The 56,141-nt window shown below is 57.9% G+C and carries 55 protein-coding genes and 4 pseudogenes (1 of these 59 cut by a window edge); 24 read left to right on the plus strand and 35 right to left on the minus strand.

The window, feature by feature from the left end:
• Positions 1–15 precede the first annotated feature (15 nt).
• The gene (locus C8C95_RS23075; protein WP_056419676.1) at positions 16–387 is read right to left on the minus strand and encodes a DUF4148 domain-containing protein; all 372 of its coding nucleotides are present in this window, start codon (positions 385–387) and stop codon (positions 16–18) included.
• Positions 388–612: 225 nt separating this feature from the next.
• Complete coding sequence (locus C8C95_RS23080; RefSeq protein WP_056419922.1) at positions 613–1,011, minus strand: YkvA family protein; 399 nt, start codon at positions 1,009–1,011, stop codon at positions 613–615.
• A gap of 240 nt (positions 1,012–1,251) precedes the next feature.
• Between C8C95_RS23080 and C8C95_RS23085 the strand changes: the two genes are divergently transcribed.
• On the plus strand, positions 1,252–2,268 hold the full coding sequence (locus C8C95_RS23085; RefSeq protein WP_082493261.1) for a DNA-binding protein: 1,017 nt from the start codon (positions 1,252–1,254) through the stop codon (positions 2,266–2,268).
• A 103-nt stretch (positions 2,269–2,371) separates the two neighbouring features.
• Positions 2,372–2,716: an H-NS family nucleoid-associated regulatory protein gene (locus C8C95_RS23090; RefSeq protein ID WP_158274163.1), complete on the plus strand. Its 345-nt coding sequence runs from the start codon at positions 2,372–2,374 to the stop codon at positions 2,714–2,716.
• 216 nt (positions 2,717–2,932) lie between these two features.
• Here the strand turns inward: C8C95_RS23090 and C8C95_RS23095 are convergent, their stop codons facing one another.
• Together C8C95_RS23095 and C8C95_RS23100 are read right to left on the minus strand one after the other, a co-directional pair.
• Positions 2,933–3,814, minus strand: a complete 882-nt coding sequence (locus tag C8C95_RS23095; protein WP_133246258.1) for a hypothetical protein — start codon at positions 3,812–3,814, stop codon at positions 2,933–2,935.
• Positions 3,815–4,636: 822 nt separating this feature from the next.
• Complete coding sequence (locus C8C95_RS23100; protein WP_116750452.1) at positions 4,637–5,164, minus strand: hypothetical protein; 528 nt, start codon at positions 5,162–5,164, stop codon at positions 4,637–4,639.
• 141 nt (positions 5,165–5,305) lie between these two features.
• Between C8C95_RS23100 and C8C95_RS23575 the strand changes: the two genes are divergently transcribed.
• A complete protein-coding gene (locus C8C95_RS23575; RefSeq protein WP_133246259.1) occupies positions 5,306–5,605 on the plus strand; it encodes a hypothetical protein in 300 nt (99 codons plus the stop codon).
• Here the strand turns inward: C8C95_RS23575 and C8C95_RS23105 are convergent.
• The 6 genes from C8C95_RS23105 to C8C95_RS23750 form a co-directional block, all read right to left on the minus strand.
• On the minus strand, positions 5,602–7,059 hold the full coding sequence (locus C8C95_RS23105; protein ID WP_243415804.1) for an IS66 family transposase: 1,458 nt from the start codon (positions 7,057–7,059) through the stop codon (positions 5,602–5,604). The two genes, C8C95_RS23575 and C8C95_RS23105, sit on opposite strands and share 4 nt — an antisense overlap.
• 131 nt (positions 7,060–7,190) lie before the next feature.
• Positions 7,191–7,526, minus strand: a complete 336-nt coding sequence (gene tnpB, locus C8C95_RS23110) for an IS66 family insertion sequence element accessory protein TnpB (RefSeq protein WP_133246260.1) — start codon at positions 7,524–7,526, stop codon at positions 7,191–7,193.
• On the minus strand, positions 7,523–7,909 hold the full coding sequence (locus tag C8C95_RS24035; protein ID WP_116750454.1) for a transposase: 387 nt from the start codon (positions 7,907–7,909) through the stop codon (positions 7,523–7,525). The genes tnpB and C8C95_RS24035 overlap by 4 nt, the downstream gene beginning before the upstream one ends.
• A 103-nt stretch (positions 7,910–8,012) precedes the next feature.
• Complete coding sequence (locus C8C95_RS23120; RefSeq protein ID WP_116750455.1) at positions 8,013–8,612, minus strand: YkgJ family cysteine cluster protein; 600 nt, start codon at positions 8,610–8,612, stop codon at positions 8,013–8,015.
• A gap of 83 nt (positions 8,613–8,695) precedes the next feature.
• Positions 8,696–9,019: a hypothetical protein gene (locus C8C95_RS23125; protein ID WP_133246261.1), complete on the minus strand. Its 324-nt coding sequence runs from the start codon at positions 9,017–9,019 to the stop codon at positions 8,696–8,698.
• A gap of 160 nt (positions 9,020–9,179) precedes the next feature.
• Complete coding sequence (locus tag C8C95_RS23750) at positions 9,180–9,353, minus strand: hypothetical protein (protein WP_165836609.1); 174 nt, start codon at positions 9,351–9,353, stop codon at positions 9,180–9,182.
• Between the two features lie 1,178 nt (positions 9,354–10,531).
• Between C8C95_RS23750 and parA the strand changes: the two genes are divergently transcribed.
• From parA to C8C95_RS23140, 3 genes are all read left to right on the plus strand, one after another.
• On the plus strand, positions 10,532–11,206 hold the full coding sequence (parA, locus tag C8C95_RS23130; protein WP_116750457.1) for a ParA family partition ATPase: 675 nt from the start codon (positions 10,532–10,534) through the stop codon (positions 11,204–11,206).
• Between the two features lie 9 nt (positions 11,207–11,215).
• The gene (locus tag C8C95_RS23135) at positions 11,216–12,223 is read left to right on the plus strand and encodes a ParB/RepB/Spo0J family partition protein (protein WP_116750458.1); all 1,008 of its coding nucleotides are present in this window, start codon (positions 11,216–11,218) and stop codon (positions 12,221–12,223) included.
• 1,445 nt (positions 12,224–13,668) lie between these two features.
• Positions 13,669–15,027 carry a replication initiation protein gene (locus tag C8C95_RS23140; RefSeq protein ID WP_116750459.1) on the plus strand — a complete coding sequence of 453 codons (1,359 nt, stop codon included), beginning with the start codon at positions 13,669–13,671 and terminating at the stop codon, positions 15,025–15,027.
• Positions 15,028–15,271: 244 nt separating this feature from the next.
• Here C8C95_RS23140 and C8C95_RS23145 read toward each other — a convergent pair.
• A pseudogene (locus C8C95_RS23145) lies at positions 15,272–15,735 on the minus strand (DDE-type integrase/transposase/recombinase); the annotation flags it as partial.
• On the opposite strand from C8C95_RS23145, the pseudogene C8C95_RS23150 reads away from it, so the two are divergent.
• Positions 15,727–16,013: pseudogene (locus C8C95_RS23150) on the plus strand (ATP-binding protein); the annotation flags it as partial. The pseudogenes C8C95_RS23145 and C8C95_RS23150 sit on opposite strands and share 9 nt — an antisense overlap.
• A gap of 72 nt (positions 16,014–16,085) precedes the next feature.
• Here C8C95_RS23150 and C8C95_RS23155 read toward each other — a convergent pair.
• Positions 16,086–16,397: a helix-turn-helix transcriptional regulator gene (locus tag C8C95_RS23155; RefSeq protein WP_116750460.1), complete on the minus strand. Its 312-nt coding sequence runs from the start codon at positions 16,395–16,397 to the stop codon at positions 16,086–16,088.
• Between the two features lie 199 nt (positions 16,398–16,596).
• Between C8C95_RS23155 and C8C95_RS23580 the strand changes: the two genes are divergently transcribed.
• The 4 genes from C8C95_RS23580 (at position 16,597) to C8C95_RS23585 (ending at position 22,319) form a co-directional block, all read left to right on the plus strand.
• Positions 16,597–16,887 (plus strand): hypothetical protein, encoded by a 291-nt coding sequence (locus tag C8C95_RS23580; RefSeq protein ID WP_133246262.1) that lies wholly within the window; start codon positions 16,597–16,599, stop codon positions 16,885–16,887.
• 1,585 nt (positions 16,888–18,472) lie between these two features.
• Complete coding sequence (locus C8C95_RS23165; protein ID WP_116750462.1) at positions 18,473–19,507, plus strand: tyrosine-type recombinase/integrase; 1,035 nt, start codon at positions 18,473–18,475, stop codon at positions 19,505–19,507.
• 208 nt (positions 19,508–19,715) lie between these two features.
• Complete coding sequence (locus C8C95_RS23170) at positions 19,716–21,224, plus strand: hypothetical protein (RefSeq protein ID WP_116750463.1); 1,509 nt, start codon at positions 19,716–19,718, stop codon at positions 21,222–21,224.
• 186 nt (positions 21,225–21,410) lie between these two features.
• Complete coding sequence (locus tag C8C95_RS23585; protein ID WP_133246264.1) at positions 21,411–22,319, plus strand: zinc finger-like domain-containing protein; 909 nt, start codon at positions 21,411–21,413, stop codon at positions 22,317–22,319.
• Between the two features lie 24 nt (positions 22,320–22,343).
• Here C8C95_RS23585 and C8C95_RS23175 read toward each other — a convergent pair whose 3' ends face one another.
• Complete coding sequence (locus C8C95_RS23175; RefSeq protein ID WP_116750464.1) at positions 22,344–24,737, minus strand: site-specific integrase; 2,394 nt, start codon at positions 24,735–24,737, stop codon at positions 22,344–22,346.
• 343 nt (positions 24,738–25,080) lie between these two features.
• Between C8C95_RS23175 and C8C95_RS23180 the strand changes: the two genes are divergently transcribed.
• From C8C95_RS23180 to C8C95_RS23190, 3 genes are read left to right on the plus strand one after another with little or no spacing between them, the layout of a single operon-like run.
• On the plus strand, positions 25,081–25,413 hold the full coding sequence (locus tag C8C95_RS23180; protein WP_133246265.1) for a hypothetical protein: 333 nt from the start codon (positions 25,081–25,083) through the stop codon (positions 25,411–25,413).
• Between the two features lie 23 nt (positions 25,414–25,436).
• Entirely contained in the window at positions 25,437–25,907 is a 471-nt protein-coding gene (locus C8C95_RS23185) for a hypothetical protein (RefSeq protein WP_116750466.1), read from the plus strand.
• Between the two features lie 13 nt (positions 25,908–25,920).
• Positions 25,921–27,036: an RES domain-containing protein gene (locus C8C95_RS23190; RefSeq protein ID WP_116750467.1), complete on the plus strand. Its 1,116-nt coding sequence runs from the start codon at positions 25,921–25,923 to the stop codon at positions 27,034–27,036.
• Between the two features lie 385 nt (positions 27,037–27,421).
• On the opposite strand, the gene C8C95_RS23960 is transcribed toward C8C95_RS23190, so the two are convergent.
• The 3 genes from C8C95_RS23960 to C8C95_RS23200 all read right to left on the minus strand — a co-directional run bounded on the left by C8C95_RS23960 (position 27,422) and on the right by C8C95_RS23200 (position 28,791).
• Entirely contained in the window at positions 27,422–27,736 is a 315-nt protein-coding gene (locus C8C95_RS23960) for a hypothetical protein (RefSeq protein ID WP_243415801.1), read from the minus strand.
• An 84-nt stretch (positions 27,737–27,820) separates the two neighbouring features.
• On the minus strand, positions 27,821–28,426 hold the full coding sequence (locus C8C95_RS23590; RefSeq protein WP_133246266.1) for a hypothetical protein: 606 nt from the start codon (positions 28,424–28,426) through the stop codon (positions 27,821–27,823).
• The gene (locus C8C95_RS23200) at positions 28,423–28,791 is read right to left on the minus strand and encodes a hypothetical protein (RefSeq protein ID WP_199227804.1); all 369 of its coding nucleotides are present in this window, start codon (positions 28,789–28,791) and stop codon (positions 28,423–28,425) included. Before C8C95_RS23200 ends, C8C95_RS23590 begins: the two co-directional genes overlap by 4 nt.
• A gap of 591 nt (positions 28,792–29,382) precedes the next feature.
• Between C8C95_RS23200 and mobI the strand changes: the two genes are divergently transcribed.
• From mobI to C8C95_RS23235, 7 genes are all read left to right on the plus strand, one after another.
• A complete protein-coding gene (mobI, locus tag C8C95_RS23205) occupies positions 29,383–29,868 on the plus strand; it encodes a conjugative transfer protein MobI(A/C) (RefSeq protein WP_069105833.1) in 486 nt (161 codons plus the stop codon).
• 1,313 nt (positions 29,869–31,181) lie between these two features.
• A complete protein-coding gene (locus C8C95_RS23210) occupies positions 31,182–31,604 on the plus strand; it encodes a helix-turn-helix domain-containing protein (protein ID WP_199227693.1) in 423 nt (140 codons plus the stop codon).
• A 51-nt stretch (positions 31,605–31,655) separates the two neighbouring features.
• Positions 31,656–31,985, plus strand: coding sequence for a hypothetical protein (locus C8C95_RS23595; RefSeq protein ID WP_133246267.1), 330 nt, complete (start codon positions 31,656–31,658; stop codon positions 31,983–31,985).
• 72 nt (positions 31,986–32,057) lie between these two features.
• Positions 32,058–32,237: an MbcA/ParS/Xre antitoxin family protein gene (locus C8C95_RS23215; RefSeq protein ID WP_233250422.1), complete on the plus strand. Its 180-nt coding sequence runs from the start codon at positions 32,058–32,060 to the stop codon at positions 32,235–32,237.
• A 93-nt stretch (positions 32,238–32,330) separates the two neighbouring features.
• On the plus strand, positions 32,331–32,915 hold the full coding sequence (locus C8C95_RS23220; protein ID WP_108498432.1) for an HAD domain-containing protein: 585 nt from the start codon (positions 32,331–32,333) through the stop codon (positions 32,913–32,915).
• Positions 32,916–33,080: 165 nt separating this feature from the next.
• Positions 33,081–33,533 carry a hotdog domain-containing protein gene (locus C8C95_RS23225; protein ID WP_116750470.1) on the plus strand — a complete coding sequence of 151 codons (453 nt, stop codon included), beginning with the start codon at positions 33,081–33,083 and terminating at the stop codon, positions 33,531–33,533.
• 575 nt (positions 33,534–34,108) lie between these two features.
• Positions 34,109–34,615, plus strand: a complete 507-nt coding sequence (locus C8C95_RS23235; protein WP_116750472.1) for a hypothetical protein — start codon at positions 34,109–34,111, stop codon at positions 34,613–34,615.
• A gap of 274 nt (positions 34,616–34,889) precedes the next feature.
• On the opposite strand, the pseudogene C8C95_RS23240 reads toward C8C95_RS23235, so the two are convergent.
• From C8C95_RS23240 to merT, 6 genes and pseudogenes are all read right to left on the minus strand, one after another.
• A pseudogene (locus C8C95_RS23240) lies at positions 34,890–35,258 on the minus strand (EAL domain-containing protein); the annotation flags it as partial.
• Positions 35,255–35,491 (minus strand): broad-spectrum mercury transporter MerE, encoded by a 237-nt coding sequence (merE, locus tag C8C95_RS23245; protein WP_063459342.1) that lies wholly within the window; start codon positions 35,489–35,491, stop codon positions 35,255–35,257. The pseudogene C8C95_RS23240 and the gene merE, both read right to left, overlap by 4 nt.
• Positions 35,488–35,842 (minus strand): annotated as a pseudogene (merD, locus tag C8C95_RS23250) (mercury resistance co-regulator MerD). Before merD ends, merE begins: the two are co-directional and overlap by 4 nt.
• A 19-nt stretch (positions 35,843–35,861) precedes the next feature.
• A complete protein-coding gene (gene merA, locus C8C95_RS23255; protein WP_063459341.1) occupies positions 35,862–37,547 on the minus strand; it encodes a mercury(II) reductase in 1,686 nt (561 codons plus the stop codon).
• Between the two features lie 71 nt (positions 37,548–37,618).
• Positions 37,619–37,894 (minus strand): mercury resistance system periplasmic binding protein MerP, encoded by a 276-nt coding sequence (gene merP / locus C8C95_RS23260; RefSeq protein ID WP_063459340.1) that lies wholly within the window; start codon positions 37,892–37,894, stop codon positions 37,619–37,621.
• A gap of 15 nt (positions 37,895–37,909) precedes the next feature.
• Positions 37,910–38,260, minus strand: coding sequence for a mercuric ion transporter MerT (gene merT, locus C8C95_RS23265; RefSeq protein ID WP_063459339.1), 351 nt, complete (start codon positions 38,258–38,260; stop codon positions 37,910–37,912).
• A 71-nt stretch (positions 38,261–38,331) separates the two neighbouring features.
• Between merT and merR the strand changes: the two genes are divergently transcribed.
• Positions 38,332–38,766 carry an Hg(II)-responsive transcriptional regulator gene (gene merR, locus C8C95_RS23270; protein WP_063459338.1) on the plus strand — a complete coding sequence of 145 codons (435 nt, stop codon included), beginning with the start codon at positions 38,332–38,334 and terminating at the stop codon, positions 38,764–38,766.
• Between the two features lie 176 nt (positions 38,767–38,942).
• Here merR and C8C95_RS23275 read toward each other — a convergent pair whose 3' ends face one another.
• The 9 genes from C8C95_RS23275 to C8C95_RS23600 all read right to left on the minus strand — a co-directional run bounded on the left by C8C95_RS23275 (position 38,943) and on the right by C8C95_RS23600 (position 49,988).
• Positions 38,943–42,092: an efflux RND transporter permease subunit gene (locus C8C95_RS23275; RefSeq protein WP_116750474.1), complete on the minus strand. Its 3,150-nt coding sequence runs from the start codon at positions 42,090–42,092 to the stop codon at positions 38,943–38,945.
• A complete protein-coding gene (locus C8C95_RS23280) occupies positions 42,089–43,606 on the minus strand; it encodes an efflux RND transporter periplasmic adaptor subunit (protein WP_100409587.1) in 1,518 nt (505 codons plus the stop codon). Before C8C95_RS23280 ends, C8C95_RS23275 begins: the two co-directional genes overlap by 4 nt.
• Before the next feature lie 12 nt (positions 43,607–43,618).
• Entirely contained in the window at positions 43,619–44,944 is a 1,326-nt protein-coding gene (locus tag C8C95_RS23285; RefSeq protein WP_207780665.1) for a TolC family protein, read from the minus strand.
• Between the two features lie 75 nt (positions 44,945–45,019).
• On the minus strand, positions 45,020–45,475 hold the full coding sequence (locus tag C8C95_RS23290) for a hypothetical protein (RefSeq protein ID WP_060987635.1): 456 nt from the start codon (positions 45,473–45,475) through the stop codon (positions 45,020–45,022).
• 69 nt (positions 45,476–45,544) lie between these two features.
• Entirely contained in the window at positions 45,545–47,908 is a 2,364-nt protein-coding gene (locus C8C95_RS23295) for a heavy metal translocating P-type ATPase (protein WP_279323254.1), read from the minus strand.
• A 37-nt stretch (positions 47,909–47,945) separates the two neighbouring features.
• The gene (locus C8C95_RS23300) at positions 47,946–48,104 is read right to left on the minus strand and encodes a DUF2933 domain-containing protein (RefSeq protein WP_347336228.1); all 159 of its coding nucleotides are present in this window, start codon (positions 48,102–48,104) and stop codon (positions 47,946–47,948) included.
• 274 nt (positions 48,105–48,378) lie between these two features.
• Positions 48,379–48,792, minus strand: coding sequence for a DUF305 domain-containing protein (locus tag C8C95_RS23305; RefSeq protein WP_233250588.1), 414 nt, complete (start codon positions 48,790–48,792; stop codon positions 48,379–48,381).
• A 27-nt stretch (positions 48,793–48,819) separates the two neighbouring features.
• The gene (locus C8C95_RS23310; protein ID WP_165836611.1) at positions 48,820–49,161 is read right to left on the minus strand and encodes a four-helix bundle copper-binding protein; all 342 of its coding nucleotides are present in this window, start codon (positions 49,159–49,161) and stop codon (positions 48,820–48,822) included.
• Between the two features lie 341 nt (positions 49,162–49,502).
• Positions 49,503–49,988, minus strand: coding sequence for a hypothetical protein (locus C8C95_RS23600; protein WP_133246268.1), 486 nt, complete (start codon positions 49,986–49,988; stop codon positions 49,503–49,505).
• Positions 49,989–50,632: 644 nt separating this feature from the next.
• Between C8C95_RS23600 and C8C95_RS23320 the strand changes: the two genes are divergently transcribed.
• Entirely contained in the window at positions 50,633–51,004 is a 372-nt protein-coding gene (locus C8C95_RS23320; protein ID WP_116750477.1) for a hypothetical protein, read from the plus strand.
• Between the two features lie 95 nt (positions 51,005–51,099).
• Positions 51,100–51,618, plus strand: coding sequence for a DUF4148 domain-containing protein (locus tag C8C95_RS23325; RefSeq protein WP_116750478.1), 519 nt, complete (start codon positions 51,100–51,102; stop codon positions 51,616–51,618).
• Between the two features lie 333 nt (positions 51,619–51,951).
• Here the strand turns inward: C8C95_RS23325 and C8C95_RS23330 are convergent, their stop codons facing one another.
• The 4 genes from C8C95_RS23330 to C8C95_RS23345 all read right to left on the minus strand — a co-directional run.
• Positions 51,952–52,488: a cupredoxin family protein gene (locus C8C95_RS23330; RefSeq protein ID WP_116750479.1), complete on the minus strand. Its 537-nt coding sequence runs from the start codon at positions 52,486–52,488 to the stop codon at positions 51,952–51,954.
• Between the two features lie 471 nt (positions 52,489–52,959).
• Positions 52,960–53,925, minus strand: a complete 966-nt coding sequence (locus tag C8C95_RS23335; RefSeq protein WP_116750480.1) for a tripartite tricarboxylate transporter substrate binding protein — start codon at positions 53,923–53,925, stop codon at positions 52,960–52,962.
• Between the two features lie 100 nt (positions 53,926–54,025).
• Positions 54,026–55,189, minus strand: coding sequence for a PLP-dependent transferase (locus C8C95_RS23340; RefSeq protein ID WP_116750481.1), 1,164 nt, complete (start codon positions 55,187–55,189; stop codon positions 54,026–54,028).
• A gap of 101 nt (positions 55,190–55,290) precedes the next feature.
• Positions 55,291–56,141, minus strand: partial view of a porin gene (locus C8C95_RS23345; protein WP_243415802.1) — the 3' portion only. It continues 169 nt past the right edge of the window; only the last 851 of its 1,020 coding nucleotides appear in the window; its start codon lies off the right edge, out of view; the stop codon is at positions 55,291–55,293.

Here is a 56,141-nt window from a genome sequence, read left to right on the forward strand (position 1 = left end):
AGGGCCCTCAGCCGGTCACGGCGCCTGGTGGGCTTCGACCCAGCCGATCTCGCCGCCCAGGTCGCGCACGCCATTCGTAGTGGCGGGGCCCTTTTGAGCAGCTTGAAGTTCATCCAGAACCTGTTGCCTGCTCTTGTTTGACACCGGTGCTTTGACCAGTGGATAGGTGGCGGGGTAGCCGCGGCTGATCCAGTGCAACGAACCGTTTTGCTGCGCAACGAGCACGTTTTGCTGGACGTCTTCACGGCTGACGGTGCGGCCCAGGTGAGATGGCACGAAAGTGGCACCTTCTTCCTGGCTAGGACTGGTGTGAAACGCGGTCGAAGCGAAAGACGCCGTAGCAGTGGCTGCCAGGCTGAATGCGATGAGGGCGAAACGAGCTTTCATGGGGTCTCCTTGAGCACTGAACGCCCGGGTGGGAATTCAGGAGGCACAACCTTCTTGCACCTCGGAGACAAGTCTAGAAATCCGGCACCCACATGCCGCTGACCGCAGCATTACAGTTTTGACAGCACTGTGTCTAAGCGTAGCCACGGAGGTTCACAAAGGCCTATGCCGCAAAGCCTGCGGCGGAGAAGCGCCTTCCCGAGGCGATTCGCGCAAGTCCGTCCCTCAGCCAGTCATGCCCGACTTCCACCAATACCAGGCGCCCAAGCAGGCAGCGAGCCACAGTAGTACAACAACGACTGCGCCGACTTTGCTGGTCGGCTTTGCTGCTTTGGAAGCCATCCACTCATCGGCTTGTGTTCTGCATTCAGCCAGGACGTCCGCCGGCAAAAGTTTGATAGCGACCCATATCAGGCCGGGGAGCAGCAATACATCATCCAAGTACCCCAGCACTGGTATGAAATCCGGAATCAGGTCGATCGGGCTGAGCGCGTACGCCACGACAAACACTCCAAGGGCCTTTGCGTACCAGGGGGTGCGTGGATTCTTTCCTGCAAACCACAGCGTCACTCCATCGCGTTTGATCCGCCTTGCCCAGGTTCTTAGATCGCATGTGATGCTCATATCGATAGCATGCCACGGCCCCATGTCTGATTTTTAACGCGCGACCGCGCAACTGAAAAACCACCCCTCCCATCGCGTTACATGCTGCGGCCCCCCCATTTTTGCGGGCTTTGAAGTGATCACAACAGATAAACCCTTATTAACTAGTCTGAATTTTTCGTGAAATCCCAATTTTTCATTGCCACACCCAGTATGTAATATCATGGTATGTAATACGGTACGAAAAAATCGGAGGATGCCATGGCCAGAGCCGGAATCTACAAGTCTGAGGTGCTGCGAGCCAGGGATAGGCTGATCAGCCAAGGCAAGTACCCGTCCATCGATGCGGTGCGCGTCGAGTTGGGCAATACCGGCTCCAAGGTGACCATCCACAGGTACCTCAAGGAAATCGAGGACGAGGAAGCCGCCGCTACGGCACCGAAAATCAGCATCAGCGATGAGCTCGCGGAATTGGTAGGCCGCCTGTCCACCAGGTTGGAGTTTGATGCCAATGCGAGGGTCGTTGCACTGATGGAGGAGTTCAACGCCAAGGAAGCGCAGTACAAGGCCAGCCTGGAGACCTCCAAGAGCGAAACAGCCGCGGCCAGGCGGCAGCTGGAGCAGACCCAACTGGAGTTGGCCAGGGAACGCGAATCCCTCGAGCACGCCAACAGGGAGTTGGCCCTCAAGGCGATCGAGCAGGCCCAACTGGTCGAGCAAACGACCCAGCTGCAGACCCGGCTTGAGAGTGCCCAAGCACACAGCCAGTCCCTGGAAGAGAAGCACACCCATGCAAGGGAGGCTCTGGAGCATTTCCGCGAAGCGTCCAAGGAGCAGCGCGAGCGCGAGCTACGCCAGCACGAGCAGCAACTGCAGTACCTGCAGACGGAACTGACTAAGGCCAATGCGGCTGTCTCGGCCAATCAGCAGCAGATGCGCAACGACCACCAGCAGAACCAGGCACTCGCGCGGGAGTTGGGTCAGGCCAGGTCGCAACTCCAGAGCCTGGAAACGCAGCTGCAGGCGGCGCAGCAAACTGCCCTCGGCCTTGCCGAAGTACCCCAGCAACTTGAAGATTTGACTGCGAAGGCCTTGAGTCGAGAGCAAGACCTCGCCCGTCTGCAGGCGGATCTGCTTCAGGCCACTCAGCGCAATCTGGAGCTGGAGCGGCAACTCGCAGCAACAAGCGCGGCTGACGCGGCGCGCCAGCAGCTGACGGCGGATCTGATGCGCCGCCTGGATACGTTGCAGGCGCCGCAAAGCCACACCAACGCATGACCGCAAGACTGTGTTGAAGACTGCCAGAGGCGGTCTATCTCTCATCGGCGCTCCCCATCACAATGGAGAAAGTTGCGTCCAAGCTTCCGTTATGGAGATCCCAGTGCCCAAGACACTCACTCAAATGAAGAAACGCCTTGAAGAGGCGATGAGCGAAGTCCGTGAAGCCGAGGAAATCATTCCACTGTTGAAAGAGGTAATCGCCAAGTTCGAATTGGAGCCAGCCGATCTGTTCGAAGCAACCACTGCCAACGCAAGAAAGATTCAATCTTTGACCTCAGAGACCGGGAGACCCCCAGCCGGCAAACCTGTCCTGTACGAGGATGCAGTTGGGAATACTTGGGCAGGAAAGGGGCGGCGACCCTCTTGGTTGAACGAAGCCATCGCGCGCGGGAAAACGCTGGAAGAATTTCGAACTCGCGGAACACCTTTGCGCAACGCTAAGTAGTTGTTCTAAAAAGAGATTTCTCCATAACCTTCCGATCCGTAAACGACCGGGCATCCCATCTTGACCGAGCGACCGCAATCGGATGTCTGCGCTAGACTTCTCAAATCGGCCAGGAGCGGACAGTGGGGAGGTTGAAAGCGGACGCTTAGCGCTTGACATGAGAGGCAGACGGTCAGTGGAGCCGTTTGGCTTTCCCCTCGATGAAATCAGTAGACCTTATCTGCATTCTTTGAGCAGGGATGCAAGGAGAAGAAGAGCCTCCTGGTAGTTCGTCGCTCGTCTCTGGTGCGCGGTGCTTCGACAGACAATTCCCGAGGTTTTGTGTCTCAGCCTGACGCAACTCGTCGTTTTCGCAATCATGCGGCTTGGCCTGGAGAACTCATGCAAGAAGTACTCGAGCTCCAGCTCGTCGATGGGTATCGCGGCCTCGCCCCACTGGGCGGCTGGCACCAACTGAAAACTGATACCTTCAGCAAGTCTTCGCCGAAGGGCCTGAGGCAAAGCGCGGATCGCTTCGTTCGAAAGTGACCCCGACAGTTTCAGCACTGCCGCTGATAAGTCGCCATCCCCGTTGCGCCTTTTCTCATCAAGGATTTCGGTCATTGATATGTCAATCCCCGCATCAACACAGGCCTTGAGAGCCTCTGCAATCCACGCTTTGTTGGGGATATCTTCACTCAGAAGAATGTAAAGCTCAGGGGAAACGACCGCTCTTGTCAGTGAATCAAACACTGGCGCTTCGGCCGGTACCGGTTCCGCGGTTATGAATTCACCCAACGCACCGACTCTCTCACATAGCGGCGCGACCGAGGAACTTGCCTGTCGCTGAGACAAGGGGTGTTCAGGATGCCGTTCCAGGTAGGCGTCGACCGCAAGCTTTGCCTCGTAGAGACCAAGTCCATTGAGACGTTGAAGCGTCTTAATTGCCAAAACTGCGCTGATCTCTAGAGCCTGTAGCACTTCTGCCGGAAGGCCATCTGGGTACGCCATATTTGATCGTTCAAATGTCATCGCATGAAGCATAAAGCCCGAAAAACCTGCGGGATGAACTGGATTGCCGGGGATATTCTTCGCACAGAGTCCTCCTGAAAGTGTCATTCAGCAGAGTTTGCAATCGGGTGCCTGTTTAACTATCCAACTATCAAAAATCCGAGAATCCAAACAAGCGATAAATCAACAAACAATAGCGTGCTCGCGGACTGGGCCGGGCCGGCCGACTGTACGTTTGGAGCAGCGATCAATCCGTTTTGAATCAAGGGCCATTTTTTGTTAAGGGTGCCAATAGTCGGCTCAAGGCGCCGCTAGCGCACTTCGCCGTGGGGCAGAATCCGGCCAGTAGCAGCCAGTCGCTGAAAACTAATGCAGACACTCATCGCACAGTTTCCATGGCGATCACGGACCGCCAGAGGCGTTATTCAATCGTTTAGATACCCACTTACTTGGTCTGCCTCTTCGCACTGGCAAGCACTCTCCAAGCACCGAATAGCATGAGCAACGCCAGCGAAGCGCTGACAAGTGCGTACCCAAGATGGTCACGCTGTGGGCCAAAGAGCAATGTACCAACCGTTCTCCCTGCGGCGCACAAGGTGCCTGAGAAGAGACCGTCGCACTGAATTCCAACCATTGAACCTGATGAAAGTACAGACCACACCTCCCACACCGGTAGCAATGCAAGAAGAGCGGTGCCTATCGCCACTGAGCGAGCTTGCGAGGGAGAGGGGCTGTGCTGCATCTGTGTTGTCCCATCAAGCCGCTTGCCAAATTCGGCGCTTATGCTTTGCGGTCTGAATTGTGTGGCAATGGTGCTTTAGAGAAGCTCACAATTTTGCCGTGCAGTGCATTGTGAGGACTTACCTGAATTCGTCAAACGATTATCGATCCCCATTAAGACAGCTCAGGGCCCGCTGCTTGACGGAAAGGCTAGGCTGCATGCTTCCGCTCCTGACGCCACATGAAAATGGTGTAGCAGCTCGAGATAATGGTAATGAGTGGAGCCCAACTGTTCATCTGCAGGCGAAGAGCGGGTATCGCGATGAGAATTGCTATATAGCCTGCTGCGAGCATGAAATTGGCCAGAGCGAAGGATCGCACGAGTGCCTTTGCATTACGCAGCGGCTTGCCTGAAAGTGACTTTACAAGGCGCTCGTCTCGTCGGACTCCAAGTCGATAGCTTCTCCACAACAGCCACATCGCGACACCCGAGAGTAGAAGATAGAGGAACACGGGCAGCATCCGAATTACGCCCGGTGGCGCAAGTAAGAGGAGATACGTCCCGGCCAGAACGAATGGGAGAGAAATTAGAGTCCACCGGAACGTTTTGCGAGCACGCTCTTGATCTGCGGGCGGTTGTTGCTTGAATTCCTTCGAGGACTGGGCCAGTCTTGTCACGAGAAATACAAATGCATAGACGCTGAGCGCGATGAGTACAAATGATGAGAGGGTTGGCATGACAGTTCCGATGCGACCTAAGGAATGAAAGCGACCTCCCCGTCCCAAGTGAACCGCGCACTTGCGGGATAAGGCATCCAGGGACCACGATGGGAATGCCGATCTCTCATCAACTCACCTGTTTGTAGGAAGGGGAAGACCATGGATTTCATTGTCACCATCGCAATCAATCCGGCAAAGAATTTCTTTCCAGTGCATGGTGTCGTATCCAAAGGAACCCCGGTACCTTTCTGTGCCAGCGTGCCCCGTACCGAGCTACGAGAACTCATCGCCGCGGTGTCGACATTAGCCGTTGAAATGGGAGCGTGCATTGGTGAGCGGCAGCTTCGCGGTAGGGTTGCAAAGGTCCGCTCAGGGCCCGTTCCTGCCGGTCGCGACGTCACGAAGCAGCCATTACAGCCCAACTCAAGTCAGGCTATTGCCGATGTCGCGTCGAACTAGCCAGCGGGCACCCAGCGATGCGGCAACAGCTCATGTACCAAGCTGGCCCGCTGGGTTGGCAGGCGCGTCAGCACATCTTTGAGATACGCGTACGGGTCATGCCCATTGAGCCGGGCACTTTGAATCAGGCTCATCACAGCGGCACCGCACTGGCCCGCCCGTAGCGAACCGGCGAACAGCCAGTTGTTGCGCCCGATGGCAATCGGTCGGATTTGGTTCTCGATGTGGTTGTTGTCCACAGGCAGTTGCCCGTCATCCACAAAGCGGGTTAGCGCCTGCCATCGCCGCAGACTGTAGTCCAGCGCTTTGGCCGTGGCCGTGCCATCCGTGACCTTCTGTCGGGTCAACAGCAGCCATGCGTGTAACGCGTCGAGCAACGGTTTTGAGCGTTCCTGACGTCCACGTTGGCGCTCGTCAGCGCTGCAGGCTTTGAGCTCTCGTTCAATCTCATAGACCTGCGCGATGTGCTCCAACGCTCGCTGCGCCACCGGGCTTTTGTGAGCGGTGTGCAGGTCAAAGAACTTGCGCCGGGCATGGGCCAGGCAACCGACTTCGGTGACGCCCTCCAGCATGAGCTGTTTGTAGCCACTGAAGTCGTCACAAACCAGGCTGCCGCGCCAGGGGCCCAAGAAGGCTTTGGCGTTTTCTCCGGCGCGTGAGGCGCAGAAGTCATACACCACCGCCTTGGTGTCTTCGAACGCACCGGCGGCGTAGGCCCACAGGTAGGCGCGGTGGGTCTTGCCCTGTCCTGGTTGGAGCATCTGCACCGGCGTCTCATCGGCGTGCACCACACGGTGCGTCAGGATGTCTGCTTTCAACGCGGCCACCAGCGGCTGGAGTTGCACCCCGCAACTGCCCACCCAAGCCCCCAGCGTGGAGCGAGGGATGGCCAAGCCGGCCCGACCGAAGATGGCCTCCTGCCGGTACAGCGGCAAGTGGTCGGCGAACTTGGCCACCAGCACCTGAGCCAGCAATCCAGTGGTCGGGATGCCTTTGTCGATGACGTGTGCCGCCACGGGGGCCTGCACCAAGGTCTCGCACTGGGCGCAAGCCCACTTGCCACGCACGTGGCGTTCGACACTGAAGACACCTGGCTGGTAGTCCAGCTTCTCAGCCACATCCTCGCCCACACGCTTCATCTGGCAACCACAGCGGCAGGTGGTGGCCTCTGGCTCGTGGTGGATGTCGATGCGTGGCAGGTGCGCTGGCAGGGGTTGGCGTTTGGGTTGGTCTTTGACGCGCGCCGGGATAGGTTCGGCGTTGAGCTCGGCCATCTCGTCATGAACGGCCTGCGTGTCTTCGTCCAGCGTCTCTTCCAGCAGGCTTCGCTGCTCGGCACTGAAGCGCTCAGACTGCGCCGCAAACTTCAGCCGCTTGAGCAGCGCGTTCTCATGCGTGAGTTTGTCGATGGTGATTTGCTTGAAAGAGACCGTCTGGCGCAGCGACTGCACCATCTCACGCAGTTCTTCTGCATTCAGATGGGAGAGCGTGTCGGTGGCAACGTCCATGGGGCAAAGTCTGCCCAGCCAGCATCGGTCACGCCATCGGCACATCTCCCGATTGATGGCCTCCGCCACGTCACGCGTCAGATGAGGGTAATGACCCCGGCCTCACCAACACGCTGCCACGGCAGGCCCAGCACGAGGGCGTCGAGTTGCTCACGTTGAAGAGATTGCTGCGCTGTGCCGCCAGGCGACGGCCAATGGAAGCGGCCTTGGTGCAGTCGGCGTGCGGCCAGCCAGATGCCCATGCCGTCGTGTACCAGTACCTTCAAACGTGTGCCGCGCTTGTTGGCAAACAGGTAAGCGGTATGTGGATGTGCCGCACCAAACACCGTTACCACACGCGCCAGTGCTGTCTCAGTGCCCGCACGCATGTCCATGGGGGTGATGGCCAGCCACACGGCATCGATGCGAATCACTTGAGCACCGCCGCAGCCCAGTTCGCAAATTCGGCCGCAGCATGTATAGGCCAAGTGACGGTCATGGACAAGGGCCCCTTGCGCAGTTCGACTTTGAGCTCGACCGGGACGGCCTCAGGGGCGGAGTTGGGCAGGCGCAGCGGGATGAACTCTGGCATCGAAGGTGATGGCGTCGGCGCGATGGGCTGGTGGCAACCAGTGCGCTCATGCTCCTTGAGCCAGCGGTGCAGCACGTTGGCATTCATGCCATGACTGCTGGCCAAGGCCGCGATGGAAGTTCCGGGTTGCAGGCAAGTGGCAACTAGTTCTGCCTTGAAGGCTGGAGTGTAGGTCCGGTGGGTGCGCCGAGCGGTGTAGCTCGTAATGTCTGGGTCTTTGAGCATGGTGTGCACGATGGGTTGCGTGCACACGATGTTGCGAGAAGGAGAGAGTCACATCAAGATGGGTTTACCGCGCGCTTACTCCGATCCGGCACAAAAACCGAGATCACCCCTGTTCCTGGGTGTTCAGGTAAGGGACATTGATGGTGCTGCCCTCCACGAGCTGGCACAGCAATGCGTCCTCATCCATGTTCAGGAGAAGCCTGCATTGAAGGGGGCGGCTTGAGTAGATACCACAGACATCATCCTTCAGGAAGGTACAGGGCTTGCCAAACGCTTCCTGCGTCGCCGCCTTGTAGCTCTCGCTGTCCTCATCCACGTTGGCCATCGTGTACTTCCCTGCCAACGGGTTCATCGGCGCACCGGTTTCCTTGGCGATGACCAGTGCCTCGGCTCTGGAGATCATCACGGCGATATGGCAGCAATGTGAGCAACCCTTGCGGCATGCGGCCAACGGCGCAGCACTGCCCGTGACGCTATCAGCCGCCTTGCGCAGCCATGTCACCCGCTTGGCCACTGTGCCGGCCTTGGCAGCTTGGTCGAGGAGCCGGGATTCCTGCCTGCGATCCACACCTTTGAGCGTCTGCAGCTTGGCCTCCACGCGTTCGCGCAAGCCTTCCCATCGGCGCTCGATGCGCCCCATGACCTCGGGGGCGGAGGTTTGAACCTGCCCACCGGGCACGACGAAGTCACTGTCGGTCTTCATGGCTTTACCCCAGCTCCAATGGGTTCGATGCCTTCATCCAGCGCGGCACAGCCAACATGACGGTGAAGGGGCAAGTTGGGGGCTCATGTGCGGATACTTGGAGTAGTTGGCGCGACTGATGCCAAGAACTGGCCTTCCACCGCTCCAGGATCAGTTTTCGATGAGAAAGTAGCTATCAACCTCCCGACTGCCGTCTCTTCCTTGAGGTGAGCGAACAATTGGAGATCTACAGCATGTTCACGCTGCTCGGCTTCAAGGCGTAGCTTTAGATCCTGTTGCAGCTCGCCCAGGCCATCCAGCACATTGAGCTCATACGGCACGTAGGCGCAGTCGTCCTCGCTGCCCAGGAAGGCACGCGCGCACCGAGTGTCGCATATCGACAGGGCCGACAGGTCCTTGGGGGACACACTACCTTGCTCCATACAAATTCATCAATCTGGCCATTCACGCATACGGTGAAGGTTTCCTGAGCGTAACCAAATTGGGCCATAGCCACATTGGCGTTAGGGAGAAATAGCTCTGACTGGTTGACTGGTCGCGAGCCCTGCAAGCACGCTTTAGAACCCGTTAGCCCCCAGACTTTCCGCTTCCATTGCCGCCATAGACGGTCGTCAAGCCCTTGGCTCCAACTTCCAACTGCTGGTTTTCAGCGTTGACGTTGCGCAAATTCTTGATGACGAGCAACTGGATCCCGATCTCAGCCTGGATCGGTACCGGTATCTGGCCTTCGGCAAGAGGCAAGGGCTCCTGTTTCTCTGGATCAGGTATGCCATGTGCCACCTTGAGCAGCGCATGAAGGTCATCTTAATCAGCGGGCGTAAGCACATTCTTTACCAGCAAGAGCGCCGCTCCACCAGGCCTGGAGCCCTTTTGTCCAAGCCCATAGTTTCCGCGTCGTCAACATGACCTCTCCTGACTTGTCAGTCATACGATTTCAGTTAATCCATTGAGGCTGGATCTATTGGGTGCTCAATGGCGTTCTCAAACGTGAGAAATTGCCAAGGGGGCGGACATAGAGAAGACTGGCACGCTGGACGGGGAAAGCATCTTCGTGAGGACCGCCTGAATAGAGTCGCCGCGTCCGCTGCGCTCCACAATCTGCTGAAGCTCGCCCACCATGGTCAGCCCCCAAGAAGCCGCCTTCCCCTGATGGGTCAATAGCGTTGGTTACTTCGAGCCCCACGGGGTCGGGGCCCATCGCATCACTAAGCGTGCTCGTACCCTCCTTGGGTCGATGCAATCTGGTTCCTCGGTCAGTTCAATGCACATGATGACCTGAGTTACAGACGATCGTGGATGTCTCGAGCGCCGGGGCTTTGCCTCAATGATGCTCTTCCCTTGAGCCACCGCAAGCTCTCAATTTCGACGTTATCCAAACAACATTTCAAAAAAGCCAGCTCTGCATTGAACATAGCCACATAACCACAATGCCCAGAACTTTCAGCGCTGAAAGTTCACCCTCGCACCCGCACCCGCACCCGCACTCAATAAAACACACAAATTAAAAATTTTACAAAAATACAATGCACGATTAATAAATTTTACGCACCAACAAAACCGCGACACCCCACCGATCACGCACTCCCCCACGGGGTCCAACCTTCAACCCTCAGCACCAAAAGCCCCGCAACCAATCGCACCAAAACATCGCCGCCCAAACATAGCGCGCACCAGGCAACACAACACCAAAAGGCCGATCAACAACCACCCCTGACTCAACTTTCAGCGCTGAAAGTCAAGCCATAGCAACGATTAAAGCAACACAGAAGTCGTTTTGCAAAAACGTATACTCTATAAAAATAAACAACATTTTCATTAATTTGTTATTGATTTTCATCTGAGTTTGATACAATTCCCTTCGCGGAGAATCCGGCAAGACTTTCAGCGCTGAAAGTCTGCCAACCTATCAGGAGCAGGCAATGACAGCAAAAGTGGTCACCGTGTTTAACCAAAAGGGCGGGTGTGGAAAAACAACCATTGCGATGAGCCTCGCTGGATCATTCGGGCTTCGCGGATATTCATCACTTGTCGTAGATATGGACCCGCAGGGGACTGCAAGCCGCTGGGCAAGTGCCGCCCCCGAAGAGCGGCCATTTCCAGCTTCTGTGATTAGTCTTGCTCCTATGGAAGGAAAGATGCACAGAGAAGTAAAAAATCACATAGATAAATTCGATGTGATTTTTGTAGATTGCCCACCGGCAATGAATTCTGCAGCCCCCACGTCGGCCATGTTGATCTCTGACTTGGCTCTCATACCGCTGGTCCCGAGTCCGGCGGATATCTGGGCGGCGGAGTCTGCCAAAAAATTGGCGGAGGCAGCACAGGCCAACAACGAAGAGCTCGTTGCACGAGTCGTTGCTAACATGGTCCAGCGCTCGACTTCGCTAGCCAAAGAGCTAATTGAATTATTGGAGGAAGATAAAGAATTTCCTCTTTTAAAAACGTCCCTAGGTTCGCGAGCGGCGTTTAGAGAAGCCCAGATTCTGGGGTCAACCGTTCATCAAGTGCCACGCGCCACAGTTGCAATGGAAGAGGTGGAGTTGATGGCAGAGGAAGTGCTTCACCTTTTGCACCTTCCTTCGCGCAAAAAATAAGGACAAAAGATGATTTCCAAAGTCGACCGCAAAGCTGCAATGCGAGCGTCCCTTTCGGCAGAAAAGCGGGATGTAAATGCGCGGTTTGCAGCGGCAGATGCCGTGCTTTCCGAGCGTCCAGGTGGCCTTGGAGGTGTGCCCCCCCCCCAAGTCGTCCTCGATGAGGCACAGGCTGGTCGGACTTTCAGCGCTGAAAATACTGGTCCAGCGCAGCAGCGAATTGTGGCAGCTCCTCTTGATAGAGTGCACGAAAACCCACTGAATGCCCGTCACATCTATGACCCTGACATCGTCAAGGAGCTGGCGGCGTCAATTGCAACTCGTGGTCAACTCGTTCCAGCGTCTGCGATCGCGCATCCGACCATACCAGGTGACTACTTGCTGATCGATGGTCACTATCGGAAGAAGGCGCTCGCTGCAGCTGGTCAGCACAGCATCGACCTGGTGATTCGCCCACACGAGGGTGATCTCGAACTCTATCGCGTGAGTTGGGTGCTCAATGAGGAGCGTAGCGCGCAAAGTCCCTTAGACAATGCATTCGCGTGGAGAAAATTGCTTGATAAAGGCTTAGTGCAAACTGAGTTGCAAATCGCTGAGCTCTTGGGAGTGTCGCTCTCGACGGTGAACAAGACCATTGCGTTGCTAAGCCTTCCGACTGCTGTGCTCGACCGAATGCGCGATCGGCCAGAGAAGTTCGGCGTATTCGTTGGGTATGAGATCACGCTTGCCGCCAAGAAGGTGAGCGAGATAGAAGTGCTTGCATTGGTAAATCGCATCATCGAAGAAGATCTGTCGTCGCGTGAGGTCGGCGCCATACGCGCAAAACTCGATACTGGCGATAAGCGCAAGCCTAAAGAAACATCGCGCCAATACAAGATCCAACACACTGGCCAACAGATCGGGTTCCTCAAGGAATGGGACTCGGGAAAGGTCTCACTTGAGGTCGTGCTTGCCGATCCAAAGGAGAGGGCAGCACTCGTTGCCGAACTCAGAAGCCGTTTCGGTCTGGTTGACTGATCAAGATATCGGACAAAGGTGAGCCTCTACAGGGAGCGAACAATGCTCCCGAAGAGGACTAAGGGCCCATAGAACGGACTGGAGACTCTCTAGGGACGCGAAAAGTGGGTGACTGTCCTTCCCGCCTTAAACCGAGACCTTTGATAGCCCGTGTCGGTCCCTTCTTCTTTCTAAGGTGAGTCTTTACGGGGAGTGCCGCTCCACCGTTGTTTCAGCAGTCGGCCTACAAATCCGTCTCCACCGCCGAAGTGCAGTGCCAGAGCTGACCTGCGCTTGCCAATCCTCAAAAGGTGAGCCTTTTCAGGGACCCGTCTCAATCGTCAGCGCGAAGGACCGGGGGAGGCATTCGGACACCCCGATATGTATTAAGGTGAGCTTTTACGGGGGCTAAAGCCAGGCCCGGAAACCGGAGCGAAATGTTTGCAGTCTGCATTCGGCGGATCATCACACTGCAACTCCCAAAAGCGCCATATGGATGCCTACTTCATCGAGCCAAAGGGCGTGTAAAGGCTCAAAGGTGAGACTCCACAGGGACTAGAAATGGCGACCCAATAAAATTTCAGCATCTAGGATGTGTGCACTCACACATCGGGATGAGTATTTAAAAGCTATCTTGCAAACAAAGGTGAGCCTCATCAGGGACCAGCGCGGATGAGGTTCCACTATGCGTAGCCCGCACGGCTTCCTGTAAAGATTGGGTATAGGTGAGCCTTTACGGGGGGGGGTGGGGGGCCTGATGAATCTAGGCGATTCTGATTGTGGCTGGGGAAAGAGACAGGAGTCGTCTTCGATTGGACCTCGTCTGGTGAGCTTTTACAGGGAGCAAGGGAGAGATGCTCTACTGATGGGCAATCGGGCATGGCCAGAATTCCTTCTGGACTCTGGTGAACTGGCTGTTTGGGATTGGAATTCACTCGCTAGGCATCCACGCTATTGAGGATTCTTTGTATTGAACATCCTTGGAAACCTTAAATACAATTTGAACATCGCAAAACCTAAGCCCCACGCGGTTTTCCGCCTAATGAGGTGAGTGGATTCGGGGACCAAGGTGAGCCAATACGGGGAGAGAGGTGAGTGCCCCCGGGGACAGGCAACATCTATGGTGAGAATTAACAGGGACTATAAGTGAGTGGATTCAGGGGCAAAGTGCGCAAAGGTGAGCTTCTACGGGGAGTGGGCGACTCGGTAGCTCCTTGAACTCGCCTAGAGCTCATGATCTTTTTCTTGGCGAGTTAGCTTCCACCTAATGATCGGGTTGGCCGAATGAGCGGTCTGCAGCCAAGCGTAGGCTTGCCTCATCACCTACGAAAAGGTGAATCAGCCACAAACCGATACAAAGGTGAACCCTCGACGCTTCCATCGAAAGGTGAGAGAATCGCGCCAAAATTTCACCGATAGATCCGGTCGCATGGCAGCGCGCACCAAGCACTGGTCAGGAAAGGTCGATGCCAATGGCGAGGAAGAGCAAGGCGAAACCTGGGGAGGTCATCACGATCGACGCCAGCGATGTGAGGGAGTTTCGCAAGACCAATGAGGCTATTGGATTGAGGGTCGTAGAAGGCAATCTCTCGCTGCTCTCTCGTAAGGTATTCAATGTGATGATGTACCACGCCCAGGAGATGAAGGTTCCTGGGCTCAATGCACCGATCAACACCGCTGCAGCCAAGAAGTACTTCTGGATTCCGCTTTCTGACCTCGCCCGGGATGCGGCCTACGACAGCAAGGATGTGCAGTACCTGAAGAAGCAGCTTGAGGAAATGCAGAACATTAAGCTGCTCATGGAGAACGAGCGACAGTGGACGAGTGAGCGACTGGTCTCTTCGGTCACCTTGGTTAATCCCGCTGGGCTGAACAAGCATGCAGGGCAGGTGTGGTTTGGATTCGCTTTTCCTCCTGAGGTGCACGAGCAGGTGATGGCGCCTAGCACTTACACACGGCTTTCGATCGTGTACCAAAGCTCACTCAAGTCAGGGTCTGCCCTTGCTTTGTACGAAATCTGCCGTCGTTACGCGACTAATCCATCCAAGGTGACTTTCATCCAGACTTATGAGCACTGGTACGGTGTGATCACAGGCAATCCTATATCTGAGTCGACACCGCCCGTCTACAAGTACTTCAAACGGGACACCCTGAGGCCCGCCATCGCTGAAATCAACGCGCTCACTGACATCAACATCGAACTGATTGAGCACAAGAACGGCCGGCGCGTCGAGAAGCTGCAGTTCAAGGTCGAGCAGACGAAGCAAGCCCAGCTTGAGTTCCCGGCGCCGCCCATCATCGACACGGAACTCATGACGAGGGTGATGAAATTCGGTTTCAGCCAAGCGGACGCCAGCGACTTGGTCGCGCAACACAGTGACGACCTCCTGCGCACAGCCATTTCTCGGGTGGAGGCACGCGCAGAGTCGAAGGGAATGACCCCGCTGGAGACCCCCGCAGGCTACTTCCGCTGGACGCTCCAGGACTTGGTGCGTAACCCAACTCCTGTACCTGCACTGGCATCACCCAAGGCTGCCTCCTCGTCTAGCAAGGCGAGCGGTCGCAGTGTGATGGAGCGATTTCTTGCCGCCAGGGCTGTTGAGGCCCTTGGGGTCTACAAAGAACTTGACGATAGCGAGCGCAAGGCTCTATTCGAGGCGTTCAAGTCACAGAACGCCAACAAGACGTTAAAGCTGGACAAGGGGCTTGATAGCGCTGCAGTCCGTGGCATTTTTGCGCCTTGGTACGCCAAACAGTTGTGGGGAGAGCCGACGGCCCAAGCGCTTGCTCAGTTTATCGAGGAGTATGGAGCTGCGTCCAGTTAGCCAGCGCTGGCTGGCGTCGTACGTTGTAGCCGGAGAGGAACCAATTTCTGCCGCTTCAACTCAATACCCTAGCTGGAAAATGATTGCATTCTTATGTTGTTCGCATATTAATTATTTCCACGTAAAGTGGGCATTCAAAAAATGGACGACAAAGGCATCTTTGAGAGTGCTGTAGAAGCAATAGCGCCAGTAATGCAGTTCGAGGTGAATCGTTCCGGGATTCTCGGAGGCTGTTTGGTTTAAGTCATGCCGTCCCTTTGGCGGCCAGATTGGCGAGTTGCCGGTAGTGGTTTGCCTCAGCTTCTGCCGGTGGGATGTACCCGATGGGTTCGAGCAGGCGATGGTGGTTAAACCATGACACCCATTCGAGCGTGGCGAACTCCACGGCTTCCTTTGTTTTCCATGGCGCGCGGCGATGGATTAACTCGGCCTTGTAGAGACCGTTGATGGTCTCTGCCAAGGCGTTGTCATAGCTGGCGCCCTTGCTGCACACGGAAGTCTCTATGCTCGCTTCAGCCAGTCTTTCAGAGTACCGAATGCTGGCGCATTGCGACCCGCGGTCACTGTGGCAAATCAAGCTTCCATCGCGCTCAGGCTGCCAGGCGTAAAGGGCTTGCTCCAGTGCATCGATCACGAAGTCCGTGCGCATTGAACTGCTTACCCGCCAGCCCACGATACGGCGGGCAACACGTCAATCACGAAGGCTACCTGCCGTTCCGTACGTGAGGAGAAGCTTTGCTGTTCCACCTGCTGTCCAAAGCTGTACGAGTGCACGAGCGTCGTGATCACCACCAACCTGAGCTTCAGTGAGTGGGCCAATGTGTTCGGAGATACCAAGATGACCACGGCGCTGCTGGACCGCATCACGCATCACTGCCATATTCTGGAAACCGGTAACGACAGCTACCGGTTCAAGAACAGTTCGGCACAGCAGCCACAGACCCACCAAAAAGGAGAAGACAACCAAGAACTTATCCACAACGTGAGCATGAAGTTCACGAACCAGGGTGGGTCAGATCGAGATGGAAATGGCGGGTTAGTTTTGGGGAAATCAACAGTCAGCCACCGCCCCCGCTAGGCAGATCAAGCGCAGCGACTTCTTTCTGGACTTCAGCCAAAACAACCGAGACGTCATCTAGCGATGGAGAAGTGGCAAATGAAATTGCGAGCAGGGTCAGGGGATGGACGTTCAAAGCGGTGGCGATCTGCTCCACTTTTCCCAACGTGGGACTTTTGGTGCCTCGCTCTAGACTGCTGATGTAGGTTCGACTTGAAACAGAGGAGAAGTCCTCTTGGGTGTACCCCCGTGCGCGACGGATTACCCGCAGAGCCATGGCGATATTGTTCAACGCATTTGAATGAGCTTCCATCTCCGCGATTAGGAGACTTTGAACACAATAGGGCTACAATCTATAGTGTTCAAATTTTGCTTGACCAATGATTTCTTACTTTCGCAGTGTGCTTGCTGGGCTAGCTAGAGTCTCCCGCCGAAGAGCCCCAATAGCTAGTCTAAGTTTTGTACGACCATACTTCTTTGTTGAGTACCGTACAGAAAGCATTGGCGGAGGCATGAAGAACATTTTTTTGTCGAATGAAGACCTACTGCTCGACTTTGTGAAGCAAGGTTCTTTGCAAGGCTATATTGTGGTTCGCGTGAGGGTAATGTCACCTGGATACATGCATGATTCAAAATTTTGGCATTTTGAAGATCTCATAGCTTTATGGGAGGCTGAAGAACCTAATATGTATGAGCCGGCTCTGCTGTACACGCTGTCAACTGGTGTCGAGTTGGTAAAATCAGCTTCCTTCACGCCAATAGAGCATTTGGGAAAGCGCAAGTTGATATATCGGGCCCCTTAATGCTAGGCAGTAGCAGCTATATGTTCCATTTCTCTCAAAAACTGCTGAGCAGAGCCTCCTGAAACGTGTTTTCTCTACAGTCGATTGCGGATATGACGATGACCGAGTTCTTTAATAATCCTGTTGCTGTCGGAATGAGCCTGTTCGGTCTGCTTCTGCTAGTGGGCTCCACATTTTCAAAAATGCAGGCTCGTTGGGAGCGGAAACACTTTCGCAATGACGTTCTTTGATTGAAGGCTGAGCCTCGTTGTTATTGGGAATCAAATTGAATCGACAGGAGGAGCAAAAGAACGCTTTTCTCATCCCCTCATAGGTTCTGTGATTGATTTAGTATCAGTCCTAAATTATTTAATTGCGCATATCACCATCGGATTATTTACCTCATACAAGCGCTAGCATAATTTATTGGTGTACGTCTCTGCGCAGGACGTAAAAACTGAAATAATAGGAATAGCCTTGACTGCGTTGTACCAACGACATAAGCTGCACTGTGTGAATAAAGCGCATTCGTTAGCCTTCGGCCTGACTACCGCCCAACTGCAAGAGCTGGCCAAACAGGCTGTCCGTGACGCCCTAACCAAGAACGTTCAGGCGGGTGTTTCAACAACCGTTCTGCTCAACGGGCGTGTGCAATCGCTCGATGCAAGTGATCTACGACTGCAGTCGCTCTTGAACGGACGGGGCGCGACTGGCCACGAGTCGTAGTGCAACGGAACTCCATCTGGGCTGCAGTGCCCGTCATCGAAATCTCGAACTTCGTGGGGGTCATGGAGGCCGACCCGCTTTGACAATGAGGTTGGCTCTGCGGGGGAAGCGTCCCGCGACTCCGAATTGCGGAATAAATGCTCCTATTTAGGCGGTTCATATATCGGAGCATATAGGGGCAGCGGGCTACTTCAGGCTGGTTGCAGTCGCTCATTTTGAAAAATTCAATGGCCGCTTTCTCCGAAAGCTGACTTTCCACTTCTCCTGCAGTCACCTTTTTCAGTCTCGGAATCTCCTGCCTCGTCCAGTTTTGAGATCGCCGGGATCCGTTATGTCATGGTGAAATCCCCACCTATGAACCGAGACCCCTTGCACCTCCCCGCCTTGCGCGGTGGCTTGCTGACACTGCTAGCAGCGGTACTGTTTGGCATCAGCATGCCGATCCAGCACCCGAATCTAGTTCATGTGCCGCTGCCTCGGGAAGACCCGGGAGTGCCCGGTGATAGGGCCACAGCCGACGCTCGCGCCGCGGGGGCGAGTGACTGAAACCAGCCTGAAGCAGCCCACCCAACCCTTGGCATTCTTCTGAGCCTCACCATCCAGGGCGAGAGCACTTGAACGATTGATGACGTCCAACAGCTCAACACGTTTCGAAACCATGTTTATTTTTTGAGACTTTTTTCAGCTCCCCTCTGTGGACGCCGTGTTAAATTTGGATATAGTGAATATTTGGATTACATGCATTGGCTAATACAGAAATTAATAAGGTCACCAGCGATAAGCTTCTACAGATCATTCAATAGCCTATGCATGCGGTAGGGAAATTGCATTGCAACCGCAAAGGCTCATAACGCAACAAGCTACGACAATTCAATTGATCATGAATTCCACCGTTGAATTGAGCGCTGACGAGTTTTTTGAGCAATGGCTAGAACATTGCTCAAATGATGACCAGCGGGCCATCAACGACTTTGATTTTTTCAGGTACTTTTGGATCTCGTGGACCAAATTTTTGGCAAAAGGTGGGGACCCTGATAACCCAAGATGGGTTCACTGGACCGATGCAGACCCAGTGTTGGTCAAAGGCTATCTGACCGGTGGAATCAAAGTGCGCGGGAGTGGCGTCAAAATCAGCGAGATCACCAAACGCAGGTACTGGCGCCTGCTGGAACGGGTGTATGACTACGCCATGGAGCGCGGTTTGGTCGCTACAAATCCAGCAGCAGGCATTGCCGACAAGGAAAAGCCTCCTTCCGAAGATCCGAAGGGGGCCATCCTTTCACCTGTGGTCTGGGAGCAGTGCATCAAGATGCTTCGGGAAGACTCGGGTGAAGCCTTGAATCTGAAGGCCAGCGACATCCGCAACCGCGCGCTCTTGCTGGTCCTTTTTGAGCTGGGGTTGACCTCGGCGGAAGTCCGCGCGCTCTCGCACGAATCCTTCGTGGACGGCAGGGGAGGGAAGGGTGCCTCGATCCGCATCACTTCGGGTGGCGTCAACCAACTGCGCACGATGGTCGTGTCGGATGAGGTGCGTTCGGCCGTGGCATCGTGGCTGCAGGTGCGCGCGACGGCTGGCAAACACGCGATGACGCCAGCTCTTTTCAGCTCGCAGACTGGCAAACCGATGACGGACGAAAACCTGTTGGTGCTGGTGCGCGCGCACCTGCTGGCCGCCAGTCGGGCCGCTGGCCAGGGTGACCCGGTTCGCGCTGGGCCACAGATCGTCAGGAACACCAGGCTGGTGCAATGGATGCTGTCTGGCATGCCCCAGCCGGAAGTGGCACTTCGCGCCGGTCTCAAGAACGTCCGGGGGCTCTTGCATTTGCGTCAGCATTTGCCGGATGGACCGCGCCTGGAACTCGCGCGCGCGTCCAGCCGAAAGGACGACGAACCGCTGCGCCCAGCCTACGCGTAGCTGCTCTCGGGGTGATCCGCTGGGGCTCAACCATGGGTCTTCACCCTGAGCACGGGCAACACGCCCGATCTCGGCATTCAGTCATCCTGGAAACGCTGGCGCCAACTGGACTATCCCTTCGTCCTCTGGGCCCAGTCAATTTCGACATAGGATCACCACCATGGTTCGCGGGCCAAAGCCTGCACTTGGCATTGATCGGGAGACTTGAGTGAGTGCAAGAGAGAGGGTAACGCGCAACACGCACGAGTTCTGGAAGGCGACGTGCGGCATCGACACCCACGCCAGGGGCTCTGGGAATGCTCGCAACGACACACCGTGGGTCGCCTTCACGGCGGATCGGAAAGCTCTGGTTTGCACGGTCTGGGAAGACCAGATCGCCAAAGTCGTTGATCCCATCGACAACCGGACCCGCAGCTTCGTGATGCTCGGCGGGAAATCAGCAAAGTGGAAGGGCGGGGCGGTCAAGCGGGGCCGCGAAGCGGAAGCCGCCATAAGCGAGGCGGTGAAGTCTCGCGTGCCGATATTTGGCTTTCGTGCAGTGGCGTCTGGCGACGATCCCGCCCACATGACCCGCCATGTGAAGCACATCAACCTCGATCATGTCTCCGTCCTCAAGCCTCAGTTCGGACGCGCCCCCGATGACCCACGGCAACGCCTGGGCCTGGAAAAGGAGCTTCGGGACCGTTGGAAGAGCCCGGACGTTGATGCGCTCAATACGGCGACTCTCTTCGAATTGGTGGATGCCACTGGCAATGTGCCCGGTGCCGACTGGAACCCTTTGCTTGCGCCTGCTACAGGGACCGACGACGCTGCTGAGCTTCGTGGCAATGCGCTGGCCGCGCGCATCGTGCTGCCCTACCTGGTAGAGCACGTCCGCAGACAGACCGATGGCATCATCGAGCCTCTGACCTACTCCGACCTGGCGACGATGCTGGGCCGGGTCAAGGCCGATGGAAATGCCTTTGCTCAGGGGATGGGGAAAGTCCTGGGTCTAGTGACCCGTCTGGTGGAGGCAGGCACGCGCGATTGGCCTGAGGAACTTCGCCCCCCTCACATCACATGCATTGTGGTCGCCAAATCGGGTGCCACTGCCGGTCTTCCCAGCGATGGCGTCAAGGACTACTGGCCCGGATTCGAGGTGCTGACACCGGCTGAAAAGCGGGCCAAGGTGCGATATGAATTCGACCGCATCCTCGCCTACGGTGATCGATGGCTCCAGGTCCTCGAAAGTGTGGGCCTTGGCTCCGCAGCAACGCCGGCAGACCTCGATTCAGCCAACGGCAAAGACAAACGCTACTACGGCTGGGGTGGCGGCGAGTCCGAGGAGCACAAGCAGCTGCGCCTCAATGTCATGGCCAGGCCGGAGCTGTTCGGCCTGAAGAACACGCTCCACGCGGAGACGGAGTATCCGCTCCTGTCGGGTGATCGCTTGGATGTATTTTTCCGAACGGAGGCACGTTTGGTCGGCGTCGAGGTCAAATCCATCCGGTCGGCTGACGATGACCTGGAACGTGGCATCTACCAGTGCGTGAAGTACCTGGCCGTCATGCGCGCTCAGGCGTTCATCAACGAACCTGCGGGCGCATTGATCCAAGTCATGGCGTTACTGGTGGTGCAAAAGCAGCTCCCAGCTGCCCTGGAGGAACTCGCCACGAAGCTGGGCGTGAAATGGATGGTGCTGCCCCCAGGGCATTTTGCGCAGGAAATACAAGCTTGAACTTCAAGTCGATCCATGTCGCGATCACGCGAAGCTCATAGAGCGCATAAAACTTGATCTGGGTAGTTCCATACAGCGACAATGGATTTCAACATAACCTGCGGTTTCTACGATAATGTTGTCCAGTCAGATATTGTTGTAATGTCGATAATGAATGGCATACACGACAAAAACAGGCGACCTTGAATGGCCAATAGCGAGCGACATCAAAAGCTGTATGAAGCAATTAAGGACAAGCATGGGCTACCTGCGAGCATAGCAATGACTCTTGCGATCTCATCAGGTGCCGGTTCAGTTGATGAAATCCGGTTTCTTGCTGACCTGATACTGTCATTTCGAAATATACGATTCCAGGGCTACGCCAATGGCGCCAAAGGGGTTATTCTTCGGGCAGATTATTCTGATGGTGGTTTAGACGCAAACTATTACATCGACTTTTCGTTTCAACAGAGATTTAGGAATGCAGCTCCAAAAACGACGGACTGGAGAGTTGACTTAGCCATTTACGTGTATTCAAAGTTCCCAAAAGAAGCGCAACTCATTCATTCGCTTGCTCTCGAATACGATGGGCACCCATCACACTACTTAGAGACAAAAGTTAAAAGTCAAATGGTAAGAGATGCGTACATCCTGAAGGATCAGTGTATGCAGGTTTCCAGAATCAGTGCAGATATGGCGAAGGACGACCCCGGCCTAATCAAGAAAGCAATTAGAAGCAGCATTCGCTTCCACGTCAAAACACATAAAATGACGGTCGCCGAAACCGCTCGATTAGCCAAAAACGGCGTCGCAATATTACGAACCGATTTTCCAGAGAACAAGATCACGGGTCGCAAGACCCGAGATCCATGGGTTGACTGCCCCATATGCAAGGGCAAAGGCGAATTCGGTTATTATCCATGCAAATTATGCGAAAGCCATGGAACCCTTCCCACGAGCAAGCTTAGTTCTATCAACATCGCAGATTTTTTTGAAGTAAGATGCCCTGCCTGCGGATTGACCCCTCGAAAATCGTGCACACAATGTAATGGCAGGGGCACCATGGATCACTTAAAAGCTCTTCAGTACACCATCAAGCACTACAGGGATAATTGACGGTATTAGCTGCAAGCCGAGACCTCAGACGCTCGACTTGAGTTTTTCCGCCACCCTGATCCGCTCGGACATGTCGGCTTTCACATAGATGGCGGTGGTGTTGATGTTCTTGTGTCCCAGCAGCCCTTGCACCACGCTGAGATCACCTTCTGACGACTTCAGCGCCTTGTGCGCATAGGTGTGGCGAAGCCAGTGGGTAGAGGCCCGCATGAAAGGCCCCTTGCCCTCGCCCGGTTTTTCACCAGCGGTGGCAGAGCACATCGCAAAGAATCCTTTGAGGATCTGATACAGCATGTGGGCGGACAAGGCACCGTTCTCGTTGACGGTGTACTTGAGCTGGCCTGCCACGGATATGCCTTCGATCTCAATCGTCGGCAGCGCTTTGACCTGTGATGCCAGGGCTTTCTCGTCCCGTTCCTTTTTCAGCTTCTTGTCCTTCGCCCAGATCCACCGGTCATCCAGCACCCCGATCAGCGGCTCATCCTCGGGCTTGACGTGAGAGAAGTATTTCAGCCTGCCCTGGATCACCAGCTCCTCACGATCCCTCCGGTGCTCGCGCAAGGCCTCCATGGTCTCTGCGTTCAAGGGCACTTGCCGTTTGCGCTTGCCCTTGCCCAGCACCTGCAGCACACGCGCTTCAGAACCAGGTTCCAGCGCTCGGTCGGTCTGTACGTGGGACCACCGGGCCTGCGCCACCTCCGCACGGCGAAGACCCGCGTTTTCGAGGAGCCGGAACAGGGCGCGCAGCCGCCGCTTGGGAGCACCATCGGGCAGTTCTGCGAACGTGTTCCCCACCACCTCCAGGTCGGCTTTGGTGAACGAGCGGAACACATCCAACGTCTCTTCCTCGCGCTTTTTGCCGTGGACGGCCTGTGCAGCGTTGCCGTCGATGTATCCCGATTCTTTCCAGTGCGTGTACATCTTGCGCACTGCGGCGAACGTCACATTCAGGCTCACAGAATTGAGGGGCCCGCGCAGTGGCCTCCAGCCCGTGGTCTTTTTCTTGGGCGAGCCTTTGTCTGATTGAACCCAGTGAGGAGGCGGGGCGATCAAAAAATCCTTGAAGGCAAAGAAGTCGGCCTCGTCCAATGAAGAGAGCGCCTTCTTGCGCTCATGGACGGACCAGAGGATCAAGCGCTCGATGGAGCGCTGGTACGCCTCCTGGGTGAATGGCGACAGGTCCTTGATCTTGAGAAACCACCCCCTCACAGCCTCCAGGTCGTTGGTGGCACTCATCGTGTTGACCCCGTGCTTGCGAAACGTGCCCTTGGTTCCCATCAGATCTGCAGGCCACTTCATGGAGGTCAGCGGCTGCAGGGCGTTTTCATCCGAAACTTGGACTTCGGTGGCGTTGGCGGCGACCAGGGCAGGGAGCTGGGACAGGCCTTCGGCGGGCGCCAGGTTCCAGCGCAGAATCCACGCCAACAGGTTGTCTGCCCGCTTGACCCCATAGCCAGGCAGGGCGTCGTACCAGGTGGCGCCTTGCAGCGACATCCAGTCCACCAGGTTCCCCAGCGTGATCACACCGGCTTTGCGCAGCGCCTGCATCTGGGCGGCCGACATGATCACCCACTGCTCCACGCGATGGGCGCGCTCGGGCTTGGTGCCCAGATGTTCATCCAGCCAGTTGATCGCGTGCAGCACGTCCTTCATGCGCTCGGCCGCGCTGCGGGCCTGCTCCGGCTCGACCGGGATCACTGCCGGCGCGTTGGCCAAGGCGAACTCTGCCTGTGCGGGCAAAGCAGTGGCCACGGGAGGGGTGAGGGCGGGAAGTGAGGCTTGGGCGGCTTGGGCGGCAGCTTCTGCTTCCTGCAGCGCCTCCTGGTACCGCTCGATCAGCTCCGCTTCAGAAAACATGCCTTCGTCAAACTGCGCCGCAAACTCCTCCAGCGTCGGCGGCTGGGGCGCCTGGGCTGCCACCGGCTCGGCAACGGACTGCGCTGCAGGGGCCGATGGCTGGGCACCGGGCTCACTGGCCGGAATCCGCGGTGCCTCCAGCACAATGGTCTGGTGGTCCCTGAGAACCCTCACCATAGCGCGGGCCTCGTGCGACTGCGCTATGCCGTTGGCTGCAGCCTCGATCCGGTCCAAAAGCTCCTGGTATCTCTTGATCAGCGCTGGGCGCTCGGGCGCGCGGCCTGGCCAGAGCATGTACTGGCGGGCGGCGACCGTGAGATCCACCCCTTGGGCAACCGCCCGCAGCATGGCAAACTCATCGGCCGTGGCGCTGCTGTCGTGGGCGATCTTGGTGCGCGAACCGGGTGGCCGACCGCGCCGCCGCGCTGTCTTGGCGGGTTGCGCGGGCTCCAGCGGCTGGCCACCGTCAAAATCCGCGACCGCGAGATTTCCGGGGCCGTCGATGGGGCCGGTGTCGGCGGGCGATTGACCCGCAGGAATTTCGGGCGTAGAGTGGGCCATGACTTTGAAAAAACCGATTGTCTTGAACGTTGGCCAGCGGGTCCAGCACCGGGCCAAAAGGTACAACTAAGCGTCAGAGGAGCCGGGAAATCCCCCTCCTCTTTTTTTATGACTCATTTGCTAGACGTTAATGGATATTATGGGACAGTACACATTAAATGTAAATCGATTCCGAAGCGTCAAAAACTTAACGAACTTAACGGATTGATCTAACGCACTCGACTCAACGTAGCTATCTAACCTTGCGAAGTTTTCAGGGGCGATGTACAGTTCCCCTCGGAAGCACCGGCCTGGACGAGCGATGTCCAGCCAGCGACCACAGGAGAACGAGATGCTTGTTTGCTTGAACAGCCCCAGCGGGGACAGTGGGATCGAGAGTTACGGCGAAGGCGCGATCACGATTCTTGAATCACTTCCGTATGCCAGGACGGTCAGGGAAGTCATCGTCTTCGGGTTCACCGTGACGGACGCCCACCAACCGTTCGCCAATCTGGTTAGCGCTCTGTCTGCCTACATGACCCAATGGCGCAGCCTTTTGCTCTTGGCAGTCAGCAGCCCCAAGGTGGGTTGTGTCGCACGCATCGGCGCACGGCGCCGCGACATCACTGTCCTTTGCGACGGATCTACTTCCGGCTTCTTCTCGGCGGCAAAGCCCAACCTGCGCAACGCGCCATAAGCGCACCACGGTTTGAAATCCCCATGAACACCCTGTCCATTTCCTCACCGTTTGCCCACCGCAATGCCCCAGACCTCTCGCAGGCGTCTTCTGATCCCTACGCGACAGCGGCCCAGTCTGCCGCTGTCTTGCGCTCGGGTGCGCAGTACCGCCGCGAGCGCATGGAAGCCGACGACATGATCACTACCGACGACGCTGCACTGCTGGCGGGCGCCAGCCGGGTGACCATCAACGCCTGGATCAAGTCGCGCCGATGCATTGGGGTTTCCCACCTGCGCCGGGGTTTCAAATTGCCACGCTGGCAGTTCGAACCCAACCTGTGGCCCATCCTGCAGCCCTTGGCATCGGCCCTTGGCGCGTCCGATGGCTGGCAGGTGCTCACCTTCCTGGAGACGCCGGCATCGGCCCTGGACGGCCAGACACCGCGCGCCGCACTTGAGCAGGGCGTCCCAGCGAAACACATCCTGGCATTGGCAACGGCTGAGGCTCACTGAATGACCTCGCCCCATGAACCTGACAGACCTCAATCCGCCATTCATTGAACTTCCCGACCGCCAAACCTGGCACCGCATCCAGCGCACCAGCTGGCGCAAAGACAGCGTGCGCACGCGCGGGTTCATCCTCCCGCCCTTCGGTGTTCCCACCGGCCGCTTCGATCTGTCCGACGAACCCACCGCCTACCTCGCCGATAGCGAGTTGACCTCGTGCTACGAGGCGCTTTTTAGGCGGGACACGCGCAGCTACACCCTGGATCAACTCCGGCAACGCTCACTGGTCGCCTTTCGCACGGCTGCAGGCATGCGCCTTGCCGATCTGCGCGGGCTGGAGGAGAACTACCCTGTGCTGCAATCTCTGCGTTACGAGACCACGCAGGCCTTTGCCGCCGACGCCCGGAAGGCCGGTGCCCATGGTGTCATGTACGCATCCGCCCAACACCCGTACCACGCCTGCATCTGCCTGTTCGAACGCGGCGTGGCCAGCATGACCAAGGTATCAAGCACACCCCTCGCACTGATCGCCTCCACCTCAGCGTTCTGCGCGCAGCACTGGGCTCTCAAGTGGCCATCGTCTCGTGAATCAGGAGCGCAACCCATGCCCATGACCGCCAAACCGTCAGTTGTCCGCACCGATGCCGCTGGCCTCGCCGCCTTTGAGGGTGACGCGTTGCTGGTGCTGGAGATCTCCAAGCGCGAGATTGAAACCGCCAACATCGCCAGCGCTTTGGAACGTCTCCATGCAATCGCGGAGTCCAGAGAGACCGCCCTTCGCTACCAGGAGTGCCTGGTCATCCAGGTGGTGGGTTACGACGCTGACCCGCGCGAGCTGGCGGAAATCCCCGAGGTGCGCGGCTTTTTTGCCCGACTCGCCAAAGAGTGGCCCCACTGGTTGTGGTTCCTGCACAGGCGTGTAGGCGCGATCCATCTGCTGATGGCACTGCTTTGCAAGGTCAAAATCCATCGCCGGGGGACCAGTACAGGGACCGAGTTTCTTGACCGCTACGAGCTTGCCGCCCAAATGGCAGACCTGTTTCAGCGCGGCAACGCCATGTTCGAGGCGTTCGGAATCAGCGAAGGTGAGGCCGAAGCTTCTTGCGAGAGCGCTTGCGCTGAATTGGTCCCCTAGAGGACACCTGCCCAGGCTTCAGTAGATGATCAACCCAACAGGATCGCAGGGACACCAGACCTCGCGTGATATCAGCGGATTTTCTGGGCTCGTGTGCCCACTACCTTTCCCAAAAGATTGAACCGCCCATGGCAACTAAACCCGACTTGTCGCCTGAATCGGAACCCGCAAAGGCCGACAACAGCAGCTCCTTTGGGCGGCGACTGAAATTGGAGAGGCTCAGGCGACAGCTATCTCAGCAGGAAGTGGCGACACATTGCGGCGTCGCGAGGACAACGCAGAACAGCTATGAAAAAGACAAACGCTCACCAGGCTTGGACTACGTGGAAAAACTTGGAGAGCTAGGATTCAATCTCCCCTACGCGCTCCGCAGAAACAGGCCTGCCTACGACGACTTGGCGCGCTTGCTGGCGAGTCCCACGGCCAGGTCTGTCAAGACCGCAACTTGCAGGTTCTGCAGTAAATCCTCAGGCACTCTGGTCCAGGCCAGAATGGAATTGGGATATGCGCCTACTGGCATTCCGTGTTCATTGAGGATGCAAGTGGTATTCCCCTGTGTAAAAACACTGCCATAAATGACGGTAACCGATGGCTTCATCATCATTTCCAGGCCGAGGGACTCAAGGTACATCGAAGGGTCGTGGGCAATGACCTCCACATACCGCTCGTTGTGCATACCGAACCACTTACGGCAAGCCATGGCGACTCGGACTCCCTCCGGGGGGGTGCCCACAGTCCAGGAGCCAAGACTTGCGGACTGAGTGTTTTTCAGATCTTCATTCAATTAACCCAAAGAACGTGCAAAGCTTCGAACGCCTTTGCCAACCCTATTACTGGCGTCGGTCGTAGGCGATGCAACTGGAGGCAATTCGGTACTGCTTGGACTACCTGCAATCTCCTTTACCGGGTCAACAGGCTTCGGAAGAGACTCCACGTCAGCTACATTCGTCGGTAGCGCAGGTTGTCTTGAGCGTGGGCTGTCCGACGAAATCTGAGATCCAGGCTCCGCCGCCATAGATGCTTGTATTGCTGGCTTACTCCCGTCTACTACGAGTTTCCCCGTCTCTGAATAGAGCGCCAGAAGTGCCAATATCCTCAAACGTTCGGCTCTAGCGCGCTTAGAAATACTGCTCAACTGATCTAGCAACTTGGGTTGTGTTTCGCCAATAAACACTGCGAACTGGATCGGTTCGAGCTGCCCGTCAACAACCCCCATGTTGACCGGAATGCCCCTGAAAGTTTCTGATCCGCTTTCAAGGTACATACCGATCATTGCCAAAGCCCTAAGCCGTTCTGATCTGACATTAGCCGGAATCCGCGCAAAAGCACTATGCAAAATCGGGTATGCCTCGTTAATTTCGACAACGACTTTCAGGCTTTTGCCGCTCATACAGAAGCACCGCCGAGCAGCCAAAATCCACGCGCATTCGAAAGCACAGGATTTTTAGGCGATACCACTTTCAGGCGCGGGAATGCCTCCTGAATTGCCTGCTGGAAGAAGGAAGATCCACCGCCGACCAGAACAATAACGTCAGGAGACATACTTTCCACGCGGAGAGCCTTTTGAATCGAAGTGGCTTCGACAGAGGAAAGAGTTTCACTTGCCTTCTTGAGGAAAGGAGCAAGTTCGACACGCTCACCCATGAGCAAGATGCTTTCCTTGCCGGAGTGAATTGCATTTCCGAGCGTTTCGACACTCACTTTTGCTCCGTGCTCTTCGGAAATAAAAGTTCCCGCTTGCGCTCCCACCTTCATTACATAAACTTCACAATTAATCGCACTCCATTAGACACTTAATGCAATTACGTGCAATTCTTGTCGCCGGTCAACCGCAGCGTAGTCGCAGCAAATACGCCTGGCGTCGGACGGTCTCGTAGCAGTACAGAGTGACTAATGACTCACTTCAACGAATTGCGCAGACAAAACGACGTTTTCATCATTTTACGCCTCTTGATCCTAATAGGATGAATTCACACCCCTCTTTATGCGGACTGCAAGATCAGCTGTTCCAGCGGCTCTTTGACCTAGTGGATTCATCCTATTAGGATGGAACGGCAAATAATGGATCATAAAGAGACCCAACCCCCTCCGCTCCCTGCGACATGAAAAGTCCAAAAAGCTGTGCATCCTAATAGGATGGATTGGCACCCTGAATCCATCCTATTGGGATTGACACTTTTTCAAGCCTACACCTGAGGATGCTGTAGGATGGGTGGATTCATCCAACTAGGATGGACCAGACCGGCATCTCCATCCCGAAAAAAGTGTGTTTTGAGCAGTACGGCCCCGTGGATGGATGTACCGGGTATCTCCATACACGGTAAAGAGATGGATCTACCCCCCGAAATGAACAAAGACGAACTAGCCCTCTATGAAGATGCAATCCAAGGCCTTGAGCGATGCATCGAGGTGCTCTATGGCCAAGCCATGGTCGCAGCAGACGAGTACATGAGCTTTGTGGATCGGGTTGAGGCGAAGGCGACAGGCTGGGAGTCCAGGTCAACACTGCAACTGTCGTGTACCAGAAAGGGCAACCACTTGGATCTCAAATGGACGGGAATCCGTTGGTTTGGTCAAAAGAACAACCGCCAGTCCATTCGAGTGAGGATTGCGATCAATGAAGAGTCAATGACCTATGCAAAGGATCGGTTGAATACCTTTGCCAAAGAATGGGAAATTGATGAAGTGATGAAGACAGAAAAAAAGCTTCAATCCATCAGACGAAAGTCAAAACACATTGTCAAAGCCATCATCAATACTCGTAACGCCATTCGTGTGTTGAAAGCGCAGAAGGGGGATGAGGTTGAGGCCGAGGAAGAGGCGGTCGGCTAGGCCCTATGTAAAAGCAATTAAACCCGCAGCTAGACCCACAATCGTCTTTTTCACTTGCACTTAAACCTGGGCCCTATGTAGATGCACATGGGGCCTTTTACATTTCAGGCGTGGATTGATGTGCTCGCCGGGTATTTCCCTCGCGGCTTTTGTGCTCTTCAGGCCCCGTGCTTTGTCCCCTGTCTTCTTTCCCCCGAAGAAATAGGCGCTCCGTAGTTTGACTCCATGGATCTCGGGGTTAGGCGCTGACACTGGCTCTTCCTCTATACCCATTGTGGGCTTTCGAGGCTTTTATTGAGGGGACGAATCGCCCCTCGCGGAATCGCCTCAATCGCGGCGATAGCTGAGGCCCTATGTAGATGCATTTCTATGTAGTTGCGCATCGATTTTGATGAAAGCCCTCGGCGCCCAATCAGCCCGACAGCGTTTAGTGTTCGCCCCGCACTTCCGTAGCCTTAATTTCCCCCCGGAACCGGTATCTTCACCATTTGGTGCTCGGTATTTGTCCTGTTTCCAGGCTTTGCCTTGCAGCGCCCTGGTTCCCGGATGGTATTGGCATATGGATTCGCAGGCCGCACTTACGACAACAGTAGGATTAGAATGGCGGGCGCTGGATACGACGAGCTACGCGGAAGCCATATGGCCTTTGGCGGTTCTGGCGGTGGTCCGCGTCGGGTTTTGATTCAGTGGTATCCCAAGGAGAATTCCGCTCTCTGGGCCCGGTGACGCGCGGCGGTGCAGAAATCGCTCTTGTGACCTTTTCACCGTCAAGCCGCCTTTTGCCGGTCTCAGTGGCGCAACCCCCCAAGGCGCGACCATATAAAGCGGGATTTGCTCACCGCTGCTTTATGGTATCTCTGCGAGCTGTGGGTTTTCCGTCTCCCGTAATAGAACCCCAAGATTCTCCGATGGGGCTCCTAGCTCCCAAACCGCCCTCAGAGCCCCAAAGTAATTCTCCCCCCGGTGGAGTTTGGAAGCTTGTTTTTGGGGCCTCCTGCGCCTCATTACATGGCCCTCCCCCGTTTGGTTAGATCCGCTCTATTTCGGAGTGTTTTCAAAAGGTGGCAGCAGTTTTCTAGCGTAGCCTGCGGAAAGCTGCTGCGAAAAATGCGGTTGCAGCCGCTGAGCAGGTTCCGGACGCACGGGAGTATTTCAGCAGCCTGTTAGTCCCGTTCGAGACCGTGGCGTGCAAAGATAGCTGACTGGAATGCCATTTTTGTTTTCCAAGTGTGCCCGTCTCCCAATGGAAATAAACCGGTTGCCCAGATCTGCTTAAAGAGGCAACCAGTCTGTTGCCTCATGCGTTTGCCCCCTTGAAAAACCGCCTGGATCTCACCCGCTTGGCCGAACTTGACCGGCAGTTTTGCGATTTTGCGAAGCTGCAGCGGAATGCCACGCCCAGATGTGGTTGGGCAAAGACGGTTAGGTTGGCCTTGGGCATGAGTTCTAAAGCGCTGGGTGAGCGTTTGGGCATGACGGCACAGGGAGTCCGCAAACTGGAGCATGCCGAGGCCAACGGCACTATCACGCTGAATACGCTTGCACGTTTGGCTCATGGCCTGGACTGTGAAGTGCACTACATGTTTGTTCCCCGGACCAGTCTGGTGGAGCAGGTGCTCAACCGTACTCAAGAGATCGCTGGAAAATGCGTTGCCGTCCACGTTGATGGGGGCGGAGGCGCTGACAGATGCAGAAACGCTGATGGCCCTTACCAGCGCACTGGTAAAAGTGAGTAAGCGGGGCCTTTGGTGAGTCAGCGCTGGTTCTCCTGCCGATACAACCCCGCGATGAGTTTGAACATCGTTGCTATCATCAGCGCAAAGCAAGCCCCCGGTGCGACCTCTGCGAAAGCATGCCCCCGGGGGCGACGTTTTTCTGAGGGGTACTTTGATGAAATCTCTCTCCGAAGCTCGCGACAGCTCTTGAGAGATCCCATCGCCGTGGAATTGCACTGCACAGGTCAAGCGGCCTGGAAGGCGAAGCGCGTCATCACAATCAAGGTCAAGCACGCTCTTCCTGTCATCACCGCAAGGGAATATGCGCGCTCGGGCGATGCAACCGAAGATCCGACGCTCCGGCGACGCCGCTACGCCATTGTTAGCGGGACTGATCGGTAAATCATGGCCGCAGATTCTGCCCTCATCGCCCTGGAAGACCACATCGCTATTCTCACTATGCTTGTGCAGCGCATGGTTGACGAGTGTGGCGACCCAACTGGTTTCGACGCAAAGGACTGGCTTCATCACTGGCTCGTGGGGGCGGTCCCGGCATTGGGCGATCGAAGGCCTCTCGATGTACTCAAAGAACCCGGCGGCCTTGAGGTGGTGCGGAGCTTGCTCATGCGTGTCCAGTCTGGTGCGTTCTCGTAGGAATACGCACGTGGTTGGCGAGTTCTGAATCCGCCCTGGCCCTGCCGTCGTCCTTGGCTAAATCGCCACCCAGCGCAATCCCAACATACGGCTATGTCCTCTGGCCAAAATTCCCCATATCTCCATGCGTCCACTCCACGCAGCGCGGACGTCGTCCTGTACCTCGATCTCGATGGTGTTGTTCACCATGAAAAAGTGCTCTGGCATCCCCGCAAGGGTATCTACATGAGCCCGTATGAGGCTGCAGGGCATTCGCTGTTCGAATGGATTCCAATCCTGGAGTCAGTGCTCCAACCCCACCCGGCAGTCGCTCTGGTACTGAGTAGCACGTGGTGCATTCGCCCCGGATACAGCGCGACACTCAAACGCCTTCCGGCCTCATTGCGTGCCCGGTTTATTGGTGGGACGTACCACAGGCGTGTCCATGGCGTGGATCCCTGGAACCTGACCATGTTTCGCACCACACCCCGGGGCGTGCAAGTTCAAGAAGACGCTCAGCGCAGAAAACCCCAGCAGTGGATAGCGCTCGATGACGATCTGGAAGATTGGCCTGACTCCTGTCGGCAAAACCTGGTCGCATGCGAGGGAACTACGGGCTTGTCAAACCCCGAGGTACAACACGAACTGAGGGAAAAATTGCGCAGCTGTCATGTGGCCTTGTCGGCCAGAACCCCATAGCAGCTCGCGGGGCACGGTGCACTTAAAAACGGTCTAACTATCGAACCTTCATTCGAGAAATCCCCTGCCGCAAGTGTCTTGGATGCAAGGTTGGACGCATCCTGAATGTACATTTGGACGAGCCCTCAATGTACATTTGGACGGTAAACGCATCATTGCTTTCCCATGCATAGTCCGACCATCCCGTTTCGCCTAGTCTCCACTCAGCGCGAAGAGCAATTGGCTCAATTCAACGCCAGGAAAGAAATTGCTTGGTTTGGGTTTAGGGGGGCGTTCAAAGAGCCGGGCTTGGCGATCATCAATTTCACCAAAATCGAATCTGGCCTTCAGGGAGGTGGAGGAACCTCCGCAATCAATGGCGGCGTTATCGCCGCAGGTTTTGATGCAGCCTTCGTGCTTGCCGGTCTCGGTCACTACGATTCCAAGGTCGTCGTCACCCTTGAGTTGTCGGTCAAATTTTTGTCCCTTGCACTTGTCAGCGAGTCGCTTGCATTCCAAGCGCATCTCGTTCGATCAGCTAAGAACTTCTCGTTCGCCGAGGGCTTTCTCTCTCAGGTAGGTACAGGACCAGCCCGGCATTTGGCAATTGCCACCGCTATGGTGGCGCCTGCGCGCTAGGCACGCGGCGGGAAGGCGCAAGGCGCCAAAGGTATCTTTCCCCTCGGCTTAGATGACGACTTTCGAAAGTCGTTGACCCAAGGCGTGATCGTTCTAACTCTCAGAGACACCACCAGCACTGGGTGCTTTTGCTGCTTTCCGATCTTCTATGCCGGTTGAATTCCGTGATACCTTGACCTTGCCACCGTGGCAAGGTTCATAGTCAAAACGTGAATCAACCAAAGGAGGCTCACATGGTCCATTTCAATGTTCCTGATCTGACGTGCGGCGGTTGTGCTCAGCGTATTCGTCGAGCAATAGCTCAGTCCCAACTGCCAGCAGGCGTCGGAGTAGAAATCGATGTGGCCACGCGGCAGGTCCGCGTTCCTGGGCAAGTCGAAGACGACACTGTGGAGCTTGTCCGCTCCGCAATTGAGCGTGCCGGATACAAAGCAGACGCCGTGGCGGGGACTTCATCGCGCCGAACAACCGGTGGCTGCTGCTGTGCGTCTCGGTCCACAACCTCTGTTGATGTGAATCAAGGCGCTGCGAACCGTACGTCGTCATGCTGCAGTTGAACCTACAAGGAGACCATCATGCGTCTGAATATCGTCGCTGGGCTGTTGACAACCCTTTTCGTGGCGGGCTGTGCCGTCGCGCAATCTCCAAAACCTGCGGACGAACACGCAGGCCACCACCCCGGTGATGCGCAGAGCGGGGGCGTAACCACCCAGTCTGCCCCGGCAGCTACCACCCAGCCAACACCGGACGCCTTTGATCGTCAGATGAAGGCGATGCAGGAAATGCACAAAAAAATGCAGGCGGCCAAGACTCCCCCCGAACGTTCTGCTCTGATGGACGAGCACATGAAGCTCATGCAGTCCGGCATGGCCATGATGGGTGCTGGTAATTCTGGTGGCATGGGTATGGGGATGATGCAGCAAGGGGCGCAGGCCAAACCTGCCGCACCTGCAGCATCTGGAAACTCGGGCATGGGAGGCGGCATGATGGGCATGCACGCTCAAATGGAGCGCCGCATGGCCATGATGGAACAAATGATGCAAATGATGGTGGACCGCCAGGCGGCCATGCCATCCAGGTAGCCTCCCCCGCGAGCGTCCTGAGGGGCGCTCGCCACAAAATCTCATTGAGATTCTGTAAACCACCTTCCTGAATCGACCAGCGCAAGGCGCGTTCCCCCTGAGCCCGTTACTGCCGCCCGCAAGCACCACGCATTTCAGAAGTGGGAATGTGTTCGGTTCCTTTGCATCCATGCTTGATCGATAGCTCAATTGGGTGCCATTGATGGCGGCGACGGTGCTCTTATCGGATCTTCAGTTTTCAGCGATAGCGACAGGGGGGGCGCCGCTGACCTGGTACCCACCCGTCGAAGTCAGACCCCACCTGGCTCGCCGAAACATTGACGGCCAGCCGGAACGGTTGCCATGCCAGCGCCTGCCAGTCGCGCATCTGACGGCAGGCTGCGCCCAGCACCCAAGCACCGATTTCATGCATCAGGCCAGACGATTCGGTCACGGGCAGGAACTGGCCCGGCGGCAACAGTCCGAGCATCGGGTGACGCCAGCGCAACAGGGCTTCCGCGCCGACAATCTGGTCACTACGCAAATCGACAATCGGCTGGTAGTGCAGATCAAGCTGACCGCCCGCAACCGCAACCGCAACCGCAACCGCCAGCGCCAGCGCCAGTTGCGCCACCGTCCATTCAATGGGTTGGGAAGCGCTCATGATCGCCCCCTGAAGGCCCGCAGCAGCCGCGTCACAGACAGGACAAACAAACCGGTCAGCGTGAGGGCTGCAATACCCCAATACTCCCCGATGAACGCGCCGGCCGTTGTTCCCGCGAGCACAATGGCGAGAATCGGCAAATGGCAGGGACAGGTGAGCACGGCCAGCGTGCCCCACAGGTAGCCGGTGAACGGCTTGTGTGTCTCGGTCGGCAAGCGCTCGGGGCTGTTCATGGCAGACTCTCCGCGTGCTGGGCCGGCTCGGTCGGCAGGGTGGCCAACTGCACTTCCAGATCGGCCAGCGCTTCGCGCCGACGTTCGACGAACTGGCGCAGCACGGCAAGCTGCGTGGCCGCTTCGTTGGCGTCCGCAGCATCCAGCGCCCGATACAGCCGCGTCAGTGCGTCCAGGCTAATGCCCGCCTCGAAGGCGGCCCGCACGAAGCACAGGCGTTGCAAGGCGGCGTCATCGAACGCCTGGGGTGCACGCCACCGGCCGCAGCAGTCCGCGCAGCAGGTAGTCGCGCACGATATGCACGCTCACCCCGGCATCAAGGGCCAGCCGGGACACTGTGTAGGCGTTCATTGAACACCTCCTTTTTCCCTCATCCGGCGCAGCAGGAAAGCTGCTTCACGTCCTTGCTGAACGTCTGCGCCGCGAGCTTCAAGCCCTCGACCATCGTCAGGTAGGGGAACAACTGGTCGGCCAGTTCCTGCACCGTCATGCGGTTGCGAATTGCGAGAACAGCCGTCTGGATCAGTTCGCCTGCTTCCGGGGCCACCGCCTGCACACCGATGAGCCTTCCGCTACCTTCCTCAATGACCAGCTTGATAAAGCCGCGTGTGTCGAAATTGGCAAGCGCACGCGGCACGTTGTCCAAGGTCAGGGTGCGACTGTCGGTCTCGATCCCGTCGTGATGCGCTTCCGCTTCGCTGTAGCCCACGGTCGCCACTTGCGGATCGGTGAACACCACGGCCGGCATCGCGGTCAAGTCGAGGGCCGCATCTCCGCCCGTCATGTTGATCGCGGCACGGGTGCCGGCCGCTGCCGCCACATAGACGAACTGCGGCTGGTCAGCGCAGTCGCCAGCCGCATAAATGTGCGGCGTGCTGGTGCGCATGCCCTTGTCGATGACGATGGCCCCTTGCGCATTGACGGTGACCCCCGCCGCGTCCAGTGCCAGGCTGCGCGTGTTCGGTGTCCGTCCGGTAGCGACCAGCAGCTTGTCGGCGCGTATTTCACCGTGCCCCGTGGTCAGCACGAATTCGCGGTTCACATGCGCGACCTGGCTGGCTTGCGTGTGTTCCAACACCGTGATCCCTTCGGCACGGAAAGCGTCGGTAACGGCCTCGCCGATGGCCGGGTCTTCGCGGAAGAACAGCGTTCTGCGCGCCAGGATCGTGACCTGGCTGCCCAGCCGGGCAAAGGCTTGCGCCAGTTCCAGCGCCACCACCGACGAGCCGATCACGGCCAGGCGTTCGGGAACGGTCTCGCTGACCAGCGCCTCGGTCGACGTCCAGTACGGTGACTCTTTCAGGCCCGGAATCGGCGGCACGGCCGGACTGGCACCCGTGGCGACCAGGCAGCGGTCGAACATCACGACGCGCTCACCACCCTCGTTCAAACGGACGACAACGCTCTGGTCGTCCTTGAAACGAGCTTCACCATGCAGAACGGTGATGGCTGAATTGCTGTCCAGGATGCCTTCGTACTTGGCATGGCGGAGTTCATCGACGAGGGCCTGCTGCTGGGCCAGTAGTTTGCTGCGATCAATCGCAGGCACAGTCGCGGTGATACCGCCGTCGAATGGGCTTTCCCGGCGTAAATGGGCGATGTGAGCGGCGCGGATCATGATCTTGGACGGCACACAACCGATATTGACGCAGGTGCCGCCGATGGTGCCGCGCTCGATCAGCGTGACGTGCGCGCCTTGCTCGACGGCCTTCAGCGCCGCGGCCATCGCGGCTCCACCGCTGCCGATCACCGCGATCTGCAACTGGTGTTCACCGTCACTGCGCTCATCAGCGGCCCCCATCCAGCCGCTCACCTTGTCGAGCAGCCCGGTGCAGTTGTCCGTCGGTGGCGCATCGGCGAGCGTTGCTTTGTAGCCCAGTCCGACCACGGCGGCAGTCAGCGCATCCGGTGACGTGCCCGCCTCGGTGGCGAGTTGCGCTGTGCCCTTCGGATAGGACACCAGCGCCGACTGCACGCCGGGCACTTTTTCCAGCGCTTCCTTGACGTGCGCCGCGCACGAGTCGCAGGTCATGCCGGTGATTTTTAGATGGGTCATGCAACAGATCCTTTATCGTTTGTGGCGCCAGGCAATGACGTCAAATGTGCTGCGGTGCCGTTTTCAGTGACTCACTGCTTGACGCTGGACGGATAGCCCGCGTCCCCGGTGGCCTTGGTCAGCTTCTGCACGCTGGTCTTGGCATCATCGAAGGTGACGACGGCTTCGCGCGTCTCGAAGGTCACATCAACTTTGCTGACGCCTTCGACCTTGGAAATCGCCTTCTTGACGGTGATCGGGCAAGCGGAGCAAGTCATGCCCGGTACGGACAGCGTGACGGTCTGGGTGGCGGCCCACACGGGGGCAACAACGGCAACGAGGGCGAGGGAGGCAAACAGTTTTTTCATAGTGAACTCCTGTGATTAATAGAAAAATGGCATGACGTAGGGAAATCCGAGCGCGACCAGAACCAGCGCGGCCACGACCCAGAAAATGAGCTTGTAAGTAGCGCGCACTTGGGGAATCGCGCAGACCTCACCCAGTTTGCAGGCTTGCGCCGGGCGGTAGATGCGCCGCCAGGCGAAGAAAAGCGCCACCAGCGCCACGCCGATAAAGATGGGGCGATAGGGTTCCAACACCGTCAAGTTGCCGATCCAAGCGCCGCTGAACCCCAAGGCGATCAGAACCAGCGGCCCGAGGCAGCAAGCCGAGGCGAGGATGGCGGCCAGCCCTCCAGTGAAGAGGGCGCCGCGCCCGTTTTGAGGTTCAGGCATACGCTTGTCCTTTCGAATCTGAATTGGATAGCTTAAGCTTACTTCCGTACCAATGTACGGAGTCAAGCAATATGGAGAACAATTTGAAGGATCTGACCATCGGCCTTTTCGCCAAGGCGGCCGGGGTCAACGTGGAGACCATCCGCTTCTATCAGCGCAAGGGCTTGTTGCTGGAGCCGGACAAGCCCTATGGCAGCATCCGCCGCTATGGCGAGGCGGATGTAACGCGGGTGCGCTTCGTGAAATCAGCCCAGCGGCTGGGCTTCAGCTTGGACGAGGTCGCCGAGCTGCTACGGCTGGATGACGGCACCCACTGCGAGGAAGCCAGCAGCCTGGCCGAGCACAAACTTCAGGATGTGCGCGAGAAGATGGCCGACTTGGCTCGCATGGAAAGCGTGCTGTCTGAACTGGTGTGCGCCTGTCATGCGCGGCAAGGGAACGTTTCATGTCCGCTGATTGCTGCGCTGCAAGGGGAGAAAGAACCGCGCAGTGCCAACGCGGTGTAGCCGAGGGAGCTACGCCTTAGCGTGCTTTATTTTCCGTTTTCTGAGGTGCTTCAACGTCAGAAAAGACCGTGCGGCCGACTTTTGATATTTCGTGCTGTTGTCTTTTGAAAATGACAGCCACGCAGCCTCTCGATCAGCAAACTCGACGCCCCTAAGGGGGCCGCCCTAAGCCTGCCTCACGAAGCCTCAGTGTCAGGCTGATCGCGTTTTCTCGGCTTTCTCATCAGCACATAGGCCGCAGGAATCACAAACAAGGACAGCAGCGGCGCTGTCACCATACCGCCCAGCATGGGGGCCGCGATGCGGCTCATGACCTCCGAGCCTGTCCCGCTGCTCCACACGATGGGCACCAGGCCCGCTAGGATGACAGCCACGGTCATGGCCTTGGGGCGCACGCGCAGCACAGCACCTTCCCGGATCGCATCCAGCAGCTCTTCCAGCGTGGGCTGCCTGCCGTCTGGACATCTCTCTGCGAGTGCCTGCTTGAGGTAGATGAGCATGACCACCCCGAACTCTGCCGCGACCCCCGCCAGAGCGATGAAGCCCACACCGGTGGCGATGGACAGGTTGTAGTTCATCAGGTACAGGAACCAGATGCCCCCGGTCAACGCAAATGGCAGTGTCGCCATGATCAGTCCCGCCTCGCCCATGCGCGAGAAGGTCAAGTACAACAGCACGAAGATGATCAGCAAGGTGGCAGGCACCACTACTTTCAGGCGGGCATTGGCCCGCTCCAGGTACTCGAACTGGCCTGAGTACGTGATGCTGACCCCGGGCTCCAGCTTGATCTGGCGGCTCACCGCATCGCGCAGGTCATTGGCCACCGATGCCAGATCGCGCCCCCGCACATCGACATACACCCAGCCCGATGGGCGGGCGTTCTCGCTCTTGAGCATGGGCGGCCCATCGGTGATGGAGATGCTGGCCACCGTACCCAGCGTGATCTGCTGACCCATGGGGGTGGAGATGGGCAACTGGGCCAGGCGTTCTGGCGAGTCTCTCCACTCACGCGGATAGCGCAGGTTGATCGGGAAGCGGGCCAGGCCCTCGACCGTTTCAGACACGTTTTCACCACCGATGGCCCCGGAAACCACGGACTGGATTTCGCTCACGTTCAGTCCGTAGCGCCCTGCGGCTGTGCGGTCGATGCGGACATCGACATAGCGCCCTCCGGTCAGGCGCTCGGCCAGTGACGAAGTCACTCCCGGAATGCCCTTGGCGACCTGCTCGACTTGGGCAGCGATCCCGTCGATCACCTTCAGGTCGTTGCCGGTCACCTTGACCCCGATGGGACTCTTGATGCCGGTGGCCAGCATGTCAATCCGGTTGCGGATGGGTGGAATCCAGATGTTGGACAGGCCAGGAATCTTGACGGCCTTGTCCAGCTCCTCGATCAGACCCTCGGGCGTCATTCCTGGACGCCATTGGTCTCTGGGCTTGAGCTTCACCGTGGTCTCGAACATTTCCAGCGGGGCCGGATCCGTGGCGGTCTCCGCGCGGCCCGCCTTGCCGAAGACGCGCTCGACCTCGGGCACCGTCTTGATCATCCGGTTGCTCAGTTGCAGAAGCTCCGTCGCCCGCTGGGCCGACAGGCCCGGGAGCGCCGACGGCATGTACAGCAGATCGCCTTCGTCCAGCCTGGGCAGGAACTCGCCCCCCAGCCGCGAGAGGGGCCAGATCGTGGTCGTCAGCGCCAGCACGGCGATGACCAGTGTGGATTTGGGGCGGTGCAGAACCCATTCCAGGCAAGGCCGGTACACGGCAATCAGCGCGCGCGTGATCGGGTTTTTCTGCTCGTCAGGGATACGCCCTCGGATCCAGTAGCCCATGAGGACGGGGATCAGCGTGACCGAGAGAGCCGCTGCTGCGGCCATCGCATAGGTCTTGGTGAACGCCAGCGGTCCGAACAGGCGACCTTCCTGCGCTTCCAGCGTGAAGACAGGCACGAAGGACAAGGTGATGATCAGCAGCGAGAAGAACAGCGCGGGGCCCACCTCCACGGCGGCTTCGGTGATCACCTTCCAGCGCTCTTCCCCGACCAACTGCCGGTCGGGATGCTTGTGCTGCCAGGCCTCCAGCTTCTTGTGGGCGTTCTCAATCATCACCACGGCTGCATCGACCATGGCGCCCACGGCGATGGCAATCCCGCCCAGGGACATGATGTTGGCGTTGATGCCCTGGTAGCGCATCACCAGAAACGCCGCCATGATCCCCAGCGGCAGAGAAATGATGGCGACCAGTGCCGAGCGCAAGTGCCAGAGGAACAAGACGCAGACCACAGCCACCACGATGAACTCCTCCACGAGTTTGGTGGTGAGGTTCTGGATCGCCCGCTCAATGAGTGCGCTGCGGTCGTAGGTGGTGACGATCTCCACGCCCGGGGGCAGGCTGCTTTGTAGCTCGCTGAGCTTGGCCTTGACGGCTTTGATGGTTTCCTGGGCATTCTTGCCCGAGCGCAGAACCACCACGCCACCGGCCACCTCGCCATCGCCGTCGAGTTCGGCGATACCGCGCCGCATCTCTGGCCCGATCTGGAGCGTGGCGACATCGCCCAGACGCACGGGAATCCCGGCGCGCGATACCAGCGGGATGGAACGAAAGTCGTCCAGCGTCTTGAGGTAGCCGCTGGCCCGCACCATGTATTCGGCCCCGGACAACTCCAGCACCGACCCTCCCGTTTCCTGGTTCGCTCCCAGGATGGCATCACGCACCTGCCCCTGGGTCAGCCCTTGGGCTGCGAGCTTGATCGGATCGAGCACCACCTGGTACTGCTTGACCATGCCGCCCACCGACGCCACTTCCGCGACATTGGGCAGGCTCTTGAGTTCGAATTTCAGGAACCAGTCCTGCAGGGCCCGCAGCTGGGCGAGATCGTTCTTGCCGGTGCGGTCCACCAGCGCATATTGGTAGATCCAGCCGACCCCGGTGGCGTCGGGGCCGAGCGACGATTTGGCCGTGGCGGGTAGTCGCCCCTGCACCTGGTTCATGTACTCCAGCACCCGGGAACGTGCCCAGTACAGGTCCGTGCCGTCCTCGAACAGGATGTAGACAAACGAGTCGCCAAAGAACGAGAAGCCGCGCACCGTCTTGGCGCCCGGGACGGACAGCATGGTGGTGGCCAGCGGGTAGGTCACCTGGTTTTCCACGATCTGCGGCGCCTGGCCGGGGTAGGAGGTGCGGATGATGACCTGGACATCCGACAAATCGGGGAGCGCGTCCACGGGGGTGCTGCGCACGCCCCACACGCCCCAGGCCGTGAGCATCACGGTCGCCAGCAGAACCAGGAGTCGGTTCGCCACCGACCAGCGGATCAGACGTGCGATCATGGCTTGATCCTTTCCACGGCAGTGATCACGAAGTCCTTGCCTTGCTGCTGGAAGGTGAACTTGACCTGCTGCTCCGGTTTCAGGGCCTTGGCCAGCTCTGGGTTTGCCAGCTTGAATGGCATGGTCATGCCGGGCCACTTCAGTTCAGGCACGGCCTCGTGGGTAAGGGTCAGCTCGGTTGGCGTGACCTCATCGACCACCCCTCGCACCGTAAAGCTCTTGGACGCCGGAGCCGCAGAGGCCGAGGAACCCTGTTCAGCGATGGGTTGTGCGCTGCTGCCGGGAGGTTGAGCGGGCATGATGCCTCGCAGGCTGGCTTCCGAGTCGATCAGGAACTGCGCCGAGGCGACCACCTGCTGCCCTGCGGTGAGTCCGCTTTGAATGACGAGTCGGTCATCGATTTCCGCGCCAAGTTGTACCTGGACGGGGTGGTACTTGCCGGGGCCGTCCACCACGTAAACCAGTGCCCGCTTACCGGTTCGGATCACTGCTTCGCTGGGCACCAGCAGCGCTGGTTGCATACGTCCGGCCAGGGCAATCTGCCCGGACATGCCCGCCTTCAGGCGCTGGGTGGGGTTGGGAAGCTCCAGGCGCACGCGCACCGTGCGGGTGTCCCGGTTGGCCTCTGGGAGGATGCTCACGACACGGGCTTTGAGGGTTTCGCCCGGAAACGCGGCCAGGCGCACCTGGGCGTCCTGCCCCAGTTGCAAGGGACCGCTTTGCGCTTCGGGAACGGCCGCTTCGATCCAGACGCTGGCCAGACCGTTTACGCGTACGAGACTGGCACCCGCAGAGACCGTCATGCCCTGGCGCACCATCAGTTCGGCCACCATCCCTGCTTGTGGGAAGGTCACCGTGTAGCGGCCCTGAGGTTCGCCCGTGCGCTCCACCTGGGCCACGAGCGAGGCAGGCATGCCCAGCAGTGACAACCGATGACGCGAAGCGGCCGTCAGCGACTCTTCCTTGAGCGCCCGGACAGCGAGGAACTCGCGCTGCGCAGCCACCCACTCAGGCAGCAGTAAATCGGCCAATGGCGCGCCTGCGGCCACCACGTCACCCGGGGCCCGGGCATAGACACGCTCCACAAATCCTGCAGAACGCGCCTGGACGATACTCACATCCCGGTCATTGAGCTGGACCGTGCCCAGCACGTCCACATCGGATCCAATGTCGCGCTGCTCCACCGTGGCGGTGCGCAGGCCGAGGGCTTGCACCGCTTGTGCCGAGACATTCAAACCGGTGCTTTGTTGTGCGTCCTCATCGGCGTACTTGGGAACCAGCGCCATGTCCATGTAGGGCGACTTGCCTGGCTTGTCGAACTTCTGCGTTGGCACCATGGGGTCGTACCAGTACAGCACCTTGCGGTCGGCCTTCGCCGCTTCTGCCGATGGAGGGGTAGCGCCAGATGGATGACTGCTCGCAATGCGCCATTGGGAGACGCCCCAACCGAGGGCAATGCCAGCAGCCACCAGTGCCACGGCCACAGTGGTCTTCTTGAAAACGGTATTGGTCATGTGGTTCTCCCTTCAGTCCGCGATCAGGCTGTTCAGACGGGCAATCACGGTGTCCCGCTGCGCCTGCAGATCAATGAGCCGCCAGTGCGTCTCCCGCACTTGGGCCCTGGCCGCCAGCACGGCGCTCAAGTCGCCTTTGGCAGACTGGTAATTGGCCAACGCGAGTTCGGCACGCCCCTGTGCCAAGCCCATGCCCGCCGATTGCAGCCGCTCGATCTGACTGTTCAGTGCCGCCAGCTCTGAGGCGCTGTCCTCCAGCTCCTGCAGGTGCCTGCGGGTCACGTCTTCCTGCTCGGCGTCCAGGCGCTGCAGCTCCAGCTGCTTGGCCTTGATCTGGGGTCCCTGGCGCCGCTCCTGTTGCCAGGGAAGGTCAAAGGTCACCTGGAAGGACACCATGTCGCCCCAGCGTCGGTCGCGGCGGCTGTAGGCGACTTCCCAGGACCAATCACCCTTGGTTTCTGCTTGGGCTTCGCGCGTTTCCGCCAAGGCCATGGCCTGCATGGCGGGGTACTGCGCAAGTTCCGCGTGGCGGTGTACCTCAGACCGCAGTTGATCCAAGGGGCGGCTCAGCGGCCCAGGAGTTCCCTGTAGCGCCTCGTCGGCGCGAGCGCCAACCCAGCGCCGCAACATCGCCCTGGCCTTGGATCGGTCCCGCTGCAGATCGTCCCTGCGATCCGACAGCGCAAGCGCCTCCTGCCTGGCCATCAGCAGGTCTGCGGCCTGGGCCGTGCCTCCGGCGATGCGGGCGGGCAGGCTGTCCTGCAGGCGCTGGTTCTCACTCAGTAGACCGGTGAGTACCTGGTCACGTTGCTCGATAGCCTGGGCCAGGATCCACGCTTGACTCAGTTCCTGGCGGATCTGCAGGCGCTGGACCGCCAGGGTGGCGCGTTCGCGTTCCACCTTGGCCTCGGCACCGGCGATCTGGGCATCGCGCTTGGCCCGGTTGGGCACCTCCTGCATCAGCGCCAGGCGCTGCATGGTCATGGACTCACGCGTGAGGCTGAAGCGGTCCATGCCGCTGATGGGAAAGTTCTCGATCCCGACTGAGAGCTTGGGGTCCGGCAGGGTTCCCGCCGACTTCTGGGAACTGCTGGCCGCGTCAATCTGCAGCCGCTGGGCCGTGATGCGAGGGCTGTGCTGCTCGGCCAGGTCCAACGCTTCGGAAAAGCCCAGTGCGTGTGCCTGGTTGCCAGCCAAGCCAATGCTGGCCAACAGGACCCCGAGAGCGCCCAGGCGCAGATGGTGGAGGTTGCGCACCTGGATGCGCTCAGAGATGGGATGAATGCGCTGGTGCGCAGACAGGCGCTCGCAGGGAGCGCCAAAGGAGGTGATGGGCATGATGGTCCTCGAAATGAAGGGGCACGAAGTCAGACTTGCGCAAACGCTGCAAGGCAGCGCGCAAGGCGTGCACGATCAATTCCGAAAGACCTGATGGGTTAGATAGATGGGGGGAGCGCCCGCTCGACTGTCCAGCTCCGCGTAGACAGCCCGAGGGTCAATGTGGCGCTCGGAGTCCAGGATCACAGGCAGCACATAGGCGACCCAGATGGCGTGCGCCGCGAGCGCCTGCAGATCGAGACCTTGGAGCGAGGGGGAGGACAAACTTTCGCCATCACAATGGGCTCGACACAGCTGAGGATCTTGCTCATCCATGGTACCCGCCATCGCGTGGCAATCGGGCATGGAGGGCATGCCGACGGCATCTTCCATGGCCATGCTCGCTTTTTGCATCGATGCCGCATGGGCTGCAGAGTCCAACTTGGGACAGGCATAGGCGGCCAACGCGAACTGCATCAGAAGCAATGCCGCGACCAGAACGCTGGCTATCCAGCGTCCTTGGCGCGATACGGTGCTTCTGGCGAAGATCATGGTGCGAATGGTATCCCCAGCGATGGCCACGGACTTAACCTAGATCAAATCCGGGCCTGCCGAGCCATCTCAGCCCTTGCGAAGTCGCAGGGCATTGGCGATCACGGACGCCGAACTCAGGCTCATTGCCAAGGCCGCGATCATTGGCGACAACAGCCAGCCGGTGAAGGGATACAGCAGCCCTGCAGCAATCGGTATGCCCAGCGCGTTGTAGAGGAAGGCGAACATGAGGTTCTGTTTCATGTTGCCCACCGTTGCCTCCGACAGTTCCCGCGCCGTGGAAATCCCTCGCAGATCGCCCTTGACCAAGGTGACCTGTGCGCTGTTCATCGCCACATCGGTGCCAGTACCCATCGCGATCCCCACGTCTGCCTTGGCAAGGGCGGGCGCGTCATTGATCCCGTCACCCGCCATGGCAACAACACGGCCTTCGGCCTGCAGCCGGGACACCAGGGCCAGCTTGTCCGCAGGCTTGACCTCGCCATGAACCTCATCAATCCCCAGCTTTGCCCCCACCGCCTTGGCGGTGGTCATGCCGTCGCCCGTGGCCATGACAATGCGCAGCCCCGCCGCATGCAAGGTCGCCAGCGCTTCCGGCGTGCTGGCCTTGATGGCATCCGAGACCGCAAGCAGGCCTTGAAGCTGGCCATCGGCCGCCAGGTACATCACGCTGGCGCCTGTGGCGCGCAAGGCCTCTGCCTGCGCAAGCAGCGGGTTCGCAGAAACCCCGACCTGCTCCATGAGGACTGTGTTGCCCAGGGCGAGCTGGCGTCCAGCGACCTGTCCGCGCACCCCGATGCCAGACCCGGACTCAAAGTCCTCGGGCTTGTCCAGGGCCAGCCCCTTGGCGCGGGCCGCTTGGACAATGGCATCGGCCAGCGGATGCTCGCTGCCTTGATCCAGACTGGCTGCCAGGCGCAGAACCTCATCCTCGGACAGACCGGGCATGGCAACAACCCGCTCGAAGGAAGGCTTGCCCTCTGTGAGCGTGCCAGTCTTGTCCACGATCAGCGTATCCACCTTGCGCAGGTTCTCGATGGCTGCCGCGTCCCTGAACAGCACGCCGCTGGTCGCCCCCCGACCAGTAGCCACCATGATCGACATAGGAGTCGCGAGGCCCAACGCACAAGGACACGCGATGATCAGCACCGCAACTGCATTGACCAAGCCGTAGACCCAGCGTGGCTCTGGACCGAACAGGCCCCACGCGAACAGCGTAAGCAACGCGATACCGACTACTGCCATCACGAAGTAACCCGCTACTTGGTCGGCCATGCGCTGCATGGGAGCCCGTGAGCGCTGTGCCTGCGCAACCATCTGAACAATCTGGGACAGCATGGTGGCGGAGCCCACCCGCTCGGACCGGATCACCAGTGCCCCGTTGGTATTGAGCGTGGCACCGATGACGGCATCGCCAGGCCCCTTGACGATGGGCACCGGCTCGCCAGTGAGCATGGCTTCGTCCACCGCGCTGCTCCCCTCGACCACCACGCCATCCACCGGCACCTTCTCACCGGGACGTACGCGCAAGAGGTCTCCCACATGGACATGGGACAAGGGAACATCACTCTCCTGACCGTTGGCGTCGATACGCCGTGCGGTCTTGGGGGCCAGGCCCAGCAGCGATTTGATGGCGGCTGAGGTCTGGGAGCGTGCTTTCAGCTCCAGCATCTGGCCCAGCAGCGTGAGCGAGATGATGACAGCTGCGGCTTCGAAGTACACCGCCACGCGGCCCATGGCCTGGAACGAGGCTGGAAATACCCCAGGCGCCACGGTGGCAACCACGCTGTAGACAAATGCGGCGCCCGTGCCCAGGCCGATCAAGGTCCACATGTTGGGACTGCGGTTCGCGATGGACTGGGCACCACGCACAAAGAAGGGCCAGCCAGCCCACAGCACGATGGGTACCGTCAGCACCAGCTCAATCCAGCTCTGGGTGGCCATTTCGAACCACTGCAGCCTGTGCCCCACCATGGCCAGAACAGTGACCACCACGGTCAGTGGCAACGTCCACCAGAAGCGATGCCGGAAATCCACGAGTTCGGCGTTTTCTCCCTCATCCAGCGTGGGGAGCATGGGCTCCAGCGTCATGCCGCATTTGGGGCAGTTCCCGGGGTGGTCCTGCTGCACCTCAGGGTGCATGGGACAGGTGTAGATGGTGCCGGGCTGAGTTGCTTCAGGCCCGGCCCCAGACTTGCCTTGAGAGCCCGGTGCGTACTTCTGTGGCGCCTCAACAAAGCGCCCCTGGCACTTGGCGCTGCAAAAGTAGTAGTTGTGGCCTTCGTGGAGGGCGGTGTATTGGGACTCGGTCGTCACCGGCATACCGCAGACGGGATCCTTCAACGCCGCCTTAGACGGATGAGCGTGTCCTTCATGGCCTTCATGAGGCTGATGCCCGTGATGAGCATGTTCGTGGGGCGCTGCTGTAGCCATGGTTGCAATTCCTGAAGGTGTGTCGTGTAGCGCGGGATTAGTTGCGACCGGATCCGCCGCCATGAGAACCGTGGCCCCCATGTCCATGGAAGAGGTGCATTAGTGGGCAGGCCAGCAAGAGTAGGTAAGGCCAATAGCCAGCGATGTGCGACCAGTGCTCTCTCAGCAGAAAGAAAGCACCAATCAGTCCAAGCATGATCACTGCGCCGATCAACTTTTTGCGGCTTCCAGACGGATTTGTAGCCTTCGAATGCTCTGTGGTGTGGTCGTGGTTCATGGTGTTATCCAACAAAAGTCATCAGTGGTAGACCTTGGGGGAACGATAAGGCTTAACACAGTGGGAGTGTCAAGCAGGAACATCCGCCGACCTTGATCTCAATCAAGGGCCCGCACTGCAACAAGCATCCGACCGCACAGCCCTGGATTTCGACGATCCAAAAACCCAGGGCTGCGAAATCGGTCCACCAGGACTACTTGGCGGGAGCGGCAGGTGTCTTGCCACTGCGGGCCAGAAATGCATCCAGTTCAGCGATTTCCTTTTTCTGCGCCGCAACGATGTCCTTGGCCATCTTGAGCATTTTGGGATCCTTGCCATCCCGCAACTGGGCCTGGGCCATGTCAATCGCACCCTGGTGGTGGACCCGCATCATCTGGGCAAAATCCACATCAGGGTTGCCCGACATTGGCACGGATGCCATCTTGTCGCTGTTCTCCTTCATCATGGCCTTCATGTCCATCTTGCCCTGAGGCATCGATTGATCCATGCCGGCCCCCTTCATGCCCGAATGGGGCGCGGTCTGGGCCTGGACAGACAGGGGCGACAACAAGCTGCAAGCAACGAAGGCGGCAGCGGTGAGCGAGTGGGAAGTCGGGAATTTCTTCATGGTGTCTCCAAGTGTTGAGCAACGTGATCAAGCGACACGCGCCATGGCGTCGCACTCTTGGGCACACTTGAGGCAAGCCTGCGCACAGGCCTTGCAGTGGTCAGCTTCATGCTTGGCGCACTCATCGGCGCAGGCCTTGCAGATCTGAGCACACAGCGCGCAAATTGCAGCTGCATGCTCGCTGTTGCGCGCCATGGCGTCGGCTGCCAAGCCGCAGATCGCAGCACAGTCTGCGTCCAGGGCAATGCAGCGCGCCATCATTTTCACGTCGGCTTCTTTCAGACAAGCTGCGAAGCACACATGGCAGGCCGTCGCGCACGACTGGCAAGCCTTGATGCAAGACATATATGGGTTCGGGGGGTGGTTCATTTGGATCTCCTGATAGGTAATAGCTCGAAAGGTGAGCAGGGACCTGCGCAGGTAGCTGCGAGGAGCAACCATCTTTTGTCGTTTGGGGCATTCGGCGCTGTAGGCTGGCACCGCCTATTGGCGCGGCTTTCGAACGATCTACCCCCGATATGGGTCAAAAATTACGGGGAGATTTCATGACTGTTATCAATGTGTCACTTTTGCGCAAGGAACAGCTGCAAGAGCCGCTTGCTTTTCTGCTTCGCACAGCAGACTTTCGATCAGAGAAGATGATGCTGAAGCATCATCTTCATGGCGAGCCAGATGCATCGATAGCGTGCTTCACACACCACCAGGACACATCAACGCCCACGCGACGAAGGGCTCCCAGAAGGGGCAGCGGATCGTGCTGCGTCGTCTGCGATCGATCGCGGCGTGAGCATGCGGCCTGCGGCATCGACCTTGACCAAGCCCAACCTAGGATGGCTCCAGTAGCGCGTCTTGCCATCCTCTGGTTGCGCCCGGGTGGTCAACACTTGGGAACGCACGTCCTCGCCGCCAGGCGCTGCAAAAGTGATCCCAGAAGCCAGCGTTGCAGCAGCGACCAGGATGGACACAATCATTTTTTTGGACATCGTCTTTCTTTCCTCATCGGTGATTAAAACGTCAGCCCAGCTGACGGCCTCACGCGGCTCGAAGAATCGGTGCACGTCGTGGTGAAGAGGAGTTTGGGATACAGGGACCGACCGGAAGATGAGGTGTGGATGACGTTTCTGAAATAAAGGAAGCCTGCGCATGGGTCGCGCCCACGTCGTCATCAAAATTCCCGAATGACCGAAGATGGACATGAGAGGGGCACAAGACTCGTGACTGCGCCGGCTGGCTTGTGATGGGCCCGTGTGACTGTGCGCCTACCGAGGGAGAACATCTGAACGTGCAACTGGATGTACGTCGCAGCCCAGAGCGTTGAAATAGACCTCGTCTCCCGGAGCAATGTTTGTTCCTGTGTGCAACAACGCGAAGTGCCACCGGGTGCGGTTTACTTGCCGCCATTTAATTACCACGATCCGGCCTGCCGGGCTTTTGCTCGCACCCGGACAGCGAACGCCACGTATTTCTGCGGCTTCGTCTGCTGATAGCAGTCTGCTCACTTTTCCGATACGCCAGCCATCGGACCATGCGTACCGGCCCTCGTAGATGGGCGTGCTGCAACCCGCGACGTTCAAGAGCGCCAGGATGGCGACAGACCAGCTCATTGCCCTCTTCGTCATGACAGTTCCTTCGGAGTACCTTGTCGTGGTGGTGTGAAACCAGGTGGCCTCCTGCACGATAACCAATTACCCCTTTCCTCGCAGGCATTGCGTGTGGCTATCAAAAGCGTAATCGGAAGGTCACTGTCAGGTAGGGGTGGAATTTCTAGACTTCTCTCCGTGGTGCAGAAATCGCCACCTGGATGAACCATATCGGGCATCCGGCGCCACAGGAGACCATCATGAAAGTTCGTACCGTAATCCTCGTCGCCAGCCTTGCCGTGTCCACTACTGCGTCCTTCGCCACTTCCGTTTACCACGCAAGCCCTAGCCAGGAAGAAGGCGTCAGCCTGGCCGCTGACCATTTGGGCAATGCGGTGAGCCGCCAAGCGGTTGAAAGCACCGTGCTGGCGGCTCAAAAAGACGGTTCGCTGTACTGGATCAGCCGTGGCTACCCGGCCACTTATCCACTCGTCCCGGGCCCCAAGCTGACCAAGACCCGCCAGCAGGTCCTGGATGAGTTGCAGACCGCCAAGCGCAACCCCGTGACCAGCGATGGCATGCGCGATTTGGGCGGCGAGGCAGGTTGGGTCAACGCCCGCCAACTGCCCTGAACCCTCTCAACGATCACCTGCAACTGCGCGCCCTCCCAAACCGGCCTGCGGTTGCACCTGAACCATTGCCATTTAACCCAAAAGGAAATTCCATCATGAAACTGAAGACCACCCTCATCGTCCTTTCCCTCATCGCAGCTCCCGCATTCGCATCAGACCAAACGGTCAGCAAGACGCGCGAACAAGTGCTGGCTGAATTGGCGCAGGCTCAGCAAAGCGGCGAGATGCTTGCTGCTGGCGACTCTGGGATGACTCTCAAGCAAATCAACCCCGGAGCCTATCGCTCGGCTACTTCAACTCAGGCTAGCAAATCCCGCGAGCAAGTGCGTGAAGAATTGGAGCAGGCTATCCGTACGGGTGACATCATGGTGGCCGGTGAATTCGGAGTCAAACGCAATGAGTTGATGTCTGGTCGCTATCCGATCGTGGCAGGCAAGTCGTTGAAGACTCGGGAACAAGTCAAGAGTGAGTTGGCACGCGCCATCCGCGAAGGAGAAATCGTCGGTGTGGGCGAAGACGGCCGCAAGCTCAACGAAATCTATCCTGACCGCTACCACGCAGCGCACCATGCTGCCGTGGCCGCCACCTCGGATGAATCTGCCAAGGTTCAGTAAAATTACCCCAGTGGCCGGAGCCGAACCGTATGAGCCGTGCGGGACTGGTTAGCGCGATGTCTCCCTGTCAATGATCGAATGTGCGGACAGGCCAATTCCAGTCGTAAAAGTGGCGGGTGCTGATTAGCCACAACGATCGGACCGACAAAGACCGGCACCGGCCCGCATTCTTTACTTTCGTTTTCGAGTGGCCGCTGAAGAGGCCTATCGCAGACCTTACCGGCGCTCGACTAGACGTTAACCGCTTGCTTCGGAGTGCGGAGAACAGGGCACTACGAAGCAAAGCTGTCGCTATGTCAATCAAGACTTGCTGCGTATTAGTGGCGGCTGTTCTCAGCGCTTTTGACTTTTGCCATGGCTATTGTTCGAGGCATCTTGCGCCACGACTCGAACTTTACCGACCATCCCGGCTTGATAGTGACCGGCGATTAGACAAGCGAAGTCAAACTCACCTGGTCGGTTGAAATTCCACACCAATTCACCCTTTTTTCCGGGTGATACGTGTGCCATGTACGGCTCTTCATGCTCCATGTTGGGGAACTTGGCCATCAATGCGGCATGCTCGTCCAACTCCTTCTTGGTTCCGATCACGATCTCATGCATCACCTTTCCAGCGTTCGTCACCACAAACCTCACTGTTTCGCCTTCTTTGACTTCGATGCGATCCGGCGTGAACCGCATGTTGTCCATCATCGAAACCTCAATCGTGCGTGTTGATGCTTTGACATCGCCAGCGATACCCCACGCTTTCTGCTCCTTTTTGACTGTACCGGGGGTGGTCTTCTTACTGTGATCCTCGCCTTCGTGCGCCTGCGAACCAAAGGACGCACTAATGAGAACAGTGGAGATGAGTGCAGTAATTATTTTCATAGAAAAGTCCTTTCAGATGGAGAGACGTACTAACAGCCGTTAACGAGCGGCATCTTCAACACATTTTCGGAATCCTCGACGCCCGCGTCATGGTGTTGCCATTCGCTCACATCGACTACGGCGGCTTCAGAGGCGGCGGTGCTGGCAAATGGTGTTACGTGCCATCAACATTGCGACCTCGACCGATGCATATCGCCCAGTCGTGATCGGGCGCATTTAGCGGTGCCCTGCACAAGACTGGTGACGCTAGTCTGATGCATGTACTCAGTGCAAACAATACACTGCCCTTGAGCGCCGTTAGCCTTCCGGCAGCCGCGCCTACTCTTCAAGCGAAGAAGCGACATCGGCGCGGATGGAACTTGTTTTTTCGGTCGTTTATTGCGCACTGAGCTACGCTTTAATGCTTGTTGCGTCGTCACGCTGAGATGCGCTGTCAACCCACCGAGGTTTGAAATCAACGGGGTGGCTCACCTATTCGGGTTTCACACCCGCCTGGCGCGCAATATTTCCCCAACGCGCGACCTCATCGCGCATGAAACTGCGCAGTTCGTCTCGCGTGGACGCTTTAAGTTCAATGCCCAAAGTGCTAAGCCGCTCTTTAGTGGATGGATGGGCAAGTGCCGCCGTGATCTCGGATCGAATCCGCTCGACAATCTCAATAGGTGTTGTGGCTGGTGCCACTACTGCCCACCACTGATTGAAGTCCATCCCCTCAATTCCCGCCTCTCTTGCCGTAGGTACTCCTGGCAACGCGGATAGCCTATTTGGACCGGTCACCATCAATGCCGAGAGCTTTCCGGCACCATATAACGAACTCCCGCTTGCAAGTGTGGCAAAGTGACCGGTCACCTGGCCTGCTGCCACATCTGTAAGCGCTGGAGCAGAGCCGCGATATGGGATGGGGGTGTATTTGAAACCACTTCGAGAGGCGAGAACTTCGGCCGCGAGATGGCTACTTGAGCCTGTGCCGCTGTTAGCCAGGGACACCAGTTCGCCAGCCGCTTTGGCTTTATTCAAAAAGGTTTTCATGTCGCCCGTCTTGATATTGTTTGGCGCGGCAAACAACACCAGCGGTGACGTGCCAACCAAGCTGACTGGAGTGAAGTCGCGCAGCAGATCGTAAGGCAACTTGGCAACCACTGCCGGTTGAATGGCATGAGGCAACTCAACAATTGCAAACGTATAGCCGTCCGGTGCAGCCTTAGCAGCTGCGTCCGTCCCGATCTGTCCTGAGGCGCCGGAGCGGTTGTCGACTACCACGCTTTGGCCCATCGTTGCACTCATACGCTGAGCGATGGCTCGGGCGATAGCGTCAGTACTTCCACCGGCAGCCCATGGAACAATGAGTCGTATCGGCTTGTCTGGGTATGCAGCATGCACTGCGGTGACTGCGAAGAACAAGCTAGTAACTAGTACTACGAAAGCGCGTCTGGACATAGGAATATCTTTCAAATAAGCAAAGCGGCTAAAATGGGTAACTGTAGGCGGGGCGACTGACACGCCTTCAATGGATATACGACCCAGGGTAAGGGTCAGATTACGAAGGAATTGCCTTTTCGAAAGCTTGAAGAGCTGTATCGAGTTCCTCAATCAAATCATTGGCATTCTCAAGTCCGATAGATAAGCGCACTAAAGGTCCATCGCAAGGCCGATATCTGCGCGCTGAAATTTCTTCTTTGGGGTAAAAAGCAGCGATGCTATGGACGCCGCCCCAACTGGCACCAATTGCAAAATGTCGGAATTCTCCAAACATGGCCGTATATGCCGATAGCGGTGCTGTTGTAAGTTCCACTGAAAAAAGCGATCCTGAGCCTGAAAAATCGCGCTCCCAGATAAGGCGATCCGGAGAAGTATTGAGCGAAGGCAACAGCACCTTTTTGACCAGTGGATGACCTTGCAAAAACTTGGCGATCTGATTCGTAGAGTCCACTTGGTGTCGTAATCGAACGCTCAGCGTGTCCATTCCGCGAGATATCAGGAAGCAATCCTCAGCGCTTACCGCTTGACCCATCACTGCCTGCAACTGACGTATCGCACGATATAAATCCGCATCCCTTGTGCTGATACTTCCCATCAGCACGTCTGAATGTCCACCCAGATACTTGGTACAGGCCTGCACGCTGATATTTACGCCAAGTTCAAGCGGTTTCATGCCTAGTGCACTTGCCCAGGTGTTGTCAATCGCCGTTGTGATCTTTCGGCTAGCCGCTGCTTCAACGATTGCTGGGATGTCTTGTAACTCCATCGTGACCGACCCTGGCGACTCAAGCCACACAAGTCTGGTGTTCTCGCGAAACAACGATTCGATGTTTTTGCCAACCCGCGGCTCATACAACTCCACGTCCACACCGAGCGCCGTCAGATGCTGAAGTGCGAATGTCTTTGCAGGGCCATAGGCAGACTCAGTCATCAGCAGGTGGTCTCCACTGCGCACAGTGGCCAGCAAAACCATGCAGATCGCCGCTTGGCCCGATGGCGTGACCACACAATGCTGAGCGCTATCCAGCGCTGCAATTCTGGATTCCAACTGGCGCTGAGTAGGCGTTCCCGTAGTCCCGTAGGTGAATCCATCAGGCAACCGGGACTTGCGGCTGACGAAGTCTTCCAGCGTCTTGAACACGACCGTCGAGGCACGCCAGACCGGCGGTGACAAACTTACAAAATCGAGCGCATCTTGCTCGTGCGAGGTATCGTCTTTCATATTTGAGCCGCAGCTCCTCCTAAAAAGCGGAGGGAAAGAACACTCCTTCCCTCCTAAGGCATCTGGCTGCGTCACCGAAGCTCCAATGCCACCCTGGAAACTCAAAATCGATGCCGTACTCCGACGACTACAGATGAAGGCGACGCCCCATTGATCCCGTTGTCCAAGCCGAATGTGCCTCCGTTTTCGTTACGAAGCTTGGCGTAGCGCATGTACACATCAGATCGCTTGGACAGCAAATACTCGGCGCCAACGCTGTATCCTTTGGCACTGCGCTTGGCTCCCGTCTTGTCATCAACGCGTCCCATGGTGGCCTGTAAAGTCAAGGCGCCAATGGGCACTCCGACGCCGACCCAGTAGTTGGCTTCATCCAATTTGGCGGCAGCCTCCTCACGGATGCGGTAGGCGCCATACAGCTTGGCTACTTTAAAGTCATAGGAGCCACCCAAGGAGTGCCAGTTGCGCCGGTCGGTGGCAGCTGCGTTGCGTCTGCTGTCATAGCCATAGGCCGCATAAATGGGACCGTTGTAGTACTGCAGCGACGCTCCGACGTCGTCCAGAGCGCCAGAAATATCGCCGGCGCGCTCGCCAAACGCATACATAACCCGTCCAACAAAGCCAGCCAGTTGCGGGGTCTCGTAGACAATCGCGTTGTCCGCGCGGAATATCGTGTTGGCATAAGTGTTGGGGGGAGACGCAACGGAACCCGCGTCAAACGGGTCCATGCCGAAGACCGCGCGCGCTTCAGGTCTGAATTGCCGCCCAAGGGTTACCTGCCCCCACTTGCCGGCCAAGCCCACCCAGCTTTGACGGTTAAATGCCAGCCCCCCGCCAGTTGCTCCACCGGTGCCGTTGTCCGCGTTCAGCGCGGCTTCCAAACTAAATATGGCGCGGAGTCCACCACCCAGATCTTCTGTCCCGCGAAAGCCCAGCCTGGAGGCAGATCCCTGAC

It is taken from the genome of Acidovorax sp. 99 (assembly GCF_003096455.1).
In the GTDB taxonomy this organism is placed as follows: domain Bacteria; phylum Pseudomonadota; class Gammaproteobacteria; order Burkholderiales; family Burkholderiaceae_C; genus Acidovorax; species Acidovorax delafieldii.

What these genes read in the sequence shown, in the direction of transcription:
- C8C95_RS23305 (WP_233250588.1), bottom strand. Translation starts at nt 48,792, where the DNA reads ATGAAGAAATTCCCGACTTCCCACTCGCTCACCGCTGCCGCCTTCGTT.
- C8C95_RS23320 (WP_116750477.1), top strand. Translation starts at nt 50,633, where the DNA reads ATGAAAGTTCGTACCGTAATCCTCGTCGCCAGCCTTGCCGTGTCCACT.
- C8C95_RS23600 (WP_133246268.1), bottom strand. Translation starts at nt 49,988, where the DNA reads ATGTCCATCTTCGGTCATTCGGGAATTTTGATGACGACGTGGGCGCGA.
- C8C95_RS23330 (WP_116750479.1), bottom strand. Translation starts at nt 52,488, where the DNA reads ATGAAAATAATTACTGCACTCATCTCCACTGTTCTCATTAGTGCGTCC.
- C8C95_RS23100 (WP_116750452.1), bottom strand. Translation starts at nt 5,164, where the DNA reads ATGCCAACCCTCTCATCATTTGTACTCATCGCGCTCAGCGTCTATGCA.
- C8C95_RS24035 (WP_116750454.1), bottom strand. Translation starts at nt 7,909, where the DNA reads ATGCTCAAAGACCCAGACATTACGAGCTACACCGCTCGGCGCACCCAC.
- C8C95_RS23075 (WP_056419676.1), bottom strand. Translation starts at nt 387, where the DNA reads ATGAAAGCTCGTTTCGCCCTCATCGCATTCAGCCTGGCAGCCACTGCT.
- C8C95_RS23220 (WP_108498432.1), top strand. Translation starts at nt 32,331, where the DNA reads ATGTCCTCTGGCCAAAATTCCCCATATCTCCATGCGTCCACTCCACGC.
- C8C95_RS23325 (WP_116750478.1), top strand. Translation starts at nt 51,100, where the DNA reads ATGAAACTGAAGACCACCCTCATCGTCCTTTCCCTCATCGCAGCTCCC.
- C8C95_RS23190 (WP_116750467.1), top strand. Translation starts at nt 25,921, where the DNA reads ATGAACCTGACAGACCTCAATCCGCCATTCATTGAACTTCCCGACCGC.
- C8C95_RS23200 (WP_199227804.1), bottom strand. Translation starts at nt 28,791, where the DNA reads ATGAAGGTGGGAGCGCAAGCGGGAACTTTTATTTCCGAAGAGCACGGA.
- C8C95_RS23340 (WP_116750481.1), bottom strand. Translation starts at nt 55,189, where the DNA reads ATGAAAGACGATACCTCGCACGAGCAAGATGCGCTCGATTTTGTAAGT.
- C8C95_RS23295 (WP_279323254.1), bottom strand. Translation starts at nt 47,908, where the DNA reads ATGGCTACAGCAGCGCCCCACGAACATGCTCATCACGGGCATCAGCCT.
- C8C95_RS23225 (WP_116750470.1), top strand. Translation starts at nt 33,081, where the DNA reads ATGCATAGTCCGACCATCCCGTTTCGCCTAGTCTCCACTCAGCGCGAA.
- C8C95_RS23290 (WP_060987635.1), bottom strand. Translation starts at nt 45,475, where the DNA reads ATGATCTTCGCCAGAAGCACCGTATCGCGCCAAGGACGCTGGATAGCC.
- C8C95_RS23585 (WP_133246264.1), top strand. Translation starts at nt 21,411, where the DNA reads ATGGCCAATAGCGAGCGACATCAAAAGCTGTATGAAGCAATTAAGGAC.
- C8C95_RS23105 (WP_243415804.1), bottom strand. Translation starts at nt 7,059, where the DNA reads ATGGTGCAGTCGCTGCGCCAGACGGTCTCTTTCAAGCAAATCACCATC.
- C8C95_RS23960 (WP_243415801.1), bottom strand. Translation starts at nt 27,736, where the DNA reads ATGGCTTGCCGTAAGTGGTTCGGTATGCACAACGAGCGGTATGTGGAG.
- merA (WP_063459341.1), bottom strand. Translation starts at nt 37,547, where the DNA reads ATGACCCATCTAAAAATCACCGGCATGACCTGCGACTCGTGCGCGGCG.
- C8C95_RS23120 (WP_116750455.1), bottom strand. Translation starts at nt 8,612, where the DNA reads ATGAAGACCGACAGTGACTTCGTCGTGCCCGGTGGGCAGGTTCAAACC.
- C8C95_RS23235 (WP_116750472.1), top strand. Translation starts at nt 34,109, where the DNA reads ATGCGTCTGAATATCGTCGCTGGGCTGTTGACAACCCTTTTCGTGGCG.
- merE (WP_063459342.1), bottom strand. Translation starts at nt 35,491, where the DNA reads ATGAACAGCCCCGAGCGCTTGCCGACCGAGACACACAAGCCGTTCACC.
- C8C95_RS23175 (WP_116750464.1), bottom strand. Translation starts at nt 24,737, where the DNA reads ATGGCCCACTCTACGCCCGAAATTCCTGCGGGTCAATCGCCCGCCGAC.
- mobI (WP_069105833.1), top strand. Translation starts at nt 29,383, where the DNA reads ATGAACAAAGACGAACTAGCCCTCTATGAAGATGCAATCCAAGGCCTT.
- C8C95_RS23085 (WP_082493261.1), top strand. Translation starts at nt 1,252, where the DNA reads ATGGCCAGAGCCGGAATCTACAAGTCTGAGGTGCTGCGAGCCAGGGAT.
- C8C95_RS23080 (WP_056419922.1), bottom strand. Translation starts at nt 1,011, where the DNA reads ATGAGCATCACATGCGATCTAAGAACCTGGGCAAGGCGGATCAAACGC.
- C8C95_RS23140 (WP_116750459.1), top strand. Translation starts at nt 13,669, where the DNA reads ATGCCAATGGCGAGGAAGAGCAAGGCGAAACCTGGGGAGGTCATCACG.
- C8C95_RS23590 (WP_133246266.1), bottom strand. Translation starts at nt 28,426, where the DNA reads ATGAGCGGCAAAAGCCTGAAAGTCGTTGTCGAAATTAACGAGGCATAC.
- C8C95_RS23595 (WP_133246267.1), top strand. Translation starts at nt 31,656, where the DNA reads ATGAGTTTGAACATCGTTGCTATCATCAGCGCAAAGCAAGCCCCCGGT.
- C8C95_RS23310 (WP_165836611.1), bottom strand. Translation starts at nt 49,161, where the DNA reads ATGAACCACCCCCCGAACCCATATATGTCTTGCATCAAGGCTTGCCAG.
- C8C95_RS23215 (WP_233250422.1), top strand. Translation starts at nt 32,058, where the DNA reads ATGGTTGACGAGTGTGGCGACCCAACTGGTTTCGACGCAAAGGACTGG.
- C8C95_RS23135 (WP_116750458.1), top strand. Translation starts at nt 11,216, where the DNA reads ATGATTTCCAAAGTCGACCGCAAAGCTGCAATGCGAGCGTCCCTTTCG.
- C8C95_RS23155 (WP_116750460.1), bottom strand. Translation starts at nt 16,397, where the DNA reads ATGGAAGCTCATTCAAATGCGTTGAACAATATCGCCATGGCTCTGCGG.
- merT (WP_063459339.1), bottom strand. Translation starts at nt 38,260, where the DNA reads ATGCCTGAACCTCAAAACGGGCGCGGCGCCCTCTTCACTGGAGGGCTG.
- C8C95_RS23285 (WP_207780665.1), bottom strand. Translation starts at nt 44,944, where the DNA reads ATGCCCATCACCTCCTTTGGCGCTCCCTGCGAGCGCCTGTCTGCGCAC.
- C8C95_RS23165 (WP_116750462.1), top strand. Translation starts at nt 18,473, where the DNA reads ATGAATTCCACCGTTGAATTGAGCGCTGACGAGTTTTTTGAGCAATGG.
- C8C95_RS23575 (WP_133246259.1), top strand. Translation starts at nt 5,306, where the DNA reads ATGGATTTCATTGTCACCATCGCAATCAATCCGGCAAAGAATTTCTTT.
- C8C95_RS23335 (WP_116750480.1), bottom strand. Translation starts at nt 53,925, where the DNA reads ATGTCCAGACGCGCTTTCGTAGTACTAGTTACTAGCTTGTTCTTCGCA.
- merR (WP_063459338.1), top strand. Translation starts at nt 38,332, where the DNA reads ATGGAGAACAATTTGAAGGATCTGACCATCGGCCTTTTCGCCAAGGCG.
- C8C95_RS23300 (WP_347336228.1), bottom strand. Translation starts at nt 48,104, where the DNA reads ATGCTTGGACTGATTGGTGCTTTCTTTCTGCTGAGAGAGCACTGGTCG.
- C8C95_RS23095 (WP_133246258.1), bottom strand. Translation starts at nt 3,814, where the DNA reads ATGACACTTTCAGGAGGACTCTGTGCGAAGAATATCCCCGGCAATCCA.
- merP (WP_063459340.1), bottom strand. Translation starts at nt 37,894, where the DNA reads ATGAAAAAACTGTTTGCCTCCCTCGCCCTCGTTGCCGTTGTTGCCCCC.
- parA (WP_116750457.1), top strand. Translation starts at nt 10,532, where the DNA reads ATGACAGCAAAAGTGGTCACCGTGTTTAACCAAAAGGGCGGGTGTGGA.
- C8C95_RS23580 (WP_133246262.1), top strand. Translation starts at nt 16,597, where the DNA reads ATGAAGAACATTTTTTTGTCGAATGAAGACCTACTGCTCGACTTTGTG.
- C8C95_RS23275 (WP_116750474.1), bottom strand. Translation starts at nt 42,092, where the DNA reads ATGATCGCACGTCTGATCCGCTGGTCGGTGGCGAACCGACTCCTGGTT.
- C8C95_RS23280 (WP_100409587.1), bottom strand. Translation starts at nt 43,606, where the DNA reads ATGACCAATACCGTTTTCAAGAAGACCACTGTGGCCGTGGCACTGGTG.
- C8C95_RS23185 (WP_116750466.1), top strand. Translation starts at nt 25,437, where the DNA reads ATGAACACCCTGTCCATTTCCTCACCGTTTGCCCACCGCAATGCCCCA.